The sequence below is a fragment of the Burkholderia sp. MSMB1835 genome (assembly GCF_001526365.1).
Classification (GTDB): domain Bacteria; phylum Pseudomonadota; class Gammaproteobacteria; order Burkholderiales; family Burkholderiaceae; genus Burkholderia.
This window is the reverse complement of the sequence record NZ_LOYP01000020.1, coordinates 1-56,559: the sequence shown is the minus strand read 5'-3', so window position 1 is coordinate 56,559 and position 56,559 is coordinate 1. Positions and strand designations below refer to the sequence as shown.

Annotated in this window: 52 protein-coding genes and 1 other RNA gene (1 of these 53 only partly in view); 39 read left to right on the top strand and 14 right to left on the bottom strand. The window is 67.5% G+C overall.

The genetic code is table 11. The features are described from left to right. The 5 genes from WS96_RS10080 to WS96_RS10060 all read left to right on the top strand — a co-directional run. Positions 1-4 carry the final stretch of an NADP-dependent malic enzyme gene (locus tag WS96_RS10080; RefSeq protein ID WP_306454032.1) on the top strand. Its footprint begins 2,339 nt before the window's first position, so 4 of the gene's 2,343 nt are visible here — the last part of the coding sequence; its start codon lies off the left edge, out of view; the stop codon is at positions 2-4. Between the two features lie 377 nt (positions 5-381). Continuing rightward, positions 382-813, top strand: a complete 432-nt coding sequence (locus tag WS96_RS10075) for a ribonuclease domain-containing protein (protein ID WP_034206383.1) — start codon at positions 382-384, stop codon at positions 811-813. Between the two features lie 16 nt (positions 814-829). Next, a complete protein-coding gene (locus WS96_RS10070; RefSeq protein ID WP_006476945.1) occupies positions 830-1,393 on the top strand; it encodes a barstar family protein in 564 nt (187 codons plus the stop codon). Positions 1,394-1,601: 208 nt separating this feature from the next. Next, the gene (locus tag WS96_RS10065; RefSeq protein WP_059832301.1) at positions 1,602-2,345 is read left to right on the top strand and encodes a hypothetical protein; all 744 of its coding nucleotides are present in this window, start codon (positions 1,602-1,604) and stop codon (positions 2,343-2,345) included. A gap of 65 nt (positions 2,346-2,410) precedes the next feature. After that, complete coding sequence (locus WS96_RS10060; protein WP_059832299.1) at positions 2,411-3,232, top strand: hypothetical protein; 822 nt, start codon at positions 2,411-2,413, stop codon at positions 3,230-3,232. A gap of 6 nt (positions 3,233-3,238) precedes the next feature. Here the strand turns inward: WS96_RS10060 and WS96_RS10055 are convergent, their stop codons facing one another. The 3 genes from WS96_RS10055 to speE all read right to left on the bottom strand — a co-directional run bounded on the left by WS96_RS10055 (position 3,239) and on the right by speE (position 5,448). Beyond that, entirely contained in the window at positions 3,239-4,006 is a 768-nt protein-coding gene (locus tag WS96_RS10055; RefSeq protein WP_059832383.1) for a 16S rRNA (uracil(1498)-N(3))-methyltransferase, read from the bottom strand. A 17-nt stretch (positions 4,007-4,023) separates the two neighbouring features. Further along, positions 4,024-4,440, bottom strand: a complete 417-nt coding sequence (locus tag WS96_RS10050; protein WP_059832297.1) for a VOC family protein — start codon at positions 4,438-4,440, stop codon at positions 4,024-4,026. Positions 4,441-4,590: 150 nt separating this feature from the next. Further along, positions 4,591-5,448, bottom strand: a complete 858-nt coding sequence (gene speE, locus WS96_RS10045) for a polyamine aminopropyltransferase (protein ID WP_059832295.1) — start codon at positions 5,446-5,448, stop codon at positions 4,591-4,593. 215 nt (positions 5,449-5,663) lie between these two features. On the opposite strand from speE, the gene tkt reads away from it, so the two are divergent. Both tkt and gap read left to right on the top strand, forming a co-directional pair. Continuing rightward, on the top strand, positions 5,664-7,736 hold the full coding sequence (gene tkt, locus WS96_RS10040) for a transketolase (RefSeq protein ID WP_059832293.1): 2,073 nt from the start codon (positions 5,664-5,666) through the stop codon (positions 7,734-7,736). A gap of 87 nt (positions 7,737-7,823) precedes the next feature. Further along, entirely contained in the window at positions 7,824-8,834 is a 1,011-nt protein-coding gene (gene gap, locus WS96_RS10035) for a type I glyceraldehyde-3-phosphate dehydrogenase (RefSeq protein WP_059500962.1), read from the top strand. 78 nt (positions 8,835-8,912) lie between these two features. Here gap and WS96_RS10030 read toward each other — a convergent pair whose 3' ends face one another. Beyond that, positions 8,913-9,803 (bottom strand): LysR family transcriptional regulator, encoded by an 891-nt coding sequence (locus tag WS96_RS10030; protein WP_059832291.1) that lies wholly within the window; start codon positions 9,801-9,803, stop codon positions 8,913-8,915. A gap of 150 nt (positions 9,804-9,953) precedes the next feature. Between WS96_RS10030 and WS96_RS10025 the strand changes: the two genes are divergently transcribed. Then, on the top strand, positions 9,954-10,727 hold the full coding sequence (locus WS96_RS10025) for an SDR family NAD(P)-dependent oxidoreductase (protein ID WP_059832289.1): 774 nt from the start codon (positions 9,954-9,956) through the stop codon (positions 10,725-10,727). Between the two features lie 13 nt (positions 10,728-10,740). After that, entirely contained in the window at positions 10,741-11,799 is a 1,059-nt protein-coding gene (locus WS96_RS10020) for an L-idonate 5-dehydrogenase (protein WP_059832287.1), read from the top strand. Between the two features lie 117 nt (positions 11,800-11,916). On the opposite strand, the gene WS96_RS10015 is transcribed toward WS96_RS10020, so the two are convergent. Next, a complete protein-coding gene (locus WS96_RS10015) occupies positions 11,917-13,116 on the bottom strand; it encodes an MFS transporter (RefSeq protein WP_059832286.1) in 1,200 nt (399 codons plus the stop codon). A 309-nt stretch (positions 13,117-13,425) separates the two neighbouring features. On the opposite strand from WS96_RS10015, the gene cynR reads away from it, so the two are divergent. Beyond that, positions 13,426-14,316: a transcriptional regulator CynR gene (gene cynR, locus WS96_RS10010; RefSeq protein ID WP_059832284.1), complete on the top strand. Its 891-nt coding sequence runs from the start codon at positions 13,426-13,428 to the stop codon at positions 14,314-14,316. 39 nt (positions 14,317-14,355) lie between these two features. On the opposite strand, the gene WS96_RS10005 is transcribed toward cynR, so the two are convergent. Continuing rightward, positions 14,356-15,078, bottom strand: coding sequence for a FadR/GntR family transcriptional regulator (locus WS96_RS10005; RefSeq protein WP_179949935.1), 723 nt, complete (start codon positions 15,076-15,078; stop codon positions 14,356-14,358). A 211-nt stretch (positions 15,079-15,289) separates the two neighbouring features. Between WS96_RS10005 and WS96_RS10000 the strand changes: the two genes are divergently transcribed. The 3 genes from WS96_RS10000 to WS96_RS09990 all read left to right on the top strand — a co-directional run bounded on the left by WS96_RS10000 (position 15,290) and on the right by WS96_RS09990 (position 18,269). Beyond that, positions 15,290-16,609, top strand: a complete 1,320-nt coding sequence (locus WS96_RS10000; RefSeq protein WP_059832381.1) for a C4-dicarboxylate transporter DctA — start codon at positions 15,290-15,292, stop codon at positions 16,607-16,609. 104 nt (positions 16,610-16,713) lie between these two features. After that, positions 16,714-17,721: an allantoicase gene (gene alc, locus WS96_RS09995; RefSeq protein WP_059832281.1), complete on the top strand. Its 1,008-nt coding sequence runs from the start codon at positions 16,714-16,716 to the stop codon at positions 17,719-17,721. Positions 17,722-17,735: 14 nt separating this feature from the next. Continuing rightward, positions 17,736-18,269, top strand: a complete 534-nt coding sequence (locus WS96_RS09990; RefSeq protein WP_059832380.1) for an ureidoglycolate lyase — start codon at positions 17,736-17,738, stop codon at positions 18,267-18,269. A gap of 94 nt (positions 18,270-18,363) precedes the next feature. On the opposite strand, the gene fur is transcribed toward WS96_RS09990, so the two are convergent. Beyond that, a complete protein-coding gene (fur, locus tag WS96_RS09985) occupies positions 18,364-18,792 on the bottom strand; it encodes a ferric iron uptake transcriptional regulator (RefSeq protein WP_006753314.1) in 429 nt (142 codons plus the stop codon). A gap of 141 nt (positions 18,793-18,933) precedes the next feature. Here fur and WS96_RS09980 point away from each other — a divergent pair, with 141 nt between their 5' ends. The 9 genes from WS96_RS09980 to WS96_RS09940 all read left to right on the top strand — a co-directional run bounded on the left by WS96_RS09980 (position 18,934) and on the right by WS96_RS09940 (position 28,161). After that, positions 18,934-19,722, top strand: coding sequence for an outer membrane protein assembly factor BamE (locus tag WS96_RS09980; RefSeq protein ID WP_059832279.1), 789 nt, complete (start codon positions 18,934-18,936; stop codon positions 19,720-19,722). 65 nt (positions 19,723-19,787) lie between these two features. Further along, positions 19,788-20,585 carry a 4-hydroxy-tetrahydrodipicolinate reductase gene (gene dapB, locus WS96_RS09975; RefSeq protein ID WP_059832278.1) on the top strand — a complete coding sequence of 266 codons (798 nt, stop codon included), beginning with the start codon at positions 19,788-19,790 and terminating at the stop codon, positions 20,583-20,585. Between the two features lie 18 nt (positions 20,586-20,603). Continuing rightward, positions 20,604-21,272, top strand: a complete 669-nt coding sequence (locus tag WS96_RS09970; RefSeq protein ID WP_034206398.1) for a MotA/TolQ/ExbB proton channel family protein — start codon at positions 20,604-20,606, stop codon at positions 21,270-21,272. A gap of 24 nt (positions 21,273-21,296) precedes the next feature. Then, complete coding sequence (locus WS96_RS09965) at positions 21,297-21,737, top strand: ExbD/TolR family protein (RefSeq protein ID WP_034206399.1); 441 nt, start codon at positions 21,297-21,299, stop codon at positions 21,735-21,737. Positions 21,738-21,918: 181 nt separating this feature from the next. After that, positions 21,919-24,513 (top strand): leucine--tRNA ligase, encoded by a 2,595-nt coding sequence (leuS, locus tag WS96_RS09960; protein ID WP_059832276.1) that lies wholly within the window; start codon positions 21,919-21,921, stop codon positions 24,511-24,513. 38 nt (positions 24,514-24,551) lie between these two features. Next, the gene (locus tag WS96_RS09955; protein ID WP_006476923.1) at positions 24,552-25,103 is read left to right on the top strand and encodes an LPS-assembly lipoprotein LptE; all 552 of its coding nucleotides are present in this window, start codon (positions 24,552-24,554) and stop codon (positions 25,101-25,103) included. 18 nt (positions 25,104-25,121) lie between these two features. After that, a complete protein-coding gene (holA, locus tag WS96_RS09950) occupies positions 25,122-26,216 on the top strand; it encodes a DNA polymerase III subunit delta (RefSeq protein ID WP_059791857.1) in 1,095 nt (364 codons plus the stop codon). Between the two features lie 227 nt (positions 26,217-26,443). Then, positions 26,444-27,715: a glutamate-5-semialdehyde dehydrogenase gene (locus tag WS96_RS09945; RefSeq protein WP_059832274.1), complete on the top strand. Its 1,272-nt coding sequence runs from the start codon at positions 26,444-26,446 to the stop codon at positions 27,713-27,715. 23 nt (positions 27,716-27,738) lie between these two features. Next, positions 27,739-28,161: a CopD family protein gene (locus tag WS96_RS09940; RefSeq protein ID WP_095211718.1), complete on the top strand. Its 423-nt coding sequence runs from the start codon at positions 27,739-27,741 to the stop codon at positions 28,159-28,161. Positions 28,162-28,258: 97 nt separating this feature from the next. Here the strand turns inward: WS96_RS09940 and WS96_RS09935 are convergent, their stop codons facing one another. Beyond that, the gene (locus tag WS96_RS09935; RefSeq protein ID WP_034206404.1) at positions 28,259-29,104 is read right to left on the bottom strand and encodes a MurR/RpiR family transcriptional regulator; all 846 of its coding nucleotides are present in this window, start codon (positions 29,102-29,104) and stop codon (positions 28,259-28,261) included. A 294-nt stretch (positions 29,105-29,398) separates the two neighbouring features. Here WS96_RS09935 and edd point away from each other — a divergent pair, with 294 nt between their 5' ends. From edd to WS96_RS09915, 4 genes are all read left to right on the top strand, one after another. Next, positions 29,399-31,255 (top strand): phosphogluconate dehydratase, encoded by a 1,857-nt coding sequence (edd, locus tag WS96_RS09930; RefSeq protein WP_059832272.1) that lies wholly within the window; start codon positions 29,399-29,401, stop codon positions 31,253-31,255. A gap of 19 nt (positions 31,256-31,274) precedes the next feature. Continuing rightward, positions 31,275-31,901, top strand: a complete 627-nt coding sequence (gene eda, locus WS96_RS09925; protein WP_059832270.1) for a bifunctional 4-hydroxy-2-oxoglutarate aldolase/2-dehydro-3-deoxy-phosphogluconate aldolase — start codon at positions 31,275-31,277, stop codon at positions 31,899-31,901. 217 nt (positions 31,902-32,118) lie between these two features. After that, positions 32,119-33,480 carry a GntP family permease gene (locus WS96_RS09920; protein ID WP_059779191.1) on the top strand — a complete coding sequence of 454 codons (1,362 nt, stop codon included), beginning with the start codon at positions 32,119-32,121 and terminating at the stop codon, positions 33,478-33,480. Between the two features lie 13 nt (positions 33,481-33,493). Further along, positions 33,494-33,997 carry a gluconokinase gene (locus WS96_RS09915; RefSeq protein WP_059832268.1) on the top strand — a complete coding sequence of 168 codons (504 nt, stop codon included), beginning with the start codon at positions 33,494-33,496 and terminating at the stop codon, positions 33,995-33,997. Positions 33,998-34,068: 71 nt separating this feature from the next. Here the strand turns inward: WS96_RS09915 and WS96_RS09910 are convergent, their stop codons facing one another. Beyond that, positions 34,069-34,716 carry a TetR/AcrR family transcriptional regulator gene (locus tag WS96_RS09910; protein ID WP_059832378.1) on the bottom strand — a complete coding sequence of 216 codons (648 nt, stop codon included), beginning with the start codon at positions 34,714-34,716 and terminating at the stop codon, positions 34,069-34,071. A gap of 276 nt (positions 34,717-34,992) precedes the next feature. Between WS96_RS09910 and WS96_RS09905 the strand changes: the two genes are divergently transcribed. Next, positions 34,993-36,414, top strand: coding sequence for an NAD(P)/FAD-dependent oxidoreductase (locus WS96_RS09905; RefSeq protein WP_059832267.1), 1,422 nt, complete (start codon positions 34,993-34,995; stop codon positions 36,412-36,414). An 82-nt stretch (positions 36,415-36,496) separates the two neighbouring features. On the opposite strand, the gene purB is transcribed toward WS96_RS09905, so the two are convergent. Further along, positions 36,497-37,885 carry an adenylosuccinate lyase gene (purB, locus tag WS96_RS09900; RefSeq protein ID WP_059500983.1) on the bottom strand — a complete coding sequence of 463 codons (1,389 nt, stop codon included), beginning with the start codon at positions 37,883-37,885 and terminating at the stop codon, positions 36,497-36,499. A gap of 252 nt (positions 37,886-38,137) precedes the next feature. Here purB and WS96_RS09895 point away from each other — a divergent pair, with 252 nt between their 5' ends. From WS96_RS09895 to WS96_RS09870, 6 genes are all read left to right on the top strand, one after another. Continuing rightward, a complete protein-coding gene (locus WS96_RS09895) occupies positions 38,138-39,106 on the top strand; it encodes a LysR substrate-binding domain-containing protein (RefSeq protein WP_059832266.1) in 969 nt (322 codons plus the stop codon). A gap of 276 nt (positions 39,107-39,382) precedes the next feature. Next, positions 39,383-40,669, top strand: coding sequence for a Glu/Leu/Phe/Val family dehydrogenase (locus WS96_RS09890; RefSeq protein ID WP_034206412.1), 1,287 nt, complete (start codon positions 39,383-39,385; stop codon positions 40,667-40,669). 231 nt (positions 40,670-40,900) lie between these two features. Continuing rightward, complete coding sequence (locus WS96_RS09885) at positions 40,901-41,794, top strand: glutamate/aspartate ABC transporter substrate-binding protein (RefSeq protein WP_059832376.1); 894 nt, start codon at positions 40,901-40,903, stop codon at positions 41,792-41,794. An 84-nt stretch (positions 41,795-41,878) separates the two neighbouring features. Further along, positions 41,879-42,619 carry an amino acid ABC transporter permease gene (locus WS96_RS09880; RefSeq protein WP_034206414.1) on the top strand — a complete coding sequence of 247 codons (741 nt, stop codon included), beginning with the start codon at positions 41,879-41,881 and terminating at the stop codon, positions 42,617-42,619. After that, the gene (gltK, locus tag WS96_RS09875) at positions 42,619-43,296 is read left to right on the top strand and encodes a glutamate/aspartate ABC transporter permease GltK (RefSeq protein ID WP_059832264.1); all 678 of its coding nucleotides are present in this window, start codon (positions 42,619-42,621) and stop codon (positions 43,294-43,296) included. The genes WS96_RS09880 and gltK overlap by 1 nt, the downstream gene beginning before the upstream one ends. Beyond that, positions 43,293-44,018 carry an amino acid ABC transporter ATP-binding protein gene (locus WS96_RS09870; RefSeq protein WP_034206415.1) on the top strand — a complete coding sequence of 242 codons (726 nt, stop codon included), beginning with the start codon at positions 43,293-43,295 and terminating at the stop codon, positions 44,016-44,018. Before gltK ends, WS96_RS09870 begins: the two co-directional genes overlap by 4 nt. An 81-nt stretch (positions 44,019-44,099) precedes the next feature. Here WS96_RS09870 and WS96_RS09865 read toward each other — a convergent pair whose 3' ends face one another. After that, positions 44,100-49,364 carry an autotransporter outer membrane beta-barrel domain-containing protein gene (locus WS96_RS09865; RefSeq protein WP_059832262.1) on the bottom strand — a complete coding sequence of 1,755 codons (5,265 nt, stop codon included), beginning with the start codon at positions 49,362-49,364 and terminating at the stop codon, positions 44,100-44,102. Between the two features lie 599 nt (positions 49,365-49,963). Then, on the bottom strand, positions 49,964-50,878 hold the full coding sequence (locus tag WS96_RS09860) for a class II glutamine amidotransferase (RefSeq protein WP_059500989.1): 915 nt from the start codon (positions 50,876-50,878) through the stop codon (positions 49,964-49,966). Positions 50,879-51,083: 205 nt separating this feature from the next. On the opposite strand from WS96_RS09860, the gene pyrC reads away from it, so the two are divergent. The 3 genes from pyrC (at position 51,084) to rnpB (ending at position 53,447) form a co-directional block, all read left to right on the top strand. Then, positions 51,084-52,148 carry a dihydroorotase gene (gene pyrC, locus WS96_RS09855; RefSeq protein ID WP_059832261.1) on the top strand — a complete coding sequence of 355 codons (1,065 nt, stop codon included), beginning with the start codon at positions 51,084-51,086 and terminating at the stop codon, positions 52,146-52,148. Then, a complete protein-coding gene (locus WS96_RS09850) occupies positions 52,145-53,023 on the top strand; it encodes a DUF3025 domain-containing protein (RefSeq protein ID WP_059832259.1) in 879 nt (292 codons plus the stop codon). Before pyrC ends, WS96_RS09850 begins: the two co-directional genes overlap by 4 nt. 12 nt (positions 53,024-53,035) lie before the next feature. Further along, positions 53,036-53,447, top strand: an RNA gene (gene rnpB / locus WS96_RS09845) — RNase P RNA component class A. A gap of 68 nt (positions 53,448-53,515) precedes the next feature. Here the strand turns inward: rnpB and WS96_RS09840 are convergent. Continuing rightward, on the bottom strand, positions 53,516-53,980 hold the full coding sequence (locus tag WS96_RS09840; RefSeq protein ID WP_074801272.1) for an OsmC family protein: 465 nt from the start codon (positions 53,978-53,980) through the stop codon (positions 53,516-53,518). 409 nt (positions 53,981-54,389) lie between these two features. After that, entirely contained in the window at positions 54,390-54,695 is a 306-nt protein-coding gene (locus tag WS96_RS09835) for a DUF1090 family protein (RefSeq protein ID WP_059824519.1), read from the bottom strand. A gap of 311 nt (positions 54,696-55,006) precedes the next feature. Between WS96_RS09835 and rplM the strand changes: the two genes are divergently transcribed. From rplM to erpA, 3 genes are all read left to right on the top strand, one after another. Next, a complete protein-coding gene (rplM, locus tag WS96_RS09830) occupies positions 55,007-55,435 on the top strand; it encodes a 50S ribosomal protein L13 (protein ID WP_009687896.1) in 429 nt (142 codons plus the stop codon). An 11-nt stretch (positions 55,436-55,446) separates the two neighbouring features. Then, complete coding sequence (gene rpsI / locus WS96_RS09825; protein WP_006476904.1) at positions 55,447-55,839, top strand: 30S ribosomal protein S9; 393 nt, start codon at positions 55,447-55,449, stop codon at positions 55,837-55,839. A 218-nt stretch (positions 55,840-56,057) separates the two neighbouring features. Next, the gene (gene erpA, locus WS96_RS09820; RefSeq protein ID WP_006759918.1) at positions 56,058-56,429 is read left to right on the top strand and encodes an iron-sulfur cluster insertion protein ErpA; all 372 of its coding nucleotides are present in this window, start codon (positions 56,058-56,060) and stop codon (positions 56,427-56,429) included. Positions 56,430-56,559: the final 130 nt, after the last annotated feature.

Sequence of the window (56,559 nt, the reverse complement as noted above, 5' to 3'; positions counted from 1 at the left end):
CTGAGCCGAAACGAACACGCGGCGCCGGTCGAACCGGTGCCGCGCGTCGGGCGAAATTGTAAACAAAGGCAAAAAGAGGCGTGCCCGCAATGGGCACGCCGCGGGCAGGGCGCAACTGCGCTTCCCATAAAGCAACAGCAGCATCTCTCCACTCCGGGCAGCGAGTGTGGCAAGGAGGCAGGGTCTTGCCATACGAAAGATGCCGGTCGTATTTTATCTTATGTAAGTTAAATGTAGTGCAAATTCGGTAGGAAATACGGCATGACCGGTGTCGCGCGGCTTTCGATTCCCAAACGGACATTGATTCGCGCGGCCAATAACGCTACGCTAACGCCTTTGTTGGTCGTCAACTACTTGATTTAACAGCGGGAACCCTGGTTCATGGCACGCAAGTGGCTCCGCAACGGCGCGCTCGCGTCCGTCTTCGCGATGTTCGCGATGGGTATCGTCGGCACGCCGACGGGCAGTCTGGTTTCCGCCGCTTACGCACGGGAGGCCGTTCCGGCCGACGTGGCCGCGAGCGGGCTCGATACGATCCCGGCCGCCAGTCTTCCGCGCGAGGCCGTGACCACGCTGGGCCTGATCAGCGCCGGCGGCCCCTATCCGTACGAGAAAGACGGCGTCGTATTCGGCAATCGCGAGCGGATCCTGCCGAAGGCGAAGCGCGGCTACTACCATGAGTACACGGTGCCGACGCCGCGTGCGCGCAATCGCGGCGCGCGCCGGATCGTCTGTGGCGGGCCGTTGCGCCGGATCGACAACTGTTATTACACGGGCGACCACTACAACAGTTTTAAACGTATTGTTGAATGACTTCGGGACGAATGGCATGAGCGACTCCATCTACGCGCACGATACGGCGGCGGCGGAACTGTTCGCGGCCGGCGACGGCAATCTGTTTCAGCGAGTGATTCAGTTGCACGCGGCGGCGCAGGCCGGCGGCACGCCGGAGCAACAGGAAGCCGAGCCCGGGCTTTCATCGAACGAGGAGCCTATGAGCCTTTTCACGACCGTGCGACCCAATCTCGTGCAGTCGATCCGCGCGTTCCGCGTGCAGGATCTCGCCGACGAAGCCGGTCGGCTCGGCCAGCATTTCCTGTATGCGTATTGCGGCGCCGCGCAGTCGAAGCAGGAAGTGATGGAAACGATCGCGACGTCGTTCCTGTTCCCGAAGCATTTCGGGAAGAACTACGACGCGCTGTACGACTGCCTGACCGACCTCGTCGCGAAGGCCGGCGCGCAGCCCGGTTTCGTGATCGTCCTCGAAGGGCTGCCGATCGCGCAGAAATTCGACAAGGAAGGGCGCGAGACGCTGCTCGACGTGTTCCGCGAGGCCGCCGAGTTCTGGGCCGAGCGCAAGGTCGCGTTCCGGGTGTTCTACTCGTTCGCGTAAGCGCCTCGCCCGGCGGCCGATTCGCCGAACTGCCGGTCAAAAGCCCGCTTCGAGCGGGCTTTTTTGCGTCCGCACGTGTCGCGCGCGGCACGCGCCCCGACACAAGCCTTTCATCGCGCACTTTTTTCCGCGACAATCGGTCGGCCCGGCTGCGGACGACGCGCCGGGCGCACAACACCAATCATTCGAGAGAGGGCCGATCTTCCCCATGACCGCTACCCGATTTGCGACGCGCGCGCGTGCGCGCCGTCCGCTCGTATGCGCGCTGACCCTGTGCGCGCTGTCGTTCGGCATTCCGCCGGCCGCGCAGGCCGCGGTGCTGACCCCCGAGCAAACCGCCGACCTGTATCTCGGCGCATTCGTCAATGGCGACGCGTCGAAGGCCGAGCAGTTCAACGAGGCAACGCGCACGCACTTCGACGGCAAGGGTGTGCTCGACGTGGCGGCAGTTGCGAAGCTCGCCGACAGGGTGAGCGAGGCTATCGTCGCCTCCATCCTGGACAAGGTGCCGGCGCCTGTGCGCGCAACGGTGAGCGGGCCGACCACCGCGGCGATCGCGTCATTTCAGCATGCACTCGCGCGTTCCGAATGCAAGGCTACCGGCTCGACCCGGAAACCGGACGCATCCGTGGAGGGCGAATCGATCGCGACGGTCGAATTCGCGTGCCGCGTCGCCGAGGTGGAGCCTGGCTTGCGGGCGCTGCGGGAGAAGGTCGACGAGCCGCGCTCGGAGGACGACAACGCGCGCGCGGCCTACCTCGCGACGTTCCTGAACGGCATGGTACCCGTGTTCGACCACGCGCAGACGAGCCGGCCGATGACGGGCCGGATCGATCTGCATGGCGCGGACGGCAAGGGCTGGATCATGGATTCCCCCGCTCAGGTGCTGCGGCCGGTCGTCAACGCGCTGATGAGCCAGATGCGGGATGCGAACGGCGACGCCGGCGAGTAATCGGCAGCATTCGGGCCGTCGTGCACGTTGCCGGCGCGCCGGACACTCGAACGGGGACATCGACGATGAACGCTTTCACGCGAGGGCTGCTGGTTGCCGCAGCCGTGGTTTCGATGGGGGGCGCGGCGGCCGCGAATGCCGTCGCGGCCGAACCGGCGTCGACGCCGGCTGCGCCGACTGTGTATCCGGCGGTAGAGCGGTTGCTTGCCGATTTGCGCACGCGCTCGACGCCCGGCCAGTATGCGGCGGTGGCCGGCGCGATTCACGCGTCGGCGGCGTTGGCCGGCCAGCTGAACGAACTGGTCGATGCGGGGCTGCTGACACGCATCGCGGTCGACAGCGGCGAACCCGCGCTCGGCAGGACGTCCGGCGCGTTGCGCAACGGGAGCGTCTGGATCCTGACGCCGGCCTTCGTCGACAGTCAGGCGCCGCGACGCCTGTCCCACGTCGTGCATGACGGCGACATCCTGCCGGACAACATGGTCTTCGCGCTCGGCTACATGGCGTGGCGCGCGAAGCACGATACGGATCTCGGCCGCGAAGCCGCCGCGTTGCGCGCATCGGGCGACAGCCCGGACGAGAAGAAGCGGCGCTGGATCGAGCTGAACACACGGATCGACGCCGGCGGCTTCATCCAGGGCTGGAACGACACGGTCGATGCCGCCACGGTGCAGCACGGCGGCCAGCCGGTCGGTATCGCACAGGTCGTGCCGATGCTGATGAACCTGCGCTATCGCGGCCCATTCATCAAGGCGATCCAGGCGACGCCGCCGTTGCGGGTCACCGCGACGACCTTCTCGTTCGATACGGCCAGCATCGACGCGCTTGCGCTGGCGCTCAAGGGTTCCGGCGTCATCGACATCGAGCCGTTCAACGCGGCGCGCTGACGCGCTTTACCACCCACCCCAGCGCGCCGCCAGCGCCGCGAGCACGGCCGCGCCGGCCGTCTCGGTGCGCAGCACGCGCGGCCCGAGCGACAGCGCGGTGAACCCGTGTGCGCGCGCTGCGTTTTCCTCGTCGGGCGACAGCCCGCCTTCAGGCCCGATCAGCAGCGTGACCGATGCTGCGGGCGGCGCATCCGGCAACGACGAAAACGGAATGCTCGCGCGCGGCGACAGCAGCAGCCGCAGTTCGCCGTCGGCCGGCGTGGCAGGCAGCGTATCGAGCCACGCGCCGAAGCCGCGTACTGCCGCGACGTCCGGCACATGGTTGCGCCCGCACTGTTCGCACGACGCGCGTACGACGCCGCGCCAGTGCGCGACGCGCTTGTCCGCCCGTTCGCCGGACAGCTTCACGACGCCGCGCGCGGTCGACAGCGGCACGACCGCCGCGACGCCGAGCTCGACGGCCTTCTCGATCACCCAGTCCATCTTGTCGCCGCCGGCGATGCCTTGCGCGAGCGTCACGCGATAGGGCGGCTCGGCTTCGACCGGTTCGAACGCCTCGATCTGCGCGAGCGCGTTGCGCTTGTCGATCTCGACGAGCCGTGCGCGGTACTGGCCGCCCGTGCCGTCGAACAGCGCGAGCGCGTCGCCGGGCTGCAGCCGCAGCACCTGCGCGTGGCGCGCGACCTCGGCCGGCAGCGCGAGCGTGGTGTCGGCGCGCAATGCCGCGTCGACGAAAAAGCGCGGCACGGCCGCGGTGGTGGTGGCTTCGTTCATGCGTGTGGCGGTGTCGGTCATGCGGCGAGGCGGCACCCGAGCGCCCAGCGGTAGCCGTCGAGATCCTCGATCTGCGCGAACCGGTCGCCCCAGAACTGATCCTGCGGCGCGCTCAGCGATTTCGCGCCCGCGTCGAGCGCGCGCTGCCAGGTGGCGTCGACGTCGTCGACATACAGATAGAACGATTGCGGCGCGACGGCGTTTGCGCGCTTCGGCGTCAGGGCCTTCGAGCCGAACGCGCCCTCGGGCGCGAACATCACGATCAGCTGGCCGCGATAGGTCATCTCGACGTGCATGATCGCGCCGTCCTCGTCGTGCACGTCGCGCAACTCGAAGCCGAATGCGGCCTTGAAGAAATCGATGGCCGCGCGCACGTTGCGCACGGTCAGGTACGGCGTCAACCAAGGCACGTCGGCCGGACGTGGATCGGTCATGAAAATCTCCTGTTTTCGCGGTCGAACGGTGCGTTGCGGCGCGGTCGGTCGAGTGGCGTTCGCTGCATCCGGGTCGTTCCGGCTCCGCGTTTCGCACGCGAACCGTGCGAAGCCTCGAAGGAGAGCGGAGCGATACGGCCGTCCGGATGCTCAGCGGCGAACGCCCAGTGTATCGCGCAGCGCGCGCGGCAGGGCAAAGAGGGCCGCATGAAGTCGCGCATCGTAGTAGCGCAATCCCTGCACGCGGCGTGCGGTGAGCCGTTCGTCGACGTCGTGCGCGAACAGCGCGGCCGCATCGAGCGTGTCGCTCGCGATCGCCATCAGCCACTGCGAGCCGTACAGCGGCACGTGCGCGGACAACGGATCGACGAACGCGAAACTCGCGCGCAGGTCGTCGAGCAGCGCGGCGATCCGCGTCGCATGGAACACCGGCGAGCCGAGATGCATCGAGATCGCGCCGCGCGGCGTGAGGATTCGCTTGAGGCGGGCGTAGAACGCCCGCGTGTAGAGGCCGGCCGCCGGCGAATCGGGCGGCGTGAGGTCGAACACCACGAGATCGAAATGCTCGACGGTCGACGCGACGAAATGCGCGGCATCGCCGATCACCACTTCCACACGCGGGTCGTCGAGCGCGCCCTGGTGCACGTCGTCGAGATAGCGGCGCGCCATGCCGACCACCTCGTCGTCGAGTTCGGCGATCACGATCCGTTCGATGCATGCGTGCTTGAGCAACTGCCGCGCGGCGCCGCCGTCGCCGCCGCCGAGCACGAGCGCCTTGCGCGGCGACGGATGCGCGAGCGCGGCCGGGTGCGTCATGCATTCGTGATAGACGTACTCGTCGCCGACCGACGTCATCGGCCGGCCGTCGAGCGTGAACAGGCGGCCGAGCTGCGGGGTGTCCCAGACTTCGATCTGCTGGTGCGGGGACGCGACGTGCGCGAGCCGCCGCGCATTCGGGAAGCCGTAGGTGGCGTCGGGCGTCGGGTGAAAGAGAAGGGTGGTACTCACGGGCAGGCCGCTGGGGCAGGCAGTTCCGACGCCTGAATTATAGGCGGCGGCCGGTTTGGCGGAAAACCGTGCCGGAACACGACGCGCCGACAAGGGAAATGCCGCCCCATCTGTTAAAATGACGAGCTTTGCAGCCCCGTCCGTAGGCTCCGTCCGCTTCGCGTCCGTCAGGCGCCGCACCGCGCGCCGGGAACGATTGACGCTCGAGCTTCCGGATGCCGCCGTGCCCCCGTTTCCTCGACTCGTTCTCCGGACTCGACATGACGACTTCGTCTCCCGCCTCCACCACCCTGATGGCCAACGCGATCCGTGCGCTCGCGATGGACGCCGTCCAGCAAGCGAACTCCGGTCACCCCGGCATGCCGATGGGCATGGCCGAAATCGGCGTGGCGCTCTGGTCGCGCCATCTGAAGCACAACCCGGCGAACCCGCACTGGGCCGACCGCGACCGTTTCGTGCTGTCGAACGGCCACGGCTCGATGCTGCTGTACTCGCTGCTGCACCTGACCGGCTACGACCTGCCGATCGAAGAGCTGAAGAACTTCCGCCAGCTGCACTCGAAGACGCCGGGCCACCCGGAATACGGGATCACGCCGGGCGTCGAGACGACCACCGGCCCGCTCGGCCAGGGTCTCGCGAACGCGGTCGGCATGGCGCTCGGCGAAGCGCTGATGGCCGACGAGTTCAACCGTGACGGCGCGAAGATCGTCGATCACCACACGTACGTGTTCCTCGGCGACGGCTGCCTGATGGAAGGCATCTCGCACGAGGCCTGCTCGCTCGCGGGCACGCTGAAGCTGAACAAGCTGATCGCGCTGTACGACGACAACGGCATCTCGATCGACGGCGACGTCGTGAACTGGTTCCACGACGACACGCCGAAGCGTTTCGAAGCGTACGGCTGGAACGTGATCCCGAACGTGAACGGCCACGACGTCGACGCGGTCGACGCGGCGATCGCGAAGGCGAAGCTGTCGGACAAGCCGACGCTGATCTGCTGCAAGACGGTGATCGGCAAGGGCGCGGCAACCAAGGCCGGCGGCCACGACGTGCACGGTGCCGCGCTTGGCGCGGAAGAAATCGCGAAGACGCGCGAAGCGCTCGGCTGGAAGTGGGAGCCGTTCGTGATTCCGCAGGAAGTCTATGCGGCATGGGACGCGAAGGAAGCCGGCAAGCGCGCCGAGACCGAATGGGACGCGACGTTCGCGGCCTATCGCGCGAAGTTCCCGGCAGAAGCCGCCGAATTCGAGCGCCGGATGGCCAACAAGCTGCCGGCCGACTGGGCCGAGAAGGCTGCCGCGATCATCGCCGGCGCGAACGAGCGCGCCGAGACGGTCGCGACCCGCAAGGCGTCGCAGCAGGCGATCGAGGGCCTCGCCGCCGCGCTGCCCGAGCTGCTCGGCGGCTCGGCCGACCTGACCGGCTCGAACCTGACCAACTGGAAGGCGTCGAAGGCCGTGCGCGCGAATCCGGAAGGCGCGGGCGTGCTGCTCGGCAACCACATCAACTACGGCGTGCGCGAATTCGGCATGAGCGCCGCGATCAACGGCCTCGCGCTGCACGGCGGCCACAAGCCGTTCGGCGGCACGTTCCTGACGTTCTCCGACTACAGCCGCAACGCGCTGCGCGTGGCCGCGCTGATGAAGGTGCCGTCGATCTTCGTGTTCACGCACGATTCGATCGGCCTCGGCGAAGACGGCCCGACGCACCAGTCGATCGAGCACGTGTCGAGCCTGCGCCTGATCCCGAACCACGACGTCTGGCGCCCGGCCGACACGGTCGAGACGGCCGTCGCATGGACGCACGCGGTTGCCGCCGACCGTCCGTCGAGCCTGATCTTCAGCCGCCAGAACCTCGCGTTCAACCCGCGTACCGATGCGCAGATCGCGAACATCGAGAAGGGCGGTTACGTGCTGAAGGACTGGGACGACGAAATCGTCGCGCGCAAGATCATCCTGATCGCGACGGGCTCGGAAGTCGAACTCGCGATGAAGGCCGTCGAGCCGCTCGCGCAGCAGGGCATCGCGGCGCGCGTCGTGTCGATGCCGTCGACCAACGTGTTCGACCGCCAGGACGCCGAATACCGCGAACGCGTGCTGCCGCACGGCGTGCGCCGCGTCGCGATCGAAGCGGGCGTGACGAGCTTCTGGCACAAGTACGTCGGCCTCGAGGGCGGCGTCGTCGGGATCGACACGTTCGGCGAATCGGCGCCGGCCGGCGTGCTGTTCAAGTACTTCGGCTTCACCGTCGAGCACGTCGTCGAGACCGCGAAGGCCGTGCTGGCCTAAAAGCATACGCGACGCGCGCCGCCCGATGCGCGCGTCGCACCGTGAAGCTGCACGAAACGAATTTTTTCAGCCATCAGGAGATAGACCATGACGATTCGCGTCGCAATCAACGGCTACGGCCGTATCGGCCGCAACACGCTGCGCGCGTTTTATGAAAACGGCAAGAAGCACGATATCGAGATCGTCGCGATCAACGATCTGGGCGATGCGAAGACCAACGCGCACCTGACCCAGTACGACACCGCGCACGGCAAGTTCCCGGGCGAAGTGTCGGTCGACGGCGACTACCTCGTCGTGAACGGCGACAAGATCCGCGTGCTCGCGAACCGCAACCCGGCCGAACTGCCGTGGGGCGAGCTGGGCGTCGACGTCGTGATGGAGTGCACGGGCTTCTTCACGACGAAGGAAAAGGCGAGCGCGCACCTGAAGGGCGGCGCGAAGAAGGTGATCATCTCGGCGCCGGGCGGCAAGGACGTCGACGCGACGATCGTCTACGGCGTGAACCACGACGTGCTGAAGGCCGAGCACACGGTCATCTCGAACGCATCGTGCACGACGAACTGCCTCGCGCCGCTCGTCAAGCCGCTGAACGACAAGATCGGCCTCGAAACCGGCCTGATGACGACGATCCACGCGTACACGAACGACCAGGTGCTGACGGACGTCTACCACGAAGACCTGCGCCGCGCGCGTTCGGCCACGCACAGCCAGATCCCGACGAAGACGGGCGCCGCATCGGCGGTCGGCCTCGTGCTGCCGGAACTGAACGGCAAGCTCGACGGCTACGCGATCCGCGTCCCGACGATCAACGTGTCGATCGTCGACCTGTCGTTCATCGCGAAGCGCGACACGACGGTCGAGGAAGTCAACGCGATCATGAAGGAAGCATCGGAAGGCGCGCTGAAGGGCATCCTCGGCTACAACGACGCACCGCTGGTGTCGATCGACTTCAACCACAACCCGGCTTCGTCGACGTTCGACGCGACGCTGACCAAGGTGTCGGGCCGCCTCGTGAAGGTGTCGAGCTGGTACGACAACGAGTGGGGTTTCTCGAACCGCATGCTGGATACGGCCGTCGCATTCGCGAACGCGAAGTAATCCCGCACGTCGCGCGGCCGCCGCAACGCGGCCGGCGCGGCGGACGAACCCGGCCCGGGGTTTCCCGGCCGGGTTTTTTTATTGCCCGCCGTTCGCCGTCACGTGTTCGATCGCGGCGACGAACGCGCGCTTCAGCGGGCTGTCGAGATCGGTCCACGCGAGACCGATGCCGCTGCGATGACCGGCCAGGTCGAGCGGCCGCGCGAGCACGTTCGGCGGCAGCGCGCTCGCCGCTTCCGCCGGGATCAGCCCGATCCCCATTCCCGCCGCGACGAGCGCGAGCATCGTCGTGAATTCCCCGAACTCCTGCGCGATCTCGAGCGTCGTGCCCGCGCGGCTCAATGCGAGCAGCATGTCGTCGTGAAAGCCGGGCGCGTAGCGGCGCGCGAGCACGAACGCGGGATGGCCGCGCAATGCGGCGGGCGAAATCGCATCGCGCGCGGCGAGCGGATGGCCGAGCGGCAGCGCGACGACGAAGCCTTCTTCGAGCACCACGCGTATGTCGATGCCCGCATACGCGGCCGGCAGCCGGATCATGCCGAAGTCGATCCGCCGGTCGCGCAGCGCGGCGATCTGGTCGGGCGTCGGCATGTCCTTCAGTTCGAGCGCGATCAGCGGATAGCGCTCGCGCATCGTGCGCAGCACGGCCGGCAGCAGCGTCGGCAATACCGACGACACGAACGCGATGCGCAGCGTGCCGATTTCGCCGCGGCTCGACAGCCGCGCCATCTGTTCCGCGCGTGCGGCCTGCTGCAGCGTCGCCCGCGCTTCGGGCAGGAACACGCGCCCCGTGTCGCTCAGCTCGACCTTGTGCCGGTCGCGCTCGAACAGGCGCGCGCCGAGTTCCGCCTCGAGCGCCTTGATCTGCATGCTGAGCGCGGGCTGCACGATGCACAGGCGCTGCGCGGCGCGCCCGAAATGCAGCTCTTCCGCGAGCGTGACGAAGGCGCGCAATTGCTTGAGTTCCATGGGCGGCGGGCACGAAAGGCGGTAATCAGTTTTCATGATAACCGGATCAAGAAAGACCATTGGCGTGACGCCCCGGTTGCGGCGGAAGATACCGTCGACGCGAGACCGGCCGCGACGGGTGGCCGGCTCGACGGGCACGAGGAGACATCCATGACTGATGCGCTTGATCGGTTCCGCCTCGACGGCCGCCGCGCGCTGATTACCGGTTCCGGCCGCGGGATCGGGCTGACGCTCGCCCGCGGACTCGCGGAAGCGGGCGCGGCGATCGTTATCAACGATCGCAATGAAGAGAAGGCCGCGACGCTCGCGCGCCGTTTCCGCGACGAAGGCTTCGCGGCCGACCATGCGGTGTTCGACGTGGCCGAGCACGCGCAGGTACGTACGGCGATCGACGATGTCGAGGCGCGCGTCGGCGCGATCGACATCCTCGTGAACAACGCGGGCATCCAGCGCCGCGCGCCGCTCGACGCATTCGACCCGGACGACTGGCATGCGCTGATGCGCGTGAATCTCGACGGCGTGTTCAACGTCGCGCAGGCCGTCGCGCGGCACATGATCGCGCGCGGTCACGGCAAGATCATCAACATCTGTTCGGTGCAGAGCGAGCTCGCGCGGCCGACGATCGCGCCGTATGCGGCGACCAAGGGCGCGGTGCGGATGCTGACCAAGGGGATGTGCGCCGACTGGGCGCGTCACGGCATCCAGGCGAACGGCCTCGCGCCCGGCTATTTCGAAACGGAGCTGAATCGCGCGCTGGTCGACGACGCGGCGTTTTCGGACTGGCTGTGCAAGCGCACGCCGGCCGGCCGCTGGGGGCAGGTCGACGAGCTGTGCGGTGCGGCGATCTTCCTCGCGTCGGCCGCGTCCGATTTCGTGAACGGCCAGACGCTGTTCGTGGACGGCGGGCTGACCAGTGCCGTCTAACGAGGAGAAAGTCATGCGTATGCGTTGCATGTGTGTCGTGATCCACGGGCCGAACGACCTGCGGGTCGAGGAGCGGGACGCGGGCGAGATCGGCCCGGGCCAGGTGCGCGTCGACGTCGCGATGGGCGGCATCTGCGGCTCCGATCTGCATTACTTCCGGCATGGCGGTTTCGGCGCGATCCGGCTGCAGCAGCCGATGGTGCTCGGCCACGAGGTCGCCGGCACGGTCGCGGAAGTGGCGCCGGACGTGACGTCGGTGAAGGTCGGCGATCGCGTCGCGGTCAATCCGAGCCGGCCGTGCGGCGCATGCCGCTACTGCCTCGAAGGGCTGCCGAACCAGTGTCTCGACATGCGCTTCTACGGCAGCGCGATGCGCATGCCGCACGTGCAGGGGGCGTTCCGCAACGCGCTCGTGTGCGACGCGGCGCAGTGCGTGAAGGTCGCCGATCACGTGCCGCTGTCGCTCGCGGCGCTCGCCGAGCCGTTCGCGGTCGGGCTGCATGCGGTGTCGCGCGCGGGCGCGCTGATCGGCAAGCGCGTGCTCGTGTCGGGTTGCGGGCCGATCGGCGTGCTGGCGGTCGCGGCGGCGCGCGTGCACGGCGCGGCGGAGATCGTCGCGACCGACGTCGTCGACGCGCCGCTGGAGGTGGCGCGCGCGCTCGGCGCGGACCGCACGATCAACGCGGCGGCCGATGCCGGCTGGGTCGAGCGCTACAGCGCCGACAAGGGCACGTTCGACGTGATGATCGAATGTTCGGGCAATGCGCGCGCGCTGCGCGACGGGCTGGACGTGATGCGTCCGCGTGGCGTCGTCGTGCAGCTCGGGCTCGGCGGCGACGTGAGCCTGCCGCAGAACGTCGTGGTCGCGAAGGAGCTGTCGATCTGCGGCTCGTTCCGCTTTCATGCGGAATTCGCGCTGGCGGTGCAACTGATCAACGCGGGGCGCGTCGATCTGCGGCCGGCCGTCACGCGCGTGTTCCCGATGCGCGATGCGCATCTCGCGTTCGAACTGGCGGGCGACCGCCAGCGTGCGATGAAGGTGCTGATCGATTTCGCGAACGAGGTCGCGTGACGGTGCGGCGTCGGCGCATCGCGACGGCTGCGGCATCCTCGGTGAAAAGGCACGCCCGCGATGCGCGGCGCGTGCCTTGTGCGTCGCGCGGCGCAAACGGATCGCCGGCCTGCCGCATCACTGCGTGACCCGTCGCGTGCCGACACGTTGCGATGCGAGCCACAGCGCGATCAGCATGCCCGACAGCGCGGCGCCCGCGATGCACACGCCGCGCCAGCCGTCGAGGCCGTACGCGACGCTCGCCGCGAACGACCCGAACGCGCCGCCGATGAAATAGCTCGTCAGGTAGATCGTCGTCACGCGGCTGCGTGCGTTGCCCGCGAGCGCATAGATCACGCTCTGGTTCGAGATGTGCATGCCCTGCACGCCGACGTCGAGCAGCAGGATGCCCGCGATCAGCGCCGCGAGCGAATGCGCGCCGGTCGCGATCAGCGCGAACGACGCGAGCACGGCCGCCGCGAACAGGCCGGTGGCCGCATTGCCGCGGCCGCGATCGACGAGCCGGCCGGCCGACGTCGCCGCGAGCGCGCCGACCGCGCCGACGATCCCGAACAGGCCGATCTGCCCTTCCGAATAGCTGTACGGCGGTTGGCTCAGCAAAAACGTGAGGCCCGTCCACAGCAGGCTGAAGCACGCGAACACGAGCGCGCCGTAGGTCGAGCGCAGCGCGATCGGCGGCTGCGCGCGCACCAGCGCGACGAGCGACTTCATCAGCACCGCGTAGTCGACGTGCGCGTCGCGGCGATCCTTCGGCAGCTTCGCGGCGAGCACGGCGGTCAGCGCGAGCACCATCGCGGCGGCGATACCGTACACCGCGCGCCAGCCGAGCCAGTCGGCGATCGCACCGGCCGCGACGCGCGCGAGCAGGATACCCAGCAGGAGCCCGCTCATCACGGTGCCCACCGCGCGGCCGCGCGAGCGTGCGTCGGCGAGCGACGCCGCGAACGGCACGAGCAACTGCGTCGAACAGGTGACGAAGCCGACCGCGACGTTCGCGACGACGAACATCGTGAAGTTCGTGCTGGATGCGACCGCGATCAGTGCGACGACGTTGAGCATCAGCAGCCGCACGATCAGCGTATGGCGATTGACCGCGTCGCCGAGCGGGACGATCAGCAGCAGGCTGGCCGCATAGCCGAGCTGCGTCAGCGTGACGAGATAGCCGAGCTCGGTCGGCGCGCGCCCGAAGCTGTGCGCGATCGCGGCGAGCAGCGGCTGCGCGTAATAGATGTTGCCGATGACGATGCCGCACGCGCACGCGAACAGCAGCGTCATGCCGCGGGTGAGGGGAGGGTGGTCGTCGTGATGCGGTTCCATGGTCGCGAAAGACAGCGGCGCCGCCGGCGGCACGGGGCCGTCGGTTGCGCGGGGTGACGGAAATCGGGGGCCGGCGTCGACGGATCGGCGGTGAGCCGAAGCGCCGGGCGGATCGCGGCCGGACCCGGATCGGGCGGGCGGCGGATCGCCGTGCGGCGGGCGAAGGCATGGCGGCCCGGGCGTGCCGCTTGCGTGCGGCGACAGCGGCGCTGCACGCAAGCGGATGTGCGTATGATGCGGGTATCGACCCATAGCGTCCAAGACTGGATCGTTATGGTCTCTATTGGTAAAACCAATACGTTGGTTGCGATGCTTCTCCGTCACATCCGCTATTTCCTGGCCGTCGCCGAGCAGCGCAATTTCACGCGTGCGGCCGATGCGCTGCACGTGTCGCAGCCGACGCTGTCGCAGCAGGTCCGTCAGCTCGAGGAAACGCTCGGCGTGCAGCTGTTCGACCGTTCGGGCCGCACGGTGCAGCTCACCGAATTCGGCGAGGTCTATGCGCGGCATGCGCGCGCCGCACTGCACGCGCTCGATGCCGGGCAGCGCGCGCTGCACGACGTCGCCGATCTCGGCAGCGGCTCGCTGCGGCTCGCGATGATGCCGACGTTCGCGGCTTACCTGAGCGGCTCGCTGATCGACGCATTCCATGCCGACCATCCGAACGTCGCGCTGACGATCGACGCGATGCCGCAGGCGCGCATCGAGGCGCTGCTCGCCGACGACCGGCTCGACGCCGGCTTCGCGTTCATGCCGCCGCGCGCGCCGGACATCGACGCGCTGCCGCTGTGGGACGAGCGGCTCGCGCTGGTGACGGGGCGCACGCACCGCCTCGCGCGCCGCCGCCGCGCGCTGACGCCGGCCGAGCTCGGCGGCGAGCCGCTGGTGCTGCTGAGCCGCGCGTTCGCGACGCGCGAGCGCATCGACCGGTATTTCGTCGAGCACGGCGCGCGGCCGTCGATCGCGATCGAGACGAATACGGTCAGCGCGGTGCTGGAACTCGTGCGGTGCGGCCGGCTCGCGACGGTGCTGCCCGATGCGGTCGCGCGCGAGAGCGGCGACCTGTGCGCGCTGGAGATCGATCCGCCGCTGCCGACGCGCACGGCGGCGCTGCTCACGCGCAAGGGCGCGTACCGCAGCGTCGCGGCGCGCGCCTTCATCGAGCGCGTGCTCGCCTATCGCGAATCGTCGGAACGGTGATCGGCGCGGCGGGCCGGAAGGGCCGGCGGCGCGAGGGAATTACGCGCCGGGCGTCGGGAAGAACACGCCCGCGCGCTGCGCGGCGTTCGCGATGTGCGTTTCGATCGCGATGCCGGCGGCGGCCGCATCGCGCGCGATCAGCGCGTCGACGATCGCGCGGTGCTCGTGCCACGTCGACAGCAGCAGTTCGCGGCGGTAGAACGGCATGCGCTGGCTTTCCTTCATGATGTCCGCGCTGCTGCGCAGGATGGACTCGATCGCCGCGTTGCCGGCCAGATGGATGATCCGCATGTGGAAGTCGAAGTCGAGCCGCGAGGCTTCTTCGAGCGCGTTCTCCGTCAGCGCGACGTGCAGGTCGGCGAGGTTGTCCTCGAACCACGCGATGTCGTCGTCGCTGACCACGCGCGCGGCCATCCGCGCGGCGAAGCCTTCGAGCGCATAGCGCATCTGGTAGGTGTCGGGCGGCGACGACTGCTCGGCGAATTGCCACGGATGCGCGGCCGACGCCTGCGCGCTTTCGACGTACACGCCCTTGCCCGCGCGGATGCGCAGCATCCCGAGCGCCTCGAGCGTCGACAGCGCCTCGCGCAGCGACGCGCGGCTGATTTCCAGCTCCTCGGAGAGCTGGCGCTGGGCCGGCAGCAGGCTGCCGACCGGATACACGCCTGTCTCGATCCGGTCGCGGATCGTCGCGATGGCGGTGTCGGTCACGGTATGCGGAACATTTTTCATGGTGTGAACGATGGCCGGTCTGACCGGCATTGTAATCCGCCCGCGGGAGGCGCACGACCGCCTACGGGAAAGCCACGATCCGCCCCTTTCGAGGGTGCCGCAAGCCCGTGCGCGGGGGCGGGAAATCCCTATTTTGTTCGTCCTTGACGCCACTATATCGGCTTCCTACTATCCCCCATAACATCACTGGTCTTACCAGTATGAACAGACGAAACTGCAACCGTTGGATCGGGAGAGCGCCGTGTCGAAATTCCTCAATTCGCTGTTTGGCCGGGTAGTCGTCGCATTAATCCTGGGGGTCGCGCTCGGCGCGTTCTTCCCGCACTTCGCCGAATCGCTGCGTCCGCTCGGCGACGGCTTCCTGAAGCTCATCAAGATGGTCATCGGCCCGATCGTGTTCTGCGTCGTGGTCAGCGGCATGGCCAATGCGGGCGACCTGAAGAAGGTCGGCCGGGTCGGCCTGAAGGCGGTCGTCTACTTCGAGGTGATGACGACGCTCGCGCTCGGCATCGGGCTCGTCCTCGCGTGGGTCACGCGCCCCGGCGTCGGGATGAACATCGACCTGCGCTCGCTCGACGCGGCGTCGCTGTCGACGTACGCGAAGAACGCGGAAAGCCTGAAGGACACGGCCGGCTACCTGATGAAGATCATCCCCGAGACGGCGATCGACGCGTTCGCGAAGGGCGACATCCTGCAGATCCTCGTGTTCGCGGTGCTGTTCGGCTCCGCGCTGTCGCTGCTCGGCGACAAGGCGCAGCGCGTCAATTCGCTGATCGAGGAGCTGTCGCACGTGTTCTTCCGGATCATCGGCTTCATCATCAAGCTCGCGCCGCTCGGCGTGCTCGGCGCGATCGCGTTCACGACCGGCAAGTACGGCGTCGCGTCGCTCAAGCAGCTCGGCTACCTGGTCGCGGTGTTCTACCTGAGCTGCTTCGTGTTCGTCACGGTCGTGCTCGGCGCGGTGATGCGGCTCGCGGGCTTCTCCGTGTTCAAGCTGATCCGCTATCTGCGCGAGGAACTGTCGATCGTGCTCGGCACGGCGTCGTCGGACGCCGTGTTGCCGCAGGTGATGAGCAAGCTCGAATACATGGGCATCAAGGATTCGACCGTCGGCCTCGTGATTCCGACCGGCTATTCGTTCAACCTCGACGGCTTCTCGATCTACCTGACGCTCGCGGTGCTGTTCATCGCGCAGGCCACCAACACGCCGCTGTCCACGCACGACCTGATCGTCGTGCTGCTCGTGTCGCTCGTCACGTCGAAGGGCGCGCACGGCATCCCCGGCTCGGCGATCGTGATTCTCGCGGCGACGCTGTCGGCGATTCCCGCGATTCCGGTGCTCGGCCTCGTGCTGATCCTGCCGGTCGACTGGTTCGTCGGCATCGCCCGCGCGTTGACCAACCTGATCGGCAACTGCGTGGCGACGGTGGTGGTCGCCGTGTGGGAGAACGACATCGATCGGGCCCGCGCGAAGCGCGTGCTGAACCGCGAGCTGCGCTACGTGGCCGATGCGCCGAGCGGCGCCGCACCGGTCGCCGGCGACCAGGCTCACGCGCTCTGAACACGACGCTCGCGCGGCGCGGCTTCCCCGGCCGCACCGCGCGACCGAACTTCATGCGACCGGCGCGCCGATGCGCCGGCGCTTGTCAAAAAAATGGAGACGACATGGCAGCCCCCATCCTCGATCCGAACGCGCCGGCCTTCACGCGGCGCTACATGAACCTCGCCGACCCGCGCCTGGGCGCGCAGGCGCTCTTCGCCAGCGACGAATTCTTCGCGCCGAAGGAGCGCATGCTGAATCCCGAGCCGGCCGTATTCATTCCCGGCAAGTACGACGACCACGGCAAGTGGATGGACGGCTGGGAAACCCGCCGCAAGCGTACGACCGGCCACGACTTCTGCGTGGTCCGGCTCGCGCGGCCGGGCGTGATCCACGGCGTCGATCTCGATACGAGCCACTTCACCGGCAACTTCCCGCCGGCCGCGTCGATCGAGGCCTGCGCGGTGGACGGCGACACGCCGCCGGACGACGCTGAATGGCGCACGATCGTCCCCGCGACGACGCTGCAGGGCAATGCGCATCACTACGTGAGCGTCGACGATGCGCAGCCGGTCACGCATCTGCGCGTGAACCTGTATCCGGACGGCGGGCTCGCGCGGCTGCGCGTGTACGGCCAGCCGCAGCGCGACTGGCGCCACGTGCCGGCCGGCGAGCTCGTCGATCTTGCGGCGATCGAGAACGGTGGCTACCTGGTGGCCGCGAACAACCAGCACTTCGGCGCGGCCTCGCAGATGCTGATGCCGGGGCGCGGCGCGAACATGGGCGACGGGTGGGAAACGCGGCGCCGGCGCGAGCCCGGCAACGACTGGGCGATTGTCGCGCTCGCGCGGCCGGGCATCATCCGGCGCGTCGAGGTCGATACGGCGTTCTTCAAGGGCAACTTCCCCGATCGCTGCTCGCTGCAGGCCGCGCACGTGACGGGCGGCACCGACGATTCGCTCGTCACGCAGGCGATGTTCTGGGCCGAACTGCTCGGCGAGCAGAAACTGCAGATGGATCACGTGCACACGTTCGACTCGCTCGCGGCGCTCGGCCCCGTCACGCACGTGCGGTTCAACATCTTCCCGGACGGCGGCGTGTCGCGCCTGCGTCTGTGGGGCGAGCCGGCTTGAAGGAGGGCAGCGGCATGAGCGGAACTCCCATCCTGCGCGTCGAGCGCCTGACCCGCGAAGCGTTCGCGCCGTTCGGCGACGTGATCGCGCTCGAAGGCGCGCGGCATTTCCCGATCAACGGCGGCACGACCGAGCGCTTTCACGATCTCGCGACGATCGACGTGTGCGCGGACGGCGGCCGGCCGCTCGTCAGCGTGTTTCGCGCGCAGCCGCGTGCGCTGCCGGTCGCGGTCACGCTGATGGAGCGTCACCCGCACGGCAGCCAGGCGTTCATCCCGCTCGCGGCGGTGTCGCGCTACGCGATCGTCGTCGCGCCGGCCGGCGAATTCCGGCCCGACGCGATGCGCGCGTTCCTGGCCGAAGGCTGGCAGGGCGTCAATTATGCGAAGGGCGTCTGGCACCATCCGCTGCTCGCGCTCGACGCGGTCAGCGATTTCGTGATCGTCGATCGCGGCGGCCCGCAGCCGAACTGCGACGAGATTCCGCTGGAGCGTCCGTGGGCGCTCGAATTCGAGCCTGCCTGCGCGGGCGTCGAAGGGCTTTCGTAAGCATCCCGGGCGCGCGGCACGCTCGCCCAAAAAAGCAGACGGCCCGGGCGGCGAGATGCCGGCCGGGCCGTGCTGCGTGCGCCGATGGCGCGAGTCAGTGCTTGCGGTGCGGGCAGTTCTCGGTCGTGCACGAGCCGTACATCGCGAGCGAATGCTCCTGGAGCCGGAAGCCGCGCTCCTTCGCGATCGCCTGCTGGCGGCTCTCGATCTCGGCGTCGAAGAATTCCTCGACGCGGCCGCAATCGAGGCACACGAGGTGGTCGTGGTGCGAACCTTCGTTCAGCTCGAACACCGCCTTGCCGGATTCGAAGTTGCTGCGCGTGAGCAGGCCGGCCTGCTCGAACTGCGTGAGCACGCGGTAGACGGTCGCGAGCCCGATGTCGAGCTGCTCGTTGAGCAGGTTGCGGTAGACGTCTTCGGCCGTCAGGTGGCGCACGGGGCTCTGCTGGAAGATCTCGAGAATCTTGAGGCGCGGTAGGGTGGCCTTTAGCCCGATATTCTTGAGATCCGTCGGATTGGTCATGGCTAGGCATCCCTAGAGTACAATGCAGGGCTTCAATGTTACCGGCTTTTCGCCGTTCCAGATATACGCGCGGCCTGCACGCGGGCCAGCACGGTGAAGGAAATGATCCCAGAATCGCTTTCGCACTTTCAGAGGAGTCGCATGCGGAGTGCCATCATCGCTGCCGCCGCCGTTGTCGCGCTGGCGGGTTGTTCGTCGTACGACAGCGTGACGCAGCGCATTGCGCAGAGCATCACGCCGTATCGGATCACCGTCGTGCAAGGCAACTTCGTGTCGCAGGAGAAGGCCGCACAGTTGCAGGTCGGGATGACGCGCGAGCAGGTCCGCGCGCTGCTCGGCACGCCGCTGCTGGCGGACATGTTCCACGCGGATCGCTGGGATTACCTTTTCTACTTCAAGCGCGGCTCGACGTCGATCGTCCAGCAGCGCGACCTCGTGGTCAATTTCTCGGGCGATCGCGTGGCGAGCTGGACCGGCGCTGACAACCTGCCGTCCGAGCTCGACCTGCTGGCCGACATCGACGGCGACCGCGGCGGCAAGAAGGCGAAGGCCGCGGCCGCGGCGAAGAAGGCGTCCGAAGCCGCCGCCGCGAGCGCCGCGGAGGCGGCCGCGAGCCCGGCCACGGTGCCGGCGTCCGGCGCGGCGGTCGACCAGGATGCGAACGCCCAGGCGGCGCGCGCGGCGAACCGCGCGACCAACCAGGTGTCGGGTCAGGGTTCGGGTTCGCGCCGGTTCACGCCGGCCGCGCAGGCCTCGGGCGGCGCGCCGGTGCCGGGCGGCCAGCCGCCGGGCGCCGCGCCGGCGATCCAGCCGCAGTTCCAGTTCCATCGTCCGCCGCAGCCGAACGTGTCGAACGAGGCGTCGCCGCCGGTCGGCCCGCAAGGCTCGGACAACCTGCAGAACCAGCCGCTCACCGCACCGGCCCAGTAAGCGGCCGGCGTGCGGAAACGGGGCGGCATGCGCCGCCCGCCTTTAGACCTGTCGTGTAGAAAGCCATGAAGATTGTGATTGCCGGCGCATCGGGCCGAATGGGCCGGATGCTGATCGAAGCCGTACTCAACGACGCCGACGCGCAGCTCGTCGGCGCGCTCGACCGCGCCGGTTCGCCGTTCCTCGGCCAGGACGCCGGTGCGTTCCTCGGCAAGGACACCGGCGTCAAGCTGACCGACGACCTCGACGCCGTGTTCGCGCAGGCCGACTACCTGATCGATTTCACGCGGCCGGAAGGCACGATGGCCCACATCGAGGCCGCGCTGCGCCACGACGTGAAGCTCGTGATCGGCACGACCGGCTTCACCGCCGAGCAGAAGGCCGAATTGCAGGCCGCTGCGGCCAAGCTCGGCATCGTGTTCGCGGCGAACATGAGCGTCGGCGTGAACGTCACGCTGAAGCTGCTCGAATTCGCGGCGAAGCATTTCTCGCACGGCTACGACATCGAGATCATCGAGGCGCATCATCGCCACAAGGTCGACGCGCCGTCGGGCACCGCGCTGATGATGGGCGAGGCCGTCGCCGGCGCGCTCGGCCGCTCGCTCGACGATTGCGCGGTATACGGCCGCCACGGCGTGACGGGCGAACGCGATCCGTCGTCGATCGGCTTTGCCGCGGTGCGCGGCGGCGATATCGTCGGCGACCACACCGTGCTGTTCGCCGGGATCGGCGAGCGCATCGAGATCACGCACAAGTCGTCGAGCCGCGTGTCGTACGCGCAGGGCGCGTTGCGCGCGGTCCGGTTCCTGTCGGCGCGCGGCGCCGGCCTGTTCGACATGCAGGACGTGCTCGGCCTGCGCTGACCCCGCGAGGAAACTCCGATGGCGATTCCCACCGGCGTTGTCCACTACCTCGAAAGCGGCGATGCGATCACGCACGCCGTCTCCTATGTGCTGCTGGCGATGTCCGTCGCCAGTTGGTGCTTCCTCCTCATGAAAGCCTGGCTGCTGGTCCGCGCGAAGCGGCAGGGGCCGCGCGCGCTTGCCGCGTTCTGGCGCGCGCCGTCGCTCGACGCGGGGATCGCCGCGCTCGCCGGCGCCGATCGCGAGCGCGTATTCGTGCCGCTCGCCGAAGCCGCGCGCGACGCGGCCGGCGACCACGACCCCACCGCGCTCGCCGCGCGCGTCGAGCACGGCGAGCGCGTGCTGCGCGCGTTGCGTCATGCGATGCTGCGCTCGCAGCGGCGCCTCGAATTCGGCCAGGTGCTGCTCGCGTCGATCGGCAGCACCGCGCCGTTCGTCGGGCTGCTCGGCACCGTGTGGGGCATCTATCACGCGCTCGGCAGCATCGCCGCGAGCGGGCAGGCGCAGATCGAGAACGTCGCGGGGCCGGTCGGCGAGGCGCTGATCATGACCGCGTTCGGGCTGGTCGTCGCGATTCCCGCGGTGCTCGCGTACAACATCCTCGGCCGGCTCGTCCGGCAGCTCGCCGAGGAACTCGACGGCTTCGCGCGCGATCTGCACGTATTCGTGTGCGCCCAGGGCGCCTGACGCGCCGGCTCCGGAGGAACGATCATGGCATTCGGCGGGCTCGAGCACCACAAGACGTCCGCGCCGATGGCGGAGATCAACATGACGCCGCTGATCGACGTGATGCTCGTGCTGCTCGTCATCTTCATCATCACCGCGCCGCTGATGACGCACGCGATCCGGCTCGACCTGCCGAAGGTCGCGGCGAGCGTCGCGCGCGACACGCCGCAGTCGGTCACGCTGTCGATCGACGATGCCGGCAAGCTGTACTGGGACGACACGCCCGTCGCACTCGACGCGCTGCCCGCGCGCTTCAAGGCGGCGGCCGCGGGCGCCGCGCCGCCCGAGCTGCGGCTGCGCGCGTCGCGCGCGACGCGCTACGACGTGATCGCGCAGGTGATGGGCGCCGCGCAGGCCGCGGGCCTCACGCGGATCGGCTTCGTGACCGACGTGCCGCCGGCCGGCGCCGCCGGCGCGAAGCCCTGATCCGTCGTCGTTGCGGGCCGCCGGCCCGCGAGACCGGCCGTGCGGGCCCGCACGGGCGGTATAATCGACGTTTTTCCCGGCCCGGAACCGGTCAGCCCGTTCCTGCGCCGGGCACGCACGATTTCGATCCAATCCTGCGCGCGCGCCGTCGCGCCGCCTAAAGCCTAGCCCGAACCACACCATGCACGAGAGATACGTACCCGCCGACGTCGAAGCCGCCGCCCAGGGCGACTGGCGCGCAGCCGATGCCTACAAGACGAAGGAAGACTCGCAGAAGCCGAAGTTCTACTGCGTGTCGATGCTGCCGTACCCGTCCGGCAAGCTGCACATGGGTCACGTGCGCAACTACACGATCAACGACGTGATGTACCGCTATCTGCGGATGAACGGCTACAACACGCTGATGCCGATGGGCTGGGATGCATTCGGGATGCCGGCCGAGAACGCCGCGATGGCCAACGGCGTGCCGCCCGCGAAGTGGACCTACGACAACATCGACTACATGAAGGGCCAGATGCAGTCGATGGGTCTCGCGATCGACTGGTCGCGCGAGATCGCGACGTGCAAGCCCGACTACTACAAGTGGAACCAGTGGCTGTTCCTGAAGATGCTCGAGAAGGGCATCGCGTACAAGAAGACGGGCACCGTAAACTGGGACCCGGTCGACCAGACCGTGCTCGCGAACGAGCAGGTGATCGACGGCCGCGGCTGGCGCTCGGGCGCGCTCGTCGAGAAGCGCGAGATCCCGATGTACTACCTGCGGATCACGCAGTACGCGGATGAGCTGCTGAACGACCTCGACGGCCTCGGCTGGCCCGAGCGCGTGAAGATCATGCAGCAGAACTGGATCGGCAAGAGCTTCGGCGTGAACTTCGGCTTCCCGTACGAACTCGACGGCGAGCAGAAGCTGCTGCGCGTGTTCACGACGCGCGCCGACACGATCATGGGCGTCACGTTCTGCGCGATCGCGGCCGAGCACCCGCTCGCCGCGCGCCTCGCGCAGGACAAGCCGGAGCTGCTCGCGTTCATCGACGAATGCAAGCGCGGCGGCGTCGCCGAGGCCGACGTCGCGACGATGGAGAAGAAGGGCGTCGCGACCGGCTTCTCGGTCAAGCACCCGCTGACCGGCGAACCGGTCGAGGTGTGGATCGGCAACTACGTGCTGATGAGCTATGGCGAAGGCGCGGTAATGGGCGTGCCGGGCCACGACGAGCGCGATTTCGCGTTCGCGAAGAAATACGGTCTGCCGATCAAGCAGGTGATCGCGAGCGAAGGGCAGACGTACTCGCTCGACGCATGGCAGGAGTGGTACGGCGACAAGGACACCGCGGTCTGCGTGAACAGCGGCAAGTACGACGGCCTGCGCTACACGGAAGCGGTCGACGCGGTCGCCGCCGACCTGAAGGCCGGCGGCTTCGGCGACAAGCAGGTCACGTGGCGCCTGCGCGACTGGGGCGTGTCGCGCCAGCGCTACTGGGGCACGCCGATCCCGATCATCCACTGCCCTTCGTGCGGCGACGTGCCGGTGCCGGAGCAGGATCTGCCGGTCGTGCTGCCGGAAGACCTCGTGCCGGACGGCTCGGGCAACCCGCTCGCGAAGTCCGAAGCGTTCCTGAACTGCACGTGCCCGAAGTGCGGCGCGGCCGCGAAGCGCGAAACCGACACGATGGACACCTTCGTCGATTCGTCGTGGTACTTCTCGCGCTACACGGCGCCGGACGCCGAGACGATGGTCGACGCGCGCACCGATTACTGGATGCCGATGGATCAGTACATCGGCGGCATCGAGCACGCGATCCTGCACCTGCTGTATTCGCGCTTCTGGACCAAGGTGATGCGCGACCTCGGCCTCGTGAAGTTCGGCGAGCCGGCGAAGAACCTGCTCACGCAGGGGATGGTGCTGAACGAGACGTACTACCGCGAAGACGCAGCGGGCAAGAAGACCTGGTACAACCCGCTCGACGTGACGGTCACGCACGACGACAAGGGCCGCCCGGTCGGCGCGACGCTGAATGCGGACGGCCAGCCGGTCGTGCTCGGCGGCATCGAAAAGATGTCGAAGTCGAAGAACAACGGCGTCGATCCGCAACTGCTGATCGACCAGTACGGCGCCGACACCGCGCGCCTGTTCACGATGTTCGCGGCGCCGCCCGAGCAGCAGCTCGAGTGGTCGGGCGCGGGCGTCGAGGGCGCGAGCCGCTTCCTGCGCCGCGTGTGGAGCTTCGGCTACGGCAACCGCGAAGCGCTCGCCGCGCGCGCGGGCTTCGACGCCGCCGCGCTCGGCGACGCCGACAAGGCGCTGCGCCGCGAGATCTACGGCGTGCTGAAGCAGGCCGATTTCGACTACCAGCGCCTGCAGTACAACACGGTCGTGTCGGCCGCGATGAAGATGCTGAACGCGATCGACGGCGCGAAGGGCGCGACGCCCGCCGTGCTGCGCGAGACGTACGGTGTGCTGCTGCGCGTGCTGTACCCGGTCGTGCCGCACGTCACGTTCGAGCTGTGGAAGGCGCTCGGCTACGCGGACGAATTCGGCCCGCTGCTCGATGCGCCGTGGCCGAAGGTCGACGAGGCCGCGCTCGAGCAGGCCGAGATCGAACTCGTGCTGCAGGTGAACGGCAAGGTGCGCGGTGCGCTGAAGGTCGCGAAGGACGCGAGCCGCGACGCGATCGAAGCGGCGGCGGTGGCCGACGAGGCATTCGCGAAATTCAGCGACGGCAAGCCGGCGAAGAAGATCGTCGTCGTGCCGGGCCGCCTCGTGAACATCGTCGTCTGACGGCCGCCGGCCGTCGGACGTACCCAGAAGGAGCGAAGGTGATCCGCAGATCGTTTTTGATGCTCGTCGGCAGCACGGTCGTGCTGTCGGCATGCGGCTTCCAGTTGCGCGGCCAGCAGGACTACGCGTTCAAGCACCTGTTCGTGGCCGGTGCGCCGGCGCCCGTCGAGGCGCGGCTCACGCGCCTCGTCCAGGCCGGCAGCGACACGAAGATCGTCAAGTCGGCGGACGATGCCGACGCCGTGCTGCGCATGTGGGAGTCGCGTGGCCAGAACACGCTGACGCTCAACAAGTACGGCTCCGCGCAGGAATACGCGCTGTTCTACACGCTGAACTACACGCTGACGAGCAAGGACGGCACCGTGCTGATCCCGCCGAGCGCGATCGCGCTGAACCGCGCGATGACGTACAGCGACCAGTACACGAACGCGAAGGCGCAGGAAGCCGACATCCTGTACGGCGACATGCAGAACGACGCGGTCGATCAGTTGATGCGGCGTCTCGCGATCGTCCACTCGCTGACGCCGGCGCCGGAGGACGTGGTGCCGGGCGTGGCGCCGCGCGCGCCGCTGCCGCCGCCGCCGCTCTGATCGCGGGCGCACGCAGCGATGCAATTGCGACTTGATGCGCTGGAGCCGCACCTCGCGAAGGGGTTGGCCGGGCTCTATACCGTCTACGGCGACGAGCCGCTGCTCGCGCAGGAGGCGTGCGACCGCATTCGTGCGGCCGCGCGCGCGGCCGGCTTCACCGAGCGTTCGGTGCATACGGTCGAGCGCGGCTTCGACTGGAGCGTGCTGCTCGGCGCGACGCAGGCGATGTCGCTGTTCGGCGAGCGCCAGCTGATCGAGCTGCGCATTCCGTCGGGCAAGCCCGGCAAGGAAGGCGCCGATGCGCTGAAGACGCTCGCGGCCACGCCCAATCCGGACGCGCTGATGCTCGTCACGTTGCCGCGCCTCGACGCGGCCACGCAGAAATCCGCGTGGTTTACCGCGCTGCAGAACGGCGGTGTCGCGCTGAAGATCGATCCGGTCGACCGTGCGCAGTTGCCGAACTGGATCGGCCAGCGACTCGCGATGCAGGGCCAGCGCGCCGCGCCGGGCGACGACGGGCGCCGCGCGCTGCAGTTCATCGCGGAGCGCGTCGAGGGCAACCTGCTCGCCGCGCACCAGGAAATCCAGAAACTCGGGCTGCTGTATCCGCAGGGCGCGCTGTCGTTCGAACAGGTGCACGACGCGGTGCTGAACGTCGCGCGTTACGACGTGTTCAAGCTGAACGAAGCGATGCTCGCCGGCGACGCCGCGCGGCTCGCGCGGATGATCGACGGGCTGAAGGGCGAGGGCGAGGCGATCGTGCTCGTGATGTGGGCCGTCGTCGAGGAATTGCGCACGCTGCTGCGGATCAAGCGCGGCACGACGGCCGGCAAGCCGCTCGCGACGCTGCTGCGCGAGAACCGCGTGTGGGGGCCGCGCGAGCGGTTGATCGCGCCCGCGCTGAACCGCGTGTCGGAAGCGGTGCTCGAAAAGGCGCTTGCGTTCGCCGCGAAGCTCGACCGGCAGGTCAAGGGACTCACGGCCGTCGCGCCGGGCCGCCGCACGCAGGACGAACCACCGCCCGACCCGTGGGACGGGCTGTTCCAGCTCGCGATGACGGTCGCGGGCGCCCGCGGCGAGCGACCGCCGACCGCGGGTCGCGTGCGACGCTAAGTCCCTTCCGGGCCTTCAGCGCGCGCTGCGCAACCCGCTTACAATGCTTCGATGGCAGGCAGCGGCCTGTCGGCCGCCGCCCTGCACGGATGGCTGTCCCGCGGACCGTCGCGCCCGGAGGGTCGTCCCCCGGATGGCCGGCCCCCGGATGGCCGGCCCCGGATGGCCTGCCCCTGCTTCCCCACGAATTCATGCCGCTCCGCGCGGCTCGCTTCTCGAGTCACACGATGGATATCGATCAGTACATGACCGACCTGGGCCGTCGCGCCCGGCACGCTTCCCGCGCGATGGCGCGCGCCAGCACGGCCGCGAAGAACGCGGCGCTCGACGCCGTGGCCCGCGCGATCGAACGCGACGCGCAGGCGCTGAAGGAGGCGAATGCGCGCGACGTCGCCCGCGCCCGCGAAAAGGGGCTCGATGCCGCGTTCGTCGACCGCCTGACGCTGTCGGACAAGGCGTTGAAGACGATGGTCGAAGGGCTGCGCCAGGTCGCGTCGCTCGCCGATCCGATCGGCGAGATCGGCAACCTCAAGTTCCGCCCGAGCGGGATCCAGGTCGGCCAGATGCGCGTGCCGCTCGGCGTGATCGGCATCATCTACGAGTCGCGCCCGAACGTGACGATCGACGCGGCCGCGCTGTGCCTGAAGTCGGGCAACGCGACGATCCTGCGCGGCGGCTCGGAAGCGCTCGAGTCGAACGCGGCGCTCGCGAAGCTGATCGGCGAAGGGCTCGAGGCGGCCGGGCTGCCGCAGGACGCGGTGCAGGTCGTCGCGACGGCCGATCGCGCGGCGGTCGGCAAGCTGATCACGATGACCGAATACGTCGACGTGATCGTGCCGCGCGGCGGCAAGAGCCTGATCGAACGGCTGATCAACGAGGCGCGCGTGCCGATGATCAAGCACCTCGACGGCATCTGCCACGTGTATGTCGACGACCGTGCCGATCTCGCGAAGGCGCTGACCGTCTGCGACAACGCGAAGACGCACCGCTACGGCACCTGCAACACGATGGAAACGCTGCTCGTGTCGAGCGGCATCGCGGCGACGCTGCTGCCGCCGCTCGGCAAGCTGTATCGCGACAAGCAGGTCGAACTGCGCGTCGACGCGGCCGCGCGCGCGGTGCTCGCCGATGCGGGCGTCGGCCCGCTCGTCGACGCGACGGAAGAAGACTGGCACACCGAGTATCTCGCGCCGGTGCTCGCGATCAAGGTCGTCGACGGGCTCGACGCCGCGATCGAGCACATCAACCACTACGGCTCGCATCACACCGATGCGATCGTCACCGAGGATCACGACCGCGCGATGCGGTTCCTGCGCGAAGTCGATTCGGCGAGCGTGATGGTCAACGCGTCGACGCGCTTCGCGGACGGTTTCGAATTCGGCCTCGGCGCGGAAATCGGCATCTCGAACGACAAGCTGCACGCACGCGGCCCCGTCGGCCTGGAAGGGCTGACGTCGCTGAAATACGTGGTGCTCGGGCACGGCGAAGGCCGTCAGTAAGTCAACAACGAGGCGCATCACCAATGGCAATGCTCTGGGTCAAGACGTTCCATATCGTTCTGATCGCCGCGTGGTTCGCGGGGCTCTTCTATCTGCCGCGCATCTACGTGAACCTGGCCATGGAGACCGATCCGGCCGCGGTGCGGCGCCTGCTCTTGATGGCGCGCAAGCTGTTCCGCTTCATGACGATGATCGCGGTGCCGGCGCTGGCCTGCGGGCTGTGGCTCTGGCTCGCGATCGGCATCGGGCAGGGGCAGGGCTGGATCCATGCGAAGGTGACGGTGGTGCTGCTGCTCGTGATCTACCACGCGTATTGCGGGCACCTGCTGCGGGTGTTCGAGCGCGGCGAGAACCGCCGCACCGACAAGTGGTATCGCGTGTTCAACGAACTGCCGGTGCTCGGCATGCTCGCCGCGGTCGCGCTGGTGGTGATCAAGCCGTTCTGAGCGGCGCGGCCGGCGGTGACGTCGCCGCCGAATCATGCGCAACGGCGCCCCTCGGGGCGCCGTTGTTCGTTGACGGGCGGTTCCGTGCGTCGCCGGCTCAATCCTTCGCGTCGTCGATCCGGCGCCGCGTGATCGCTTCCTTCGCGCGGCCGACGCGCTCCATCAGCGCCGGCCCGCGCGACAGCGCGACCCCGACCGCGAGAATGTCGCCGATCGCGAGATGCGACATCCGCGACGTCATCGGCGAGAACACGTCCGTTTCCTCGGCGACGTTCGACGCGAGGCTGACCGTTGCGAGTTTCGCGAGCGGCGAGTGGCTCTGCGTGATCGCGACGACTTTCGCGCCGCACGCGAGCGCGGAGCGCGCGGCGTCGACGATGTCGCGCGTGCGGCCGGTATTCGAGATCGCGACGACGACGTCGTGCGGCCCGAGCAACGCCGACGACATCGAGAACGTGTGCGGATCCGAATACGCGACGCTCGGCACGCCGAGCCGGAAAAACTTGTGCTGGATGTCCTGCGCGGCAATGCCCGAGCCGCCGGCGCCGTAGAACTCGATGCGCGACGCGTTCGACAGCAGCGCGATCGCGTCGGCGACGCTGCCGGCCGACAGGCTGTTGCGCACTTCGATCAGCGCGCCGATCGTGCGGTCGAACACCTTGCCGATGATGCCGGGCGCCGGTTCGTCGGGCTCGACGTCGCGGTACACCGACGACACGCCCGGCGCCACGCTCTGCGCGAGCCGGATCTTGAATTCGCGAAAGCCGCTGCAGCCGAGCGCTTGGCAGAAGCGCGCGATCGTCGGCTGGCTGACGCCCGCACGAGTCGACAGCTCGGTCATCGCGAGGTCGAGCACCTCGCGCGGCGCGGCGAGAATGTAGTCGGCGAGCTTGCGCTCGGACGGGCGCAACTCGGCGCGGATCGCTTCAATGCGGGGCAGCATGGGACGGCATCGGGAAATCGGGTTCGGATGAGCGAGTGTATCGCAATCGAATTGTAGAAAATCTACATGAAAATACTAGCCCTGCCACGACGATTTCGGTGCGGGATCGGTAAGCGGGATTAGGGTTTTCACTGATTAAACCCTTGCTGGTGGCGGGAATAACGGTTGCGTGCGAATCGATCGGCATTGCGTGCTTGTAGTTTTTCTACTAGACTGCCTTCGTTCGATCGACGAAGCTCGACCGTCCCCACGATTCCAACCGCCGGTGTCGGCCGGCATACAGGAGCGCCCAGCATGACGTCGCTGCACCCCACTCTGGCGAAGGTCACCGAACGCGTGATCGCCCGCAGCCAATCGACCCGTTCCGCCTATCTGCAGCGCATCGACGGCGCGCAAGGCAAGTTCCCGGCGCGCGGCGCGCTGTCGTGCGCGAACCTCGCGCATGGCTTCGCGGGCCTCGAGGGCAACGACAAGTTCGCGATCAAGGCGATCCGCGAGCCGAACATCGGCATCGTGTCCTCGTACAACGAGATGCTGTCCGCGCATGCGCCGTACAAGGATTTCCCCGAGATCATCAAGGCGGCCGCGCGCGAAAACGGCGGGGTCGCGCAGTTCGCCGGCGGCGTGCCGGCGATGTGCGACGGCGTCACGCAGGGCAACCCGGGGATGGAGCTGTCGCTGTTCTCGCGCGAGGCGATCGCGATGGGCACGGCGATCGCGCTCACGCACAACATGTTCGATGCGGCGCTCTGCCTCGGCATCTGCGACAAGATCGTGCCGGGCCTGCTGATCGGCGCGCTGCAGTTCGGCCATCTGCCGACGATCTTCGTGCCGGCCGGCCCGATGACGAGCGGCCTGTCGAACGACGACAAGGCGAAGATCCGCCAGCAGTTCGCGACCGGCCAGGTCGGCCGCGACGCGCTGCTCGAAGCCGAATCGGCCGCGTATCACGGCCACGGCACCTGCACGTTCTACGGCACCGCGAACAGCAACCAGATGCTGATGGAGCTGATGGGGCTGCACCTGCCGGGCTCGGCCTTCGTTCACCCGCATACGCCGCTGCGCACCGCGCTGACGGCCGAGGCCGCGCGCCGCGTGCTCGACCTGACCGTCGAGCGCGGCCACTACACGCCGATCGGCCACGTGATCGACGAAAAGGCGATCGTCAACGGAATCGTCGCGCTGCTCGCGACGGGCGGCTCGACCAACCACACGCTGCACCTCGTCGCGATCGCGCGCGCGGCCGGCATCCTGATCGACTGGAACGACTTCGACGAGCTGTCGGCCGTCGTGCCGCTGCTCGCGAAGATCTACCCGAACGGCAAGGCCGACGTGAACCACTTCCATGCGGCGGGCGGCGTCGCGTTCCTGGTACGCAACCTGCTCGAAGGCGGGCTGCTGCACGAAGACGTGACGACGGTCGCGGGCAAGGGCCTGTCGCACTACACGAAGGAGCCGAAGCTGATCGACGGCAAGCTCACGTGGGTCGACGGCGCGGCCGAGAGCCACGACACGAAGGTGCTGCGCGGCATTCGCGACCCGTTCCAGCCGGACGGCGGCCTGCGCCTGATGCAGGGCCGGCTCGGCCGCGGCGTGATCAAGATCTCGGCGGTCGCGCCGGAGCACCGCAAGGTGACGGCGCCCGCGATCGTGTTCGACTCGCAGGAGGCCGTGCAGGAAGCGTTCGATCGCGGCGAACTGAAGCGCGATTTCGTCGCGGTGGTGCGCTTCCAGGGCGCGCGCGCGAACGGGATGCCCGAGCTGCACCGTTTGACGCCGCTGCTCGGCGTGCTGCAGGATCAGGGCTTCCATGTCGCACTGGTGACCGACGGCCGCATGTCGGGCGCGTCGGGCAAGGTGCCGGCGGTGATCCACGTGTCGCCGGAAGCGCTGCTGGCCGGCCCGATCGGCAAGGTGAAGACGGGCGATACGCTCGTGATCGACGCGGAAGCCGGCGTGCTCGACATCGAGGTCGACGAAGCGGAATGGCAAGCGCGCCCGGTCGCGCAGCCGCAGCACCAGGCCGAGAACGAGGTCGGGTTCGGGCGCGAACTGTTCGGCGTGTTCCGCGCGGCGGCCGCGCCGGCCGAGCAGGGCGCATCGGTTTTCGGGGCGCTGGTCGGCGAAACGGCCGTCAGCGTCGCCGCATGAATTTCAAGGAGCCAATTCAATGAAGACGATTGCTGAAATCGTGAAGCTGGGCCCGGTCATTCCGGTGCTCGCATTCGACTCGGTCGAGCAGGGCGAACACGTGTCGCGGGCATTGCACGCGGGCGGCGTGAAGGTGCTCGAGATCACGCTGCGCACGCCGGCGGGCCTTGAGGCGATCCAGCGCGCGAGCCAGCTCGCGGACGACATCGTCGTCGGCGTCGGCACGATCACGAAACCCGAGCATTGCGCGCAGGCCAAGCGCGCGGGCGCGACATTCGGCGTGTCGCCGGGCCTGACGAAGGAACTGCATCTCGCGTCGCTCGACGCCGGTCTGCCGCTGCTGCCGGGCGTGATGACGCCGAGCGACATCATCCAGGCGCTCGAACTCGGCTACGAGATCGTGAAGTTCTTCCCCGCGCAGCAGGCGGGCGGCGTGCCGATGCTGCAGGCGTTCCACGGTCCGTTCCCGGCGCTGAAGTTCTGCCCGACCGGCGGCATCACGGTCGACACCGCGCCGAACTTCCTGAAATTGCCGAACGTCGTGTGCGTCGGCGGCTCGTGGCTCACGCCGAAGGCCGCACTCGCCGCGCAGGACTGGGCGGAAGTCACGCGTCTCGCGCAAGCGGCGAGCCAGCTTCCCCGCTAAGACTTGTACCGGATGACCGTTCAACCCTCGGAGACGAGCGCTTAGTGCTTGTTTTACCGAGGGTTTTTGCTGATGGAACCGGTTCTATCCGCGGATCGCAAAGATAAGTAAAATTCAGCGTCCTGACGGGGGGGTACCCCCGTGTTTCGGAGACCTGCATAGCCGGGCATACTCGCAACGACTCGCCCGGTTCGAACAATTCTAGGAGGAGTGCCACATGGGGGCCGTCCAAGGCAGCATGCTGCTCGTATTCACGCTGATCGCGATTGCCGCGCTGATCCTGATGATCGCGCGCTACAAGATCTACCCGTTCCTGGTGCTGATCATCGTTTCGCTCGGCCTCGGCCTCGTCGTCGGCATGCCGATGGACAAGATCGTCAAGTCGTTCGAAACGGGCACCGGCGGCACGCTCGGTCACATTGCGATCGTCGTCGGCCTCGGCACGATGCTCGGCAAGATGATGGCCGAATCGGGCGGCGCCGAACGGATCGCGACCACGCTGATCGACTGGTTCGGTGAAAAGAACATCCACTGGGCGATGATGTTCGTCGCGATCATCGTCGGCCTGCCGGTGTTCTTCGAAGTCGGCTTCGTGCTGCTGATCCCGATCGCGTTCAACGTCGCGAAGCGCACCGGCAAGTCGCTGCTCGTCGTCGGCCTGCCGATGGTGGCCGGCCTGTCGGTCGTGCACGGGCTGATCCCGCCGCACCCGGCCGCGCTGCTGGCCGTCCAGCAATACGGCGCCGATATCGGCAAGACGATCGCATTCGGCCTGGTCGTCGGCGTGCCGACCGCGATCATCGCGGGTCCGCTGTTCGCGCTGACGATCTCGAAGTTCGTGAAGTTGCCGGACAACAACCCGCTCGCATCGCAATTCGTCGATTCGAACGCGGATGGCCGCAAGCGCGAACTGCCGAGCTTCGGCATCACGCTGTTCACGATCCTGTTGCCCGTCGTGCTGATGCTCGTCGGCAGCTGGGCCGACCTGGTGTTCGCGCCGAAGTCGCTGCCGAACAACCTGCTGCGCTTTGCCGGCAACTCGGACGTCGCGCTGCTGATCGCCGTGCTCGTGAGCTTCTTCACGTTCGGCAAGCTGCAGGGCTTCAACCGCGATCAGATCCAGAAGTTCTGCGGCGAGTGCCTGGCGCCGATCGCCGGCATCACGCTGATCGTCGGCGCGGGCGGCGGCTTCGGCGGCGTCCTGCGCGACAGCGGGATCTCGCAGCAGATCGTCGAGACCGCGAAGCACGCGCACCTGTCGCCGCTGTTGCTCGGCTGGTTCGTCGCGGCGCTGATGCGTCTCGCGACGGGTTCGGCGACGGTCGCGATGACGACGGCCTGCGGCATCGTCGCGCCGATCGCGGCGGCGGCCGGCACGACGGTCAGCCCGGAGCTGCTGGTGCTCGCGACCGGCTCGGGCTCGCTGATCTTCTCGCACGTGAACGACGGCGGTTTCTGGCTGATCAAGGAATACTTCGGGATGACGGTCGGTCAGACGTTCAAGACCTGGTCGCTGCTTGAAACCATCATCTCGGTGCTCGGTCTCAGCTTCACGTTGCTGCTGAGCATGGTTCTGTAACAAGGGGTAGTCAATGATTCTGATCGCAATGGGCGTGTCGGGCGCGGGCAAGTCGCTGATCGGCGAAATGCTGGCGGAACGCCTGTCGTGCAGCTATACCGATGGCGACGCGTTTCACAGCGCGGCGAACAAGGAAAAGATGCACCACGGTATTCCGCTGACCGATGAAGACCGCTGGCCGTGGCTGCGCACGATTCGCGCGGCCATCGAGGACAAGCAGCGCGCCGGCGAGACGGCCGTGTTCACGTGCTCGTCGCTGAAGCGCTCGTACCGCGACGTGCTGCGCGGCGCCGATACCGACGTGCGGTTCGTGTATCTGAAGGGCTCGTTCGAGGTGTTGCAGGAGCGCCTGAAGAGCCGCACCGGCCATTTCTTCGATCCGTCGCTGCTGAAAAGCCAGCTCGATACGCTCGAGGAGCCGGGCCCGGACGAAGCGATCGAGGTCAGCATCGAGCTGACGCCCGAGCAGATCGTCGATCAGGTCATGCTGAAGATCGGTCTGCCGCACCCGCACTGAGCGTGGTTCGCGGCCGTCGTCATGAAAAAGGCGCCTTCGGGCGCCTTTTTCGTTGGCGGCGCGTACGCCGGTCAGGCGGTGCGCGCGCGTTGCGCGATGCCGTCGAGCAGCACGTCGAGCATCGTGTCGTGCACGACGGCCGGATCGAGCTGCGCATAGAGCGGGGCGGCCGATTTGACGAGCGGATGCCCGGCGTCGGGCAGCGCCTGCATTTCCGCGAGCTCGACGTCGTTCGCGGGCCGTGTGAGCCCGCCCGCTTCGGCGGCGGCGAGGCCGATCACGCTCGCGTACCAGCCGACGCATACCGACGGCAGCGCCGCGCGCGGGATACCGGCGTCGGTCAGCGCGCGATGCACGGCCTCGATGTGCGCGAGATCGGCCGGCCCCGTGCTCATGTGCCGCTGCAGCAGCGCGAACGCGGCCGGGTAGCGCAGCGCGAGCGCGCGGTACTGGCGCGCGAGGTCGCGCAGCCGTTCGCGCCACGGCTGCGACGGATCGACCGGCACGAGCGAGCGCGACAGCGCATTCGCGATCGCGCGGCTCAGGCCCTCCTTCGACTTGAAGTGATACAGCACGCTCATCGGATCGCAGCCGACCGATTGCGCGAGCTTGCGCACGCTGAACGCGGCTTCGCCCACGTCTTCGAGCAGTGCGAGCGCGGCCGCGACGATCGCGTCCTTGTCGAGGCCGCGCGGGCCTTGGGCGGGTTTGTCTTTCATCGAGACGGGCTGGCCGGCCGGCATCGCGCCGGCTGTAAACTTGACGAAAGCTTATTCTACACTGTAGAATTATTTCTGCGGTGTAGAAATTGGGTGTCCCGGCACCTTTCAATACGTGCGTTCGCACAGTCCGGGATCCAGGCGGCACGAGCGTGTCCGCCGTCAACACGGGCCCTCGCGCCTCTTTTCTCGTTGACACCCAAGTGGAACCGGCTGCCCCACCCGCGAAGCCAGAAGGCTCTTCGACAGGCGGCCCAAGACCATGCAAGTGCAATCATGACGTCCGATAACAAACCCCTGATCCAGGGCGAAGCGCGTTTCGAGCAAACGCAACTGACCATCGAAAAAGACAACTGGAACTGGTGCGATCCGGCCCGCTACGACGGCGAGCGTCCGGCCAACTGGTACGAAGCGTCGCTGTCGCGCCATGAAAACAGCGCGCCGCTCGCGCACGACGCCGTGTGCGACGTGCTCGTGATCGGCGCGGGCCTGCTCGGCGCATCGGCCGCGCTGCACCTCGCGCAAGCGGGCGTCGACACGATCCTCGTCGACAAGCATCACGTCGGCTCGGCCGCGTCGGGCCGCAACGGCGGCCAACTGACGCCCGGCCTCGCGCGCTGGGAAGCCGCCGACATGATCGATCACCTGTCGCACGACGATGCGAAGCGGCTGTGGCGCTTCGCATCCGCCGAGTCGATGGACCTGATCGACGAGATCGGCGCGCGTTACGCGCTCGATCTCGACCGCAAGCGCGGCCACGTCACGGCGGCGGTTCACCCCGGCCACATGAGCGCGCTGCTCGACGGCGCGGATGCGCGCCGCCATCTCGGCGATGCGGGCGTGACGCTCGTCGGCCGCCATCAACTGCACGACGAATACGTGCGCGCCGGGCTGTACCACGGCGCGGCGATCGATGCGATCGGCGGCCAGATTCACCCGCTCGCGCTGGTGCGCGGCATGGTGCACGGCTTCCGGCTGAACGGCGGCGCGCTGTTCGAAGGCACCGAGGTGCGCGAACTCGACGAGACGCCCGCGGGCATCGTCGCCACGACGCCGGGCGGCACGATCACCGCGCGCCGCGGCGTCGTGCTCGCGCTGCACAACACGACGTTCCGGCTGCTCGACGACGGCGCGGCGACCACGGTGCCGTTCTTCACGTACGTGAGCGTGACGGCGCCGCTCGACGTCGACGTCGCGACGCTGATGCCGGCCGGCATGCCGGTGTACGACACGCAGTTCCAGATCGACTACTACCGGCCGGTGCGCGGCAACCGCCTGCTGTTCGGCGGGCAGGGCACCGGCAGTTGCTGGGCGCAGCCCGACGTCAACGCGTATCTGCTGACGCGGCTGAACACGGTGTTTCCGCAGGCCGACGGCCGCTTCGCGCTCGACTTCTGCTGGAGCGGCGTCAGCGATTTCACGCTGAACGGCGCCACCGACAGCCGCAAGACCGACGGCCGCGTGCCGATGTACATGGTGCAGGGCTGGAGCGGGCACGGCGTCGCGCAGACGGTGCGGATCGGCAAGGCGATCTGCGACGATTTCGTCGGCCGCAACGACGATTTCTCGATGCTCACGGGCATCGACCACCGCACGATTCCGCTCGGCCGGCAGTTGTCGCCGATCGCGATTCCCGCCGCGAAGGCCGCGATGAGCGTGATGAGCGCACTCAACCCGGGCCGGATGATTTCGTTCTGATCTGCGTCCCGCGCGCGAGCGCCCATGAAAAAAACCGATGCGATCGCTCGCATCGGTTTTTTTTGTCGGGCGACGGCAGTGCTTACGCGATCCGCTTCGCGAGTTCGACGGCCTTGCCGATGTACGACGCCGGCGTCATCGCGAGCAGGCGATCCTTCGCGTCCTGCGGGATCGCGAGCGTGCCGACGAATTCCTGCAGCGCTTCGCGCGTGATGCCCTTGCCGCGCGTCAGTTCCTTCAACTGCTCGTACGGGTTCTCGATGCCGTAGCGGCGCATCACCGTCTGCACCGGCTCGGCGAGCACTTCCCAGCAGTTGTCGAGATCTTCGTTCAGGCGCTGCGGGTTCACCTCGAGCTTGTCGAGGCCGCGGATCAGCGAATCGTACGCGAGCAGCGAATAGCCGAGCGCGACGCCCATGTTGCGCAGCACCGTCGAGTCGGTCAGGTCGCGCTGCCAGCGCGACACCGGCAGCTTGTCGGCGAGGTGGCGCAGCGTCGCGTTCGCGAGGCCGAGGTTGCCTTCCGAGTTCTCGAAGTCGATCGGGTTGACCTTGTGCGGCATCGTCGACGAGCCGATCTCGCCGGCCTTCGTCTTCTGCTTGAAGTAGCCGACCGAGATGTAGCCCCACACGTCGCGATCGAGGTCGAGCAGGATCGTGTTCGCGCGCGCGACCGCGTCGAACAGTTCGGCCATGTAGTCGTGCGGCTCGATCTGGATCGTGTACGGGTTGAACGTGAGCTTCAGGCGGTTTTCGATCACGTCGCGCGAGAACGCTTCCCAGTCGAATTCCGGATACGCGGACAGGTGCGCGTTGAAGTTGCCGACCGCGCCGTTCATCTTGCCGAGGATCTCGACCTTCTCGATGCGCGCGATCGCGCGGGCGAGGCGCGCGGCGACGTTCGCGAGTTCCTTGCCGAGCGTCGTCGGGCTGGCCGGCTGGCCGTGCGTGCGCGACAGCATCGGCTGTTCGGCGTGCGCGTGCGCGAGTGCGACGAGGCGCTGATGGACCGTGCGCAGCGCCGGCAGGATCACGTGCTCGCGTGCGCCGGCGAGCATCATCCCGTGCGACGTGTTGTTGATGTCCTCGGACGTGCACGCGAAGTGGATGAATTCGCTCGCCTTCTCGAGTTCGGCCTGGCCCTTCACCGATTCCTTCAGCCAGTATTCGACGGCCTTCACGTCGTGGTTCGTCACGCGCTCGATTTCCTTGATGCGCGCGGCGTCGTGCGCGGTGAAGCGCTCGGCGAGCTGCAGCAGGAACTGCTCGGACGCTTCCGAGAAGCGCGGGACTTCCGCGAAGCCGGCGCGCGACAGCGCGATCAGCCAGTGCACCTCGACGGTGACGCGGTGGCGCATGAAGGCGGCTTCGGAGAGCCAGTCGCGCAGCGCTTCGGTCTTGCTGGCGTAGCGGCCGTCGATGGGCGAGAGCGCGGTGAGGGCGAAAAGCGTATCGGGACGAGTGTCGGACATGATCGGGCGGGGCCTTGGGGCCGGGTCGAGCGAGGGGAGGGAATCCGGCATTTTACCATCGGCGCGGGACGATCCCGGCCGAACCGGTCCGGGCGCGGGCGCCACGGGCCGGCAAGGCTCGGGCAGCGCGCGAACGGCCTGCCGGCCGGCGCCCGCGCCGGCTCGTCGGGCCGCCAGGCAAGCCGCCGGCCGGGCCTGCCCGCCGGTAGAATGCAGGCTTCTTCCCGACCGCCGCCCGCCGCGCCCGCCTGCATGGAACTGAAATGGCTCGAAGACTTCGTCTCGCTCGCGGAAACGCGCAGCTTTAGCCGGTCCGCCGAGCTGCGGCACGTGTCGCAACCGGCGTTCTCGCGGCGCATCCAGGCGCTCGAGGCATGGCTCGCGACCGAGCTGATCGATCGTTCGGTCTATCCGACCCGGCTCACGCAGGCCGGACAGATCTTCTACGAGCAGGCGCTGACGATGCTGTCGCAGGCGCACGAGGCCAGGACGCTGTTGCGCGGCCACGTCGGCGCGCCGGTGCCGACGATCGAATTCGCGGTGCCGCACACGCTGTCGCTCACGTATTTCCCGCGCTGGCTCGAGCGGATCGAGGCGAAGATGGGGCAGGTCCACACGCGGCTGCGCGCGCTGAACGTGCACGACGCGGTGCTGTCGCTCGTCGAGGGCGGCTGCGACCTCGTGATGGGCTATCACCACCCGAGCCACCCGGTCGCGCTCGACCCGGCTCGCTACGACATGCTGATTCTCGGCAGCGAGCCGATCAGCCCGTTCTCCGCGCCCGGCCGCGCGGGCCGGCCGCGCCATACGCTGCCGGGCGCGGCCGACGCGCGCGTGCCGTATCTGTCGTATACGCCGAACGCGTATCTCGGCCGGATGACCGAAGTCATCATCGCGAACGCGCCGACGCGGCTGTTCCTCGATCGCGTGTACGAAACCGACATGGCCGAAGGGCTGAAGGCGATGGCGCTCGCGGGCCACGGCGTCGCGTTCCTGCCGCACAGCGCGGTCGACGATGCGGTCGCGGGCGGCCGGCTGATCCGGCTCGACCGGTCGGCGCGCGGCGCCGGCGCGCATCCGTTCACGTTGACGATGGAGATCCGGCTGTACTGCGACAAGCTCGCGCTGCAGGGCGACGATCCGCGGCAGAAGCTCGTGCGTGCGCTGTGGGACGTCGTGCGCGACGAACTGCGCGAGACCGCCGCCGGCACCGCCGGCTAAGCGCCGACGGCTGATCCGGCCGAGCGATCCGGCCGGCTGACGGCGGCCTTGCGGCGCCTGTCGGACGGCGGTCCGCCGGCCGGCTCGCGCGTCGGCAACGCGGTTTTTCACGAACGCGATGCCCGGCCGATCGCGGCCGTTCTTGCGCAAATCGACCGCGATTTTGCGAAAAATCGCGATCATGCAAGAAACGCATAATCGAATAAACAAACGGCATTGGATAAAAAAAACGGGTTTTTCGACAATGTGCGCAATCCGTTGAACGTTGGAGCTTCCATGTCTTCGCAACAGCAGTCCATCCCGTCCTACCTGCACGCCGACGATCTCGGCCCGTGGGGCAACTACCTTCAGCAGGTCGATCGCGTCGCGCCGTACCTCGGTTCGCTGTCGCGCTGGCTCGAAACGCTGAAGCGTCCGAAGCGCATCCTGGTCGTCGACGTGCCCATCGAGCTCGACAACGGTACCGTCGCGCACTTCGAGGGCTATCGCGTGCAGCACAACGTGTCGCGCGGCCCGGGCAAGGGCGGCGTGCGCTACCACCAGGACGTGACGCTGTCGGAAGTGATGGCGCTGTCGGCATGGATGTCGGTGAAGAACGCGGCCGTGAACGTGCCGTACGGCGGCGCGAAGGGCGGCATCCGCGTCGACCCGCGCAAGCTGTCGCGCGGCGAGCTCGAGCGCGTGACGCGTCGCTACACCAGCGAAATCGGCATCATCATCGGCCCGAACACCGACATTCCGGCGCCGGACGTCAACACCAACGAACAGGTGATGGCGTGGATGATGGACACCTTCTCGATGAACCAGGGCCAGACGTCGACCGGCGTCGTGACCGGCAAGCCGATCGCGCTCGGCGGTTCGCTCGGCCGCAAGGAAGCGACGGGCCGCGGCGTGTTCGTCGTCGGCTGCGAAGCGGCGAAGAAGAAGGGCCTCGAGATCGAAGGCGCGCGCATCGCGGTGCAGGGCTTCGGCAACGTCGGCGGCATCGCGGCGAAGCTGTTCCAGGAAGCGGGCGCGAAGGTGATCGCGGTGCAGGATCACACGGGCACGATCTACCAGCCGGCCGGCCTCGATTCGAACAAGCTGCTCGACCACGTCGCCCGCACGGGCGGTGTCGCGGGCTTCGAAGGCGCGGAACCGATGCCGAACGACGAGTTCTGGACGGTCGAGACCGACATCCTGATCCCGGCGGCCCTGGAAAACCAGATCACCGAGAAGAACGCATCGAAGATCCGCACGAAGATCGTCGTCGAAGGCGCGAACGGCCCGACGACGACGGCGGCCGACGACATCCTGAGCGCGAACGGCGTGCTGGTGATCCCCGACGTGATCGCGAACGCAGGCGGCGTGACCGTGTCGTACTTCGAGTGGGTGCAGGATTTCTCGAGCTTCTTCTGGACGGAAGACGAGATCAACCACCGTCTCGAGCGCGTGATGCGCGAAGCGTTCGCCGGCGTGTGGGCGGTCGCGGAAGAGCACAAGGTGACGGTGCGTACGGCGGCGTTCATCGTCGCGTGCAAGCGCATCCTGATGGCGCGCGAAATGCGCGGCCTGTACCCCTGATCGGTTCGACTACGATCGACGCATGACGCAATCCTCGCGATTGCGTGCATGAACCCTCGCGGGCGGTGCCGAATCCGGCGCCGCCCGCGTGCGCATTCAGGCGCCGCAAGCGCGCCGGAAGCCGGGAGGACGGCTTCGCACGGGGCGATTCGTAGTGCGGTAAACAACCAGTACTTTCAAAAATATTACTTTGATACACTGGCGCGGGTTTTAGCCAAGGAGATGACCAAAATGAAATACCACAAGGCAGTCCTGATGGTGGCGGCGCTTTGCGCGTTCGCAAGCGGCGCGCATGCTCAGGAGACGGGCACGCTGAAGAAGATCAAGGACACGGGCGTGATCGCGCTGGGCCACCGCGAATCGTCGATTCCGTTCTCTTACTATGACCAGAGCCAGCAGGTGGTCGGCTATTCGCGCGACTTCCAGATGAAGGTCGTGGATGCGGTGAAGAAGAAGCTGAACCTGCCGAACCTGCAGGTGAAGAACATCCCCGTCACGTCGCAGAACCGTATTCCGCTGGTGCAGAACGGCACGGTCGACATCGAGTGCGGCTCGACGACCAACAACGCCGAGCGTCAGCAGCAGGCTGCATTCTCGAACACGATCTTCGTGATCGGCACGCGCCTGATGACGAAGAAGGATTCCGGCGTCAAGGATTTCGCCGACCTGAAGGGCAAGACGGTCGTGACGACTGCCGGCACGACGTCGGAACGCCTGCTGCGCAAGATGAACAACGACAAGCAGCTCGGCATGAACATCATCAGCGCGAAGGATCACGGCGATTCGTTCAACACGCTGGAATCGGGCCGCGCGGTCGCGTTCATGATGGATGACGCGCTGCTCGCGGGCGAGCGCGCGAAGGCGAAGCAGCCGGGCGAATGGGTGATCGTCGGCACGCCGCAATCGGAAGAGGCTTACGGCTGCATGATGCGCAAGGGCGATGCCGACTTCAAGAAGGTCGTCGACGACGCGATCGCGCAAGTCGAGAAGTCGGGCGAAGCCGCGAAGATCTACGCGAAGTGGTTCGAGAACCCGATCCCGCCGAAGAACCTGAACCTGAACTTCCCGCTGTCCGAGTCGATGAAGAAGCTGTACGCGAACCCGAACGACAAGGCGCTCGACTGATCACACTGCCGTTGATGCAGAAATGACGCTCATGAGACGGAAGAGGCCACGCTTCTTCCGTTTCTTTTTGCTGGAGTCTTGCCCATGTCTTACCACTGGAACTGGGGCATCTTCCTGAGCCCCGTGTCGACCGGCGAGCCGACGACTTATTTCGGATGGCTGATGTCCGGCTTCTGGGTGACGATCGAAGTGTCGCTCGTCGCCTGGGTCATCGCGCTGATCGTCGGATCGCTGTTCGGCGTGCTGCGCACCGTGCCGAACAAATGGCTGTCGGCGATCGGCACCGTGTACGTGTCGATCTTCCGGAACATTCCGCTGATCGTGCAGTTCTTCATCTGGTATCTCGTGATACCCGAGCTGCTGCCTGCGTCGATCGGCACCTGGATCAAGCAGTTGCCGCCCGGCACGCAGTTCTTTACCGCGTCGATCGTCTGTCTCGGCCTGTTCACGGGCGCGCGCGTGTGCGAACAGGTGCGCTCGGGGATCAACGCGCTGCCGAAGGGCCAGCGCGCGGCCGGCCTCGCGATGGGCTTCACGCAATGGCAGACGTATCGCTACGTGCTGCTGCCGGTTGCCTACCGGATCATCGTGCCGCCGCTCACGTCGGAATTCCTGAACATCTTCAAGAACTCCGCCGTCGCGTCGACGATCGGCCTGCTCGATCTGTCCGCGCAGGCGCGCCAGCTCGTCGACTACACCGCGCAGACCTACGAGTCGTTCATCGCGGTCACGCTCGCTTACGTGCTGATCAACCTCGTCGTGATGGCGTTCATGCGCTGGATCGAAGGCCGTACGCGGCTGCCCGGCTATATCGGAGGCAAGTGATGCATCAGTTCGACTGGAGTAGTATTCCCGGCGCGCTGCCGACGCTGTGGTCGGGGGCGGTCGTCACGTTCAAGATCACGCTGATCGCGATCGTGGTCGGGATCGTCTGGGGCACGCTGCTGGCGCTGCTGCGGCTGTCCGGCGTGAAGCCGCTCGCGTGGTTCGCGAAGGCGTACGTGACGGTGTTCCGCTCGATCCCGCTCGTGATGGTGCTGCTGTGGTTCTTCCTGATCGTGCCGCAACTGCTGCAGGGCGTGCTCGGGCTGTCGCCGACGATCGACATCCGCCTCGCGTCGGCCATGGTCGCGTTCTCGTTGTTCGAAGCCGCGTATTATTCGGAGATCATCCGCGCCGGCATCCAGGCGGTGCCGCGCGGGCAGGTGAATGCCGCGTTCGCGCTCGGCATGAACTACGCGCAGGCGATGCGCCTCGTGATCCTGCCGCAGGCGTTCCGCGCGATGGTGCCGCTGCTGCTCACGCAGGCGATCGTCCTGTTCCAGGATACGTCGCTCGTGTACGTGATCAGTCTCGCGGACTTCTTCCGCACGGCCGCCAACATCGGCGATCGCGACGGCACGACCGTCGAGATGGTCCTGTTCGCCGGCGCATGCTATTTCGTGATTTGCTCGTTGGCGTCTGCTCTCGTCAAGGGTCTCCAGAAAAAGGTCACAAGATGATTTCCATCAAGAACGTTTCGAAGTGGTACGGCCAGTTTCAGGTCCTCACCGAATGCACGACCGAGGTCAAGAAAGGCGAAGTGGTCGTCGTGTGCGGCCCGTCGGGCTCGGGTAAATCTACGCTGATCAAGACCGTGAACGGCCTGGAGCCGTTCCAGCAGGGCGAGATCCTCGTGAACGGCCAGTCGGTCGGCGACAAGAAGACGAACCTGTCGAAGCTGCGCTCGAAGGTCGGGATGGTGTTCCAGCATTTCGAGCTGTTCCCGCACCTGTCGATCACCGAGAACCTGACGCTCGCGCAGATCAAGGTGCTCGGCCGCGGCAAGGACGAAGCGACCGAGAAGGGCATGAAGCTGCTCGATCGCGTCGGCCTGAAGGCGCATGCGCACAAGTTTCCGGGCCAGTTGTCGGGCGGCCAGCAGCAGCGTGTCGCGATCGCGCGCGCGCTGTCGATGGACCCGATCGCGATGCTGTTCGACGAGCCGACGTCCGCGCTCGATCCGGAGATGATCAACGAAGTGCTCGACGTGATGGTCGAACTCGCGCAGGAAGGGATGACGATGATGGTCGTCACGCACGAGATGGGCTTCGCGAAGAAGGTCGCGCATCGTGTGATCTTCATGGACAAGGGCGCGATCGTCGAGGACGACCGCAAGGACGATTTCTTCTCGAATCCGAAATCGGACCGCGCGAAGGACTTCCTCGCGAAGATCCTGCACTGAGCGTTCGCGCGTCTTGCGCGTACCCAGCCAGAAACCGCCCGGCATGCCGCCGGGCGGTTTTTTTTCGTCCGCCGCCGGGCGTTACCAGCTGTACCGGTAGCCGACCTGCCCGACGATCCCGCGCCGGTAATCGCCGCCGATGTTGCGCGCGATCTTCGCATTCGCGTACAGCTCGCCCGACTTGCCGAAGCCGGCGGTCACGCCGACGCCGAGCTCGTACCACGTGCGCCCGAGGTGCGTCGCGAACGGCGTGCCGCCGACGACGGTCTGCCCCGGCGACAGAAAGTCGTGCAGCACGTCGGCCGTGAAGTACGGCGTCGCGGCGCCGCCGCCCGCGTCCGACTGGAGGTTCGGCCGGAAGAAGCGCACGCCGACGCGGCCGCGCAGCGCATGCGTCGTCGTGCCCGAGACGGCCGACACGTTGTCGTTGAACGCGTTCAGCTTCAGGTACTGATACATCAACTGCGCCTGCGGCTCGACCGCGATCGGCAACGCGCCGAGCGCGAACGGCTTGCCGACTTCCTGCGACAGCGCGACGCCGAAGCCGTTCTGCGACGCTTCGTTGCCGTAGCTGTCGCGATAGCGGTTGCCGTAGTGCGTGACCTGTCCGACGCTGTCGAAGTAGGTGCCGTCAGGCAGATAGCGCGTCCAGTAGCCGCCCACGCTCTGCGCGTGCATCTCGACCGAGCCCGTCGACGTCGACAGGTTCGGCGAGCCGGCGCGCGCCATGTCGCTGAAGCTCGCATTCGCCACGCCGATGCTGGCCGTCACGCCCGCATGCGTGCTGCCGGCGCCGTTCGGTGCCTGATCGACGGTCCAGTCCTTGCCGAACTGCGCGAAGAACGTGCGTTCGTCGGCCGAGAAGCGGCCCGCGTTCGCATCGAGGCTCTGGCCGCCGATACGCCCCCACACGCCGTCGCGATTACCGGGCTGCTGCTTCTCGACGTTGTAGATGTCGCCGACGCGCTCGTGCAGCCGGCCGAGCGTCGAGAAGCCGTAGTCGACGTTCAGCAGCGGTGTCATCGCGTAGCCGGAGACGCCCGGGCGATACGCGAGCGCGCCGCCGTTGCCGTTGCCATTTCCGTCGTCGCCGCCGCCAGCCGGGTGGATCGGGTCGCCGGGGTCGGTCGGGTCGAGCTGCGAACGCAGGTACCAGCCGTTCGCGTCGCTTTGCCCGCCGCGATAGAGCCGGTACTCGTATGCGCCGGCCTGTACCGGGCCCGCGAGATGGAACGCCGACGCGGCGGTCGTGCCGCCGTTGGCCGTGACGACCACCGGAATCCCGTCGCCGGTCGTCTGCGCGCCGGTGCCGGCCGTATTGGCGATCTTCAGGCCGGTCGTGCCGGTCGCCGCGCCGCCGTTGACGATCAGGCGGTCGGTCGGCGACGCGTCGGCGCCGAGGTACGTGTTCAGCGCGATCGTGCCGCCGTTGCCGACGTAGCCGCCGGTCGTCAGCGTCTTGTAGCTGCCGGTCAGCGTCGGCGAGCCGGTCGGCGCGGCGAATGCGACGAGGCCCGCGTTGCTCAGGCGGCTCACGACCGAGCTGCCCGTCATGCGCCACGTGCTCGTGCCGTCGATGGTCAGCGCGACCGGGTCGATCTTCCCGGTCAGCGTCGTGCCGTTCGCGAGGAACACGTTGCCGGTGCTCGACGCGTCGGAAACGATGTCGCCCGCGAGGTTCACCGCCGATGCGTCGAACGTCACGTTGCTGCCGTTCGCGAGGTTCAGCAGCGTGCCGTTGCCGGCCGTCACGACCGTGCCGTTGCGCACCGCGATGTCGGCCGTGCCGCCGCGCGCGGCGAAGGCCGGCCCGGTGGCGGCCGTCACGCTGCCGCCGTCGACGAGTACCGAGCTGGTCGCGCCGTTCGCGAGCGTGTCCGACGTCAGCACGCCGGCCGTCGCGCCCGCGAGCGTCGTCCCGGTCAACGCGAGCACGCCGCCGCTGTTCGCGGTTGCGCCGTTGCCGGCCGCGCTGGCGAGCGACGATCCCGCATCGGCGACGCGGCCGCCGTTTTGCACGACGATGGCATCGGCTGCGCTTCCCGATGTCGAGATTTTCGTGCCCGACAGCAGGGCCGTCGCGCCGGCGTCCATGACGATCGCATGCGCGTTCGTGCCGGTCGTCGCGACGGTCGTTCCATTGGCCGTGAGCATCGAATCGGCCCCCGACACGGACAGGCCGCGCGCATCGGCGCCCGCCGTGCGGACGACCGTTGCCGCATCGGTCGCGATGCGCGCGCCCGCGCCGGTCGACGTCAGGCCGGCGGCGCCGTTGCCGGTCGTGGCGACCTGCGTGCCGGACAGCGCGATCGTTGCATTCGCACCGAGGTTGCGGATCCCGCTGCCCGCGCCGCCGACCGCGATCGACGTCGCGCCGGCCGCGATACCGCCCCCCGTGACGGTCGCATCGATCAGCACGCCGTCGGCGCTGCCGTTCGCGATGACGGCGCCGGCGCCCGACAGCGCGACCGATGCGCCGGCCCCCGTCAGGCGTACGCCCGCGATACCGTCGTCGGCTTCGATCGAGCCCGCATTCGCGAGCGTGGCCGACGCACCCTGCACGAGCGCGCCCGTGCCGTTGGCGACCCGGATCGTCGATGCGTTGTTCACCGTGCCGAGCGTGCCGGCCACGACGCCCGTCGAGCCGGCGCCGGTCAGCGACACCGTGCTGCGGTTCTCGAGCGTGCCGAGGTTTTGCGCGACGAAACCCGTCACGCCGGCGGTCGACGACGTGACGGCGGCATCGTTGATCAGCGTCGTCGTGACCGGTGCGCCGGCATTCGCGCCGGCGAGATCGTGCGCCTGGCCGTCGACGACGCCCGCGGTCGCGCCGGCCGCGTTCAGGTTGATCGTCGCGCCCGCGTCGATCGTGCCTTTCGCGCCGCCTTCGACCGCGATCGCGATGCCGTTCGCGCCGTTGACGTTATAGACCGCGTTGCCGGTCGACAGCGTGGTGCCGGCATCGGTCGCGAGCACGCCGCGCGCCCGCTGGCCGTTGACGTCGGTCGTCAGCGCGCCGGCCGTCGACGCGCCCGTGTAGGCCGCGCCGCCCGCGACGCGGAACAGCGTCGAATCGTCGGTGTCGACGCTCAGGTGCTGCGCGGCGACGTTGATTTTCGAGCCTGCACCGTATGCATAGAAGCCGATCTGGTCGGTGCCGGACGTGAAGGCCGGCACGGCGTTCGCCCCGACGTCGATCGTCGCGCCCGAACGCGCATGCACGCCGATCGCGCCGGTGCCGGTCAGGTTCAGCGCCCCGTCGATCGTGGCCTTCGCGAGCGGCCCTTCGGCCCACACGCCGTAGTTGCGCGTGCCCGACGCGGGATCGAGACCGCCGGCGACGTCGATCGTGCCGGTCGACGTCGCGGCCGTCGCGTTCGTGCCGGTGCCGACGACCATGATGCCGATGCCGTTCACGCCATTCAGCGTGATCGTGCCCGTGTTGGTCACGGCCGCCGCGGTGTCGGCGGCGAGCATGCCGACGTTGGCGAGCGGCGTGCCGGGCGCGGCGCCGTCGACGACGATCGCGCCCGCGTTGGTCAGTGCGCCGGAGGTGGAGCCGATGCTCGCCAGCGCGGCGCCGTTCTGCGTTTGCGTGCCGATCACGATCGTGCCGAGGTTGCTCGCGGTGCCCGACGCGCCGAGCAGAATGCCGTACGCGTGCGCGGACAGCGCGACGTCGTTCGCGGCCTCGGGCGAGGCGGCGTCGTATTGCGCGGCGCGGCCGAGATAGATCGTGCCGCCGGCTTCGTTCGTGAAGCTGCCGCCGGCGACGAGGCCGCCGATCACCTGGCTGTCGAGCGTCGTCGCGTTGACGCCGACGTTGATCGTGCCGGCGTTCGACGCGCGTGCGCCGTCCGTGACGGCGACCGCGTAGTTCTGCAGGTCGGGGCGCGTGCTGTTGAAGGTCCAGGCGCCGACGTTCATCACGCCGTTGTTGACGAAGGTCGTGCCGGCGCCGTTCGCGTAGATGCCGCTGCCCTCGGTGTACGCGTTGAGGCTGAAGTTGTAGGGCAGCGCGGCGCCGCCGGTGTCGAAGTTGTCGCCGGCGGCGTAGCCGGACGAGATCACGCCGTTGTTCACGCCGCTTGCGCCGGTCAGCAGGCGCACGAGCGTGAAGTCGCCCGACAGCCGTCCGTCGTTGACGAAGTGCGCGCCGTTTTCGGCGAGGACCGCCGAGCTCGAGTCGATCGTGTTGGTGCCGCGGAAGTCGATCTGGCCGTCCTTGCCGATGTGCAGCGTCGCGTTCGCGCCGGTGCCGTGCATGACCGTCAGGTAGTCCATCGGCAGCGTGTTCTTGTCGCCCGGCGACACGTTGTTCGCATACTCGAACGATTGCGTGGAGAACGTGACGGCCTGGCTGAACGCTTGATCGTAGGCGGCCTGCGAGCCGAGTGCGCCGCTCTGGACCGAGCGCACGAGAAAGGTGTTGTACGCGGCGAGCGACGCGGCGTCGGTGACCGTCCAGGCGCTGCCGTCGAACGCCGTGAAGGTGCCCGCATACGCCGGCACGTCGAGCAGCACGTGGCTGACGGGGCCGCCGCTCGCGAGATAGTCGCCGGTGCCGAGCCAGACCTGGTTGCGCGAGTTCCAGTTGACGACGCTTTGCGCCGTGCCCGTGCCGTCCGCGACGAACAGGTCGGTCTGCTTGGGCGCCATCGTGATCGCGTTGCCGGCCGCCGTCGGCGCGCCCGCCGGAGCGCCGATCGACACGTCGAGCGTGCCGCCGGAGCGATCGACGGTGCCGATCCGCGTGTTCACGTACTGGTCGCCGTTCACGTCGTGATAGACCGGCACGTTGATCGAGCCGGCGCTCGATGCCGCGAACGCGGCCGAATCATAGGTCGCGACCGTCGTATGGCTGCCGGTGATCGAGTCGGGCGTGCTGACGCTGCGCGTCTTGCCGCCGATCGACAGCAGCGGCTGGTCGGGGTTGCCCGATACGACGGACGCGCTGCCGAGCGGCGTCAGCGTGTAGCCCATGTCGCCGGTCGCGCCGGTCCAGGCGCCGGTCAGGCCGACCCGGTCGCCGCCCGACACGGTCGTGGCGCCGGCCAGGTTGTCGTTGACCGTCGGGCTGAAGCTGTCGAGCGTGCAGGTGCCCCCGTTCGCGATGGCGGCGCCGCTGCCGCAGGTCGATGCGTGCGCGGCGCCGGCCGACAGCGCCGCCAGTGCGGCGCCGAGCGCCGCGACGCGCAGCGGCGACCGGCGCGTCGTTGCGTGCGCGGTGCGGCGACTCGAACCCGATGCGCCGCCCGAGCGCTTGCCGCGCGCCCGGGTCGTTTCCGCAACCGCGACCCAGCAGCCGGCGGCTTCGCTCCATATCGATCGAAATGAGTGATTCACGGCATACCCCTCTTTCTTCTTTTTGACGTGGCATTCGCCGCCATTCGGCGAATTCGCATTCCGCGGTGGGGAAACGATCCGAAGGGGCGTGCGGCGGCTATGGCTGCGTGTCGCGCCAATCGTGTTTCGTTACACCGAGGATGGGCGGAGTCTACCGATTCGGGCGGCCGTCGATTATCTGGAAATGGGAAACTGTAATGATGCGAACCGTAATGCGTGGTATTTTCGATTTGTGTGGTTGATCGAACCGAAGGCCTTGGCGGTGGCGGGTTTGGGGGATTTTTTAAAAATTCGGAAGGACTGTCGGAGTAGGTGGGATAACGCACGGTTCCGGTGGGTGGGGCGCGCTAAAATGCAGGCCCAGGATTTTATTTTTAATTGATGGTTGTTTTGTTTGTCTCGTCTTTTATTTATTTTCGTTTGTAAATTAATAAAATCAAGTAAATGTTGCGTGACGTCGATCGGTTGCGCCGGGTGGTCGTCAAAATGAAACCATATTGGCCGCAGCGGGGCGATTTGCGCCGATGACGGGCGTCGTCGGATGTGTCGCGTGAAGCTCGCGCAGCAGGCAGTGCGCAGGAAGCGGCCGCGGCCGCGCTTCAGAAATCGATCGCGTCGTCGGAATCGCCGTCGGCGGCGGTGGCGAGCGCTTCGCGAACCGCCGTGCGCGGCGCGGACGCCGACGCGTCGAGCGACGGGTTGCGCAGTTTCTCGAGCACGCGCTCGGGCACCGGAATCCGCATCCGCGCGGCGACGTCGCCGCACTGGAACATGATCAGCTCGCCCGGCTCGAATGCGGTCCAGACTTCGTTGTCGGTGAGCGGCTGCGTCGCGATTACCGCGACGCGATCCTCCGGCGTCGTGTATTTCGCGAAGTCGATCGACAGGTCTTCGTCGACGAGATGCGCGGTCGAGAACGGCCAGCGGCGCACGAGGTAGTGCAGCCGCGTCGAGCAGTGCGCGAAGAGCGCCTGGCCGTTCGACATCAGGAAGTTGAACACGCCGTGATCGGTGATGCCGCGCGTCAGCTCGCCGACCCGCTCGAACAGTTCGGGCAGCGGCGGCTGCGCGCCGGGAAAGGCCTCGCGCAGCCCCTGCATCAGCACGCAGAACGCCTGCTCGCTGTCGGTCGTGCCGACCGGATGGTAGACGCTGCCGTCCATGTCCGGCGCGTAGTCCTGCAGGTCGCCGTTATGCGCGAAGATCCAGTGCCGGCCCCACAGCTCGCGCATGAACGGATGGCTGTTCTCGAGCAGGATGTGCCCTTGCGTCGCCTTGCGGATGTGCGCGATCGTGTTCTTGGACTTGATCGGGTAGCGCTTCACCATTTCGGCGATCGGCGACGTGGCCGATGCCTGGTGATCGATGAAGAGACGGCAGGCCTTGTCTTCGAAGAACGCGATGCCCCAGCCGTCGGCATGGTGATCGGTGAGCCCGCCCCGGGCCGCGAAACCTGTGAAGGAGAATGTGACGTCCGTCGGCGCGGCGCAGTTCATTCCAAGGAGTTGGCACATTTTACGTGGGGCGGCAGGCTGAAGCGGGGGGTAACGAACCGGGCGAACCCCGGTACAATGCGGTTTCTAGCATATCACCGAGCCCTGAGCGGTAAAAAGCGGATTCCGCTGGTCAAAGGCCCCGTGTTGCGGTTTGCCGTCAGTCGGCCCGCGCACGCGCGTTCCGGCCCCGCCGATGGCAAGCCCGTTCCTCACGACGCCTCCTATGACTGCCTCGAACGCTTCTTCCCCGGCGACGCTTTCGCTCGCCCGTCCCGACGACTGGCACCTGCACCTGCGAGACGGCGACATGCTCGCCGCCGTGCTGCCGCACACCGCCCGCCAGTTCGGCCGCGCCATCGTCATGCCGAACCTGAAGCCGCCGGTCACGACCACCGCGCAGGCGCAGGCCTATCGCGAGCGCATCCTCGCCGCGCTGCCGGCCGGGATGACGTTCGAACCGCTGATGACGCTGTACCTGACCGACAACACGCCGCCGGACGAAATCCGCCGCGCGCGCGCGAGCGGCTTCGTGCACGGCGTGAAGCTGTATCCGGCAGGCGCGACGACGAACTCCGATCACGGCGTCACCGATCTCGCGAAATGCGCGAAGACGCTCGAGGCGATGCAGGACACCGGCATGCCGCTGCTCGTGCACGGCGAGGTGACCGATGCGTCGATCGACCTGTTCGATCGCGAGAAGGTGTTCATCGATCGCGTGATGACGCCGCTGCGCCGCGATTTCCCGGGTCTGAAGGTCGTGTTCGAGCACATCACGACGAAGGACGCGGCCGACTACGTGCGCGATGCCGACGCGGCGCCCGGTTTGCTCGGCGCGACGATCACCGCGCATCACCTGCTGTACAACCGCAACGCACTGTTCGTCGGCGGGATTCGCCCGCATTACTACTGCTTGCCGGTGCTCAAGCGCGAGACGCATCGCGTGGCGCTGGTCGAGGCCGCGACGTCGGGCAACCCGCGCTTCTTCCTCGGCACCGACAGCGCGCCGCATGCGCGCGGCGCGAAGGAAATCGCGTGCGGCTGCGCGGGCTGCTACACGGCGCTGCACGCGCTCGAACTGTACGCGGAAGCATTCGACACGGCCGGCGCGCTCGACAAGCTGGAAGGGTTCGCGAGCTTCTTCGGCGCGGACTTCTACGGGCTGCCGCGCAGCGCCGAGACGGTCACGCTGCGTCGCGAGGCGTGGGAGCTGCCGCGCGAGATCTTCGCGGGCGACACGCCGGTCGTGCCTTTGCGCGGCGGCGAGACGATCGGCTGGAAACTCGCGTGACCGGCGCGCCGCCGCGCGAACCCGGCCCTGAGGCCGGTCTCGCGGCGGCGGCGTTCGCGCGGATCGACTGGTCCGTGCCGTGGCTCGCGCCTTACGCGGAGCCGGGCCGCGCGTGGCAGGCGGCCGCCCGCGCGGGCGACGCCGCGCTGCTCGATGCGCTGAACGGCGCATTGCACGGCGGCGATCGCGTCACCGGTCGCGGCAGGCCGCTGCGGTTCGTGCCGCAGGCCGAGCTGCCGCCCGGCGTCGCGTACGAAACCCATATCGCGGCCACCGGCCGCGTGCCGACCCGCCAGAATCTCCACGACTTCTTCAATGCGCTCGTCTGGTTCGCGTACCCGCGCGCCAAGGCCGCGCTGAATGCGCGTCAGGCCGCCGCGATCGATGCGGCGGGCGGGGTCGGCCCCGTGCGCGGCGCGTTGCGCGATGCGCTGACGCTGTTCGACGAGAATGCGGCGCTGTTCGTCACGGCCGACCGCGCGCTCGCCGACGCGCTGCGCGGCTTCGACTGGCCGCGGCTGCTGGTGGCCGAGCGCGATGCGTGGGGGACGCGCTGCGAAGCGCGGCTGGTCGGCCATGCGCTGCTCGAACAGCTCGTCGTACCGTACAAATCCTGCACCGCGCACACGTGGATCGTGGAAGTGAGCGCCGACTATTTCTCATGGTCCGACGCGCAACGGCGCGCGCACGTCGACGCGCGCATCGCCGCCGAACTCGCGACGCGCGCGCTGACGCCCCGCGATTTCGCGCCGCTGCCGGTGCTCGGGGTGCCGGGCTGGTGCGCGGCGAATGCCGACGCCGCGTTCTACGACGATCCGGCCGTGTTTCGCAGCGGCCGCCGCTCGCGCGCTGCCGATGGCGGCGCGCAGTGCTAGAATGCGCGTCGCAAAGCAGGCCAGGCAGTCGCGGCCTCGCCGCCTTCGGGCGCGCGGGGGCGAGGAAAGTCCGGACTCCACAGGGCAGGGTGATGGCTAACGGCCATCCGTGGCGACACGCGGAACAGGGCAACAGAAAGCAAACCGCCGATGGCCCGGCGCAAGCCGGGATCAGGTAAGGGTGAAACGGTGCGGTAAGAGCGCACCGCGGCGACGGCGACGTTCGCCGGCACGGTAACCTCCACCCGGAGCAATTCCAAGTAGGCAGGCGCGCATTTTCGGATGCAGGACGGGGCCCCCGTCTCGTCTGCGGGTAGGAAGCTTGAGCGCGTCAGCAATGGCGCGCCTAGAGGAATGGCTGCCACGCGTTGCGCGCTTCGGCGCGCGGCGTGCACAGAATCCGGCTTATCGGCCTGCTTTGCCGTTCGAATGCGAAAGGGCCGGCGTCTCCGTGCGGAGCGCCGGCCCTTTTTTCGTGCGTTCGCCGTGTGCTCAGGCGGCGACGATGTCGAACGAATGCGTGAGTTCGGCCGTTTTCGCGATCATGATCGACGCGGAGCAGTACTTGTCGTGCGACAGGTTGATCGCGCGCTCGACCGTGGCCGGGTTCAGGTTGCGGCCGGTGACCGTGAAGTGGAAGTGCACCTTCGTGAACACCTTCGGATCTTCGCTCGCGCGCTCGGCCTTCAGCGTGACCGAGCAGCCGCTCACTTCCTGGCGGCTCTTCTTCAGGATCAGCACGACGTCATAGGCCGTGCAGCCGCCGGTGCCGAGCAGCACCATTTCCATCGGACGCGGCGCGAGGTTGTGGCCGCCGCCTTCGGGCGCGCCGTCCATCGTGACGAGGTGCCCGCTGCCGGTCTCGGCGGAAAACGCCATGCCGTCCTGGCCCATCCAGCTTACTTTGCATTCCATGCTTGCACTCCAGCGTTGCCTGATTCGGATTCGATCCGGCATTGTAGCCCGCGGCGCAACGGTCGGCTGATGCGCTGCACGACGCGCAACGCCGGCGCCGGGCGAACGGGGTGACGAGCGGCGATTTCCCTGCTGGATTTAGGGGTTTTGCTCTAGGCGGGGACGGTTTCAGGTCGTGTCTGGTGCGATTAGGTGTTTGATTTAAAACGACAATTCTAGTGTGTGAATTTGCCGGCCATAATCCCATATCGTGGGATGTAATTTCGCCATGCAAATTTTCTTGTGAAGTCCGTAGGCCATTCGTATAATGAACCTCATTGGTTGTCGCGCTGCGGCAACCTCCGAATGTCTCCTCCACCCTCCTCCTAAGGTGGATTAAGCCCGAACCGTCCGTTCGGGCTTTTTTTCGTCCCATGCAAACATCGGCGCGCGGCTTGCACGCGCCGCCGCGTCACGCGGGCTGTCGCGCCGCCGGCTGCGAGGTCGCGTCGGGCGACGTGCCGCGCGCGCCGGCATCGGGCGTCGGCGCGTGGGCGGCCGACGCGTGGCCGTGGCCGCGCGCGCAGAAGTGGCGCACGCGTTCGCGCACCGCGCGCAGGCGCGCGATGCGGTCTTCGGCATGGGCGGTCCGGGCTTCGGCGATGCGCGCATCGAGTGCGTCGAGCTTGGCTTCGCAGCCGGAGCGGGCGGCGACGGCGGGCGCCGCGGCGGCCAGCAGGGCGGCCGCGAGGAAAGGCGTAAGTCGTTGTTTCATCATGCTGATTTGTTGTTTTTCGGGTTCGGCCGGTCGGGCGCGGCAAGGTCAGGTGCCCCGCGTCGATGGGTGCCTCCCCAGGCGCTCGGTTCGCCTGGCTGGTCGGGGCACGATCGAATTTTGGCTCATTTCGGCCGTTCCGAACACGGGACGTGGATTCTCTTTGACCACGCAGCCGTATTTCCTTTATAATTCAGGGCTTTTCCGCATTCATGCCCACGGAAAAAGAACAGGGAGAGCCTGCACCGCGCCTCGAAGCGCACACAGACAAGCAGGAAGAACACATCGGGCAAAGCATTTTTTTTGGATCGATCATGAAGACGTTTTCCGCAAAAGCCCATGAGGTGACGCGCGAATGGTACGTGATTGACGCGACGGATAAGGTTCTCGGCCGTGTTGCCAGCGAAGTGGCACGCCGTCTGCGCGGCAAGCACAAGCCTGAGTTCACCCCGCACGTCGACACTGGTGATTTCATCATCATCATCAACGCGAGCAAGTTGAAGGTCACGGGCAACAAGACGCTGGACAAGAAGTACTACCGTCACTCGGGCTACCCGGGCGGTATCTATGAAACGACGTTCGGCAAGATGCAGGAACGCTTCCCGGGCCGCGCGCTCGAGAAGGCGGTCAAGGGCATGCTGCCGAAGGGCCCGCTCGGCTACGCGATGATCAAGAAGCTGAAGGTCTACGCAGAAGCGACGCATCCGCATTCGGCTCAACAGCCGAAGGCGCTCGAGATCTAAGGGGAGCCCACATGATCGGTAACTGGAACTACGGCACGGGCCGCCGCAAGAGCGCAGTCGCACGTGTCTTCATTAAGGCTGGCAAGGGCGACATCATCGTCAACGGCAAGCCCATCGCTGACTACTTCTCGCGCGAAACGTCGCTGATGATCGTGCGTCAGCCGCTGGAACTCACGAACCACGGCCAGACGTTCGACATCAAGGTGAACGTCAACGGCGGCGGCGAAACGGGTCAGGCAGGCGCAGTGCGCCACGGCATCACCCGTGCCCTGATCGACTACGATGCGACGCTGAAGCCGTCGCTGTCGAGCGCAGGCTTCGTCACGCGCGATGCGCGTGAAGTCGAGCGTAAGAAGGTCGGTCTGCGCAAGGCTCGCCGCGCAAAGCAGTTCTCGAAGCGTTAATTTCGCTTCATGGCCTCGTCGCTTTCGGGCGGCGTCCGCCGGAAAAACCGCCAGCTTTCGCGCTGGCGGTTTTTTTATGCCCGCTTCCGGGCTCGCTGCGGCGCCCGCACGCGTGGGCGCCCTTGATGAAATCGACAAGAACCTGTTGATTTCATGGACTTCAGCACGATCTTCTGATCGGCCCTACAATAGCGGCTAAAGCTTTTTGGAGAGTTCGAATGAACGCTGTTACCGAATCCGCAGCAACGACGACCGATATGCCGCTGCCGTTCGTCTTCACCGACGCCGCGGCCGACAAGGTCAAGCAATTGATCGACGAAGAGGGCAATCCCGACCTGAAGCTGCGCGTGTTCGTGCAGGGTGGCGGCTGCTCCGGCTTCCAGTATGGCTTCACGTTCGACGAGGAAGTCAACGAGGACGACACCGTGATGAACAAGAACGGCGTCCAGCTCCTGATCGACTCGATGAGCTACCAGTACCTGGTCGGCGCCGAGATCGACTACAAGGACGACCTCAACGGCGCGCAGTTCGTGATCAAGAATCCGAACGCAACCACCACCTGCGGGTGCGGTTCGTCGTTCTCGGTCTGAGCGCACGCCAGATCCGCGCCGGTTCGCCGGCATGAAAAACGGGGCTTGATGCCCTAATGCCGTTCAGTTAAGCGACTGAACGGCATTTTTGTTTGCGCCAACTTGTTGTAAACGGGGCGTGGCGATGTTA

Bases quoted from the DNA above. Each gene is read 5' to 3' on its own strand.
- WS96_RS10075 (WP_034206383.1), top strand. From the start codon at position 382: ATGGCACGCAAGTGGCTCCGCAACGGCGCGCTCGCGTCCGTCTTCGCG.
- WS96_RS10070 (WP_006476945.1), top strand. From the start codon at position 830: ATGAGCGACTCCATCTACGCGCACGATACGGCGGCGGCGGAACTGTTC.
- WS96_RS10065 (WP_059832301.1), top strand. From the start codon at position 1,602: ATGACCGCTACCCGATTTGCGACGCGCGCGCGTGCGCGCCGTCCGCTC.
- WS96_RS10060 (WP_059832299.1), top strand. From the start codon at position 2,411: ATGAACGCTTTCACGCGAGGGCTGCTGGTTGCCGCAGCCGTGGTTTCG.
- WS96_RS10055 (WP_059832383.1), bottom strand. From the start codon at position 4,006: ATGAACGAAGCCACCACCACCGCGGCCGTGCCGCGCTTTTTCGTCGAC.
- WS96_RS10050 (WP_059832297.1), bottom strand. From the start codon at position 4,440: ATGACCGATCCACGTCCGGCCGACGTGCCTTGGTTGACGCCGTACCTG.
- tkt (WP_059832293.1), top strand. From the start codon at position 5,664: ATGCCGCCGTGCCCCCGTTTCCTCGACTCGTTCTCCGGACTCGACATG.
- gap (WP_059500962.1), top strand. From the start codon at position 7,824: ATGACGATTCGCGTCGCAATCAACGGCTACGGCCGTATCGGCCGCAAC.
- WS96_RS10030 (WP_059832291.1), bottom strand. From the start codon at position 9,803: ATGGAACTCAAGCAATTGCGCGCCTTCGTCACGCTCGCGGAAGAGCTG.
- WS96_RS10025 (WP_059832289.1), top strand. From the start codon at position 9,954: ATGACTGATGCGCTTGATCGGTTCCGCCTCGACGGCCGCCGCGCGCTG.
- WS96_RS10020 (WP_059832287.1), top strand. From the start codon at position 10,741: ATGCGTATGCGTTGCATGTGTGTCGTGATCCACGGGCCGAACGACCTG.
- WS96_RS10015 (WP_059832286.1), bottom strand. From the start codon at position 13,116: ATGGAACCGCATCACGACGACCACCCTCCCCTCACCCGCGGCATGACG.
- cynR (WP_059832284.1), top strand. From the start codon at position 13,426: ATGCTTCTCCGTCACATCCGCTATTTCCTGGCCGTCGCCGAGCAGCGC.
- WS96_RS10005 (WP_179949935.1), bottom strand. From the start codon at position 15,078: ATGCCGGTCAGACCGGCCATCGTTCACACCATGAAAAATGTTCCGCAT.
- alc (WP_059832281.1), top strand. From the start codon at position 16,714: ATGGCAGCCCCCATCCTCGATCCGAACGCGCCGGCCTTCACGCGGCGC.
- WS96_RS09990 (WP_059832380.1), top strand. From the start codon at position 17,736: ATGAGCGGAACTCCCATCCTGCGCGTCGAGCGCCTGACCCGCGAAGCG.
- fur (WP_006753314.1), bottom strand. From the start codon at position 18,792: ATGACCAATCCGACGGATCTCAAGAATATCGGGCTAAAGGCCACCCTA.
- WS96_RS09980 (WP_059832279.1), top strand. From the start codon at position 18,934: ATGCGGAGTGCCATCATCGCTGCCGCCGCCGTTGTCGCGCTGGCGGGT.
- dapB (WP_059832278.1), top strand. From the start codon at position 19,788: ATGAAGATTGTGATTGCCGGCGCATCGGGCCGAATGGGCCGGATGCTG.
- WS96_RS09970 (WP_034206398.1), top strand. From the start codon at position 20,604: ATGGCGATTCCCACCGGCGTTGTCCACTACCTCGAAAGCGGCGATGCG.
- WS96_RS09965 (WP_034206399.1), top strand. From the start codon at position 21,297: ATGGCATTCGGCGGGCTCGAGCACCACAAGACGTCCGCGCCGATGGCG.
- leuS (WP_059832276.1), top strand. From the start codon at position 21,919: ATGCACGAGAGATACGTACCCGCCGACGTCGAAGCCGCCGCCCAGGGC.
- holA (WP_059791857.1), top strand. From the start codon at position 25,122: ATGCAATTGCGACTTGATGCGCTGGAGCCGCACCTCGCGAAGGGGTTG.
- WS96_RS09945 (WP_059832274.1), top strand. From the start codon at position 26,444: ATGGATATCGATCAGTACATGACCGACCTGGGCCGTCGCGCCCGGCAC.
- WS96_RS09940 (WP_095211718.1), top strand. From the start codon at position 27,739: ATGGCAATGCTCTGGGTCAAGACGTTCCATATCGTTCTGATCGCCGCG.
- WS96_RS09935 (WP_034206404.1), bottom strand. From the start codon at position 29,104: ATGCTGCCCCGCATTGAAGCGATCCGCGCCGAGTTGCGCCCGTCCGAG.
- edd (WP_059832272.1), top strand. From the start codon at position 29,399: ATGACGTCGCTGCACCCCACTCTGGCGAAGGTCACCGAACGCGTGATC.
- eda (WP_059832270.1), top strand. From the start codon at position 31,275: ATGAAGACGATTGCTGAAATCGTGAAGCTGGGCCCGGTCATTCCGGTG.
- WS96_RS09920 (WP_059779191.1), top strand. From the start codon at position 32,119: ATGGGGGCCGTCCAAGGCAGCATGCTGCTCGTATTCACGCTGATCGCG.
- WS96_RS09915 (WP_059832268.1), top strand. From the start codon at position 33,494: ATGATTCTGATCGCAATGGGCGTGTCGGGCGCGGGCAAGTCGCTGATC.
- WS96_RS09910 (WP_059832378.1), bottom strand. From the start codon at position 34,716: ATGAAAGACAAACCCGCCCAAGGCCCGCGCGGCCTCGACAAGGACGCG.
- WS96_RS09905 (WP_059832267.1), top strand. From the start codon at position 34,993: ATGACGTCCGATAACAAACCCCTGATCCAGGGCGAAGCGCGTTTCGAG.
- purB (WP_059500983.1), bottom strand. From the start codon at position 37,885: ATGTCCGACACTCGTCCCGATACGCTTTTCGCCCTCACCGCGCTCTCG.
- WS96_RS09895 (WP_059832266.1), top strand. From the start codon at position 38,138: ATGGAACTGAAATGGCTCGAAGACTTCGTCTCGCTCGCGGAAACGCGC.
- WS96_RS09890 (WP_034206412.1), top strand. From the start codon at position 39,383: ATGTCTTCGCAACAGCAGTCCATCCCGTCCTACCTGCACGCCGACGAT.
- WS96_RS09885 (WP_059832376.1), top strand. From the start codon at position 40,901: ATGAAATACCACAAGGCAGTCCTGATGGTGGCGGCGCTTTGCGCGTTC.
- WS96_RS09880 (WP_034206414.1), top strand. From the start codon at position 41,879: ATGTCTTACCACTGGAACTGGGGCATCTTCCTGAGCCCCGTGTCGACC.
- gltK (WP_059832264.1), top strand. From the start codon at position 42,619: ATGCATCAGTTCGACTGGAGTAGTATTCCCGGCGCGCTGCCGACGCTG.
- WS96_RS09870 (WP_034206415.1), top strand. From the start codon at position 43,293: ATGATTTCCATCAAGAACGTTTCGAAGTGGTACGGCCAGTTTCAGGTC.
- WS96_RS09860 (WP_059500989.1), bottom strand. From the start codon at position 50,878: ATGTGCCAACTCCTTGGAATGAACTGCGCCGCGCCGACGGACGTCACA.
- pyrC (WP_059832261.1), top strand. From the start codon at position 51,084: ATGACTGCCTCGAACGCTTCTTCCCCGGCGACGCTTTCGCTCGCCCGT.
- WS96_RS09840 (WP_074801272.1), bottom strand. From the start codon at position 53,980: ATGCCGGATCGAATCCGAATCAGGCAACGCTGGAGTGCAAGCATGGAA.
- WS96_RS09835 (WP_059824519.1), bottom strand. From the start codon at position 54,695: ATGATGAAACAACGACTTACGCCTTTCCTCGCGGCCGCCCTGCTGGCC.
- rplM (WP_009687896.1), top strand. From the start codon at position 55,007: ATGAAGACGTTTTCCGCAAAAGCCCATGAGGTGACGCGCGAATGGTAC.
- rpsI (WP_006476904.1), top strand. From the start codon at position 55,447: ATGATCGGTAACTGGAACTACGGCACGGGCCGCCGCAAGAGCGCAGTC.
- erpA (WP_006759918.1), top strand. From the start codon at position 56,058: ATGAACGCTGTTACCGAATCCGCAGCAACGACGACCGATATGCCGCTG.